Source organism: Gordonia sp. N1V (assembly GCF_029269935.1).
GTDB lineage: Bacteria > Actinomycetota > Actinomycetes > Mycobacteriales > Mycobacteriaceae > Gordonia > Gordonia polyisoprenivorans.
The window spans coordinates 1-44,194 of record NZ_JARJDD010000034.1; the positions used below are offsets into that span (position 1 = coordinate 1).

General features: G+C 67.6%; 35 protein-coding genes. 27 read left to right on the plus strand and 8 right to left on the minus strand.

The features are described from left to right. Positions 1-238: 238 nt before the first annotated feature. A complete protein-coding gene (locus P3L18_RS26575) occupies positions 239-3,775 on the minus strand; it encodes an indolepyruvate ferredoxin oxidoreductase family protein (protein WP_276115806.1) in 3,537 nt (1,178 codons plus the stop codon). 282 nt (positions 3,776-4,057) lie between these two features. Between P3L18_RS26575 and P3L18_RS26580 the strand changes: the two genes are divergently transcribed. The 12 genes from P3L18_RS26580 to P3L18_RS26635 all read left to right on the plus strand — a co-directional run bounded on the left by P3L18_RS26580 (position 4,058) and on the right by P3L18_RS26635 (position 20,901). Beyond that, a complete protein-coding gene (locus P3L18_RS26580; RefSeq protein WP_094602556.1) occupies positions 4,058-5,599 on the plus strand; it encodes a carboxyl transferase domain-containing protein in 1,542 nt (513 codons plus the stop codon). Between the two features lie 89 nt (positions 5,600-5,688). Then, entirely contained in the window at positions 5,689-7,809 is a 2,121-nt protein-coding gene (locus P3L18_RS26585) for a biotin carboxylase N-terminal domain-containing protein (protein ID WP_276115822.1), read from the plus strand. Between the two features lie 40 nt (positions 7,810-7,849). After that, positions 7,850-8,995 (plus strand): acyl-CoA dehydrogenase family protein, encoded by a 1,146-nt coding sequence (locus P3L18_RS26590; RefSeq protein ID WP_014359145.1) that lies wholly within the window; start codon positions 7,850-7,852, stop codon positions 8,993-8,995. Continuing rightward, positions 8,992-9,510 (plus strand): MaoC family dehydratase, encoded by a 519-nt coding sequence (locus tag P3L18_RS26595; protein WP_079931634.1) that lies wholly within the window; start codon positions 8,992-8,994, stop codon positions 9,508-9,510. The genes P3L18_RS26590 and P3L18_RS26595 overlap by 4 nt, the downstream gene beginning before the upstream one ends. Positions 9,511-9,567: 57 nt before the next feature. Continuing rightward, positions 9,568-10,464, plus strand: a complete 897-nt coding sequence (locus P3L18_RS26600) for a CoA ester lyase (RefSeq protein WP_020172135.1) — start codon at positions 9,568-9,570, stop codon at positions 10,462-10,464. A gap of 31 nt (positions 10,465-10,495) precedes the next feature. Then, entirely contained in the window at positions 10,496-12,172 is a 1,677-nt protein-coding gene (locus P3L18_RS26605) for an AMP-binding protein (protein ID WP_276115807.1), read from the plus strand. Next, the gene (locus tag P3L18_RS26610) at positions 12,169-14,172 is read left to right on the plus strand and encodes an acetoacetate--CoA ligase (RefSeq protein WP_276115808.1); all 2,004 of its coding nucleotides are present in this window, start codon (positions 12,169-12,171) and stop codon (positions 14,170-14,172) included. The genes P3L18_RS26605 and P3L18_RS26610 overlap by 4 nt, the downstream gene beginning before the upstream one ends. Positions 14,173-14,633: 461 nt before the next feature. Continuing rightward, entirely contained in the window at positions 14,634-15,896 is a 1,263-nt protein-coding gene (locus P3L18_RS26615; protein WP_276115809.1) for a DUF5336 domain-containing protein, read from the plus strand. A gap of 154 nt (positions 15,897-16,050) precedes the next feature. Beyond that, positions 16,051-17,688, plus strand: a complete 1,638-nt coding sequence (locus P3L18_RS26620; protein ID WP_276115810.1) for a DUF6350 family protein — start codon at positions 16,051-16,053, stop codon at positions 17,686-17,688. Positions 17,689-17,839: 151 nt separating this feature from the next. Beyond that, positions 17,840-18,421, plus strand: a complete 582-nt coding sequence (gene purN, locus P3L18_RS26625) for a phosphoribosylglycinamide formyltransferase (RefSeq protein WP_276115823.1) — start codon at positions 17,840-17,842, stop codon at positions 18,419-18,421. Next, the gene (purH, locus tag P3L18_RS26630; protein WP_079931642.1) at positions 18,418-20,022 is read left to right on the plus strand and encodes a bifunctional phosphoribosylaminoimidazolecarboxamide formyltransferase/IMP cyclohydrolase; all 1,605 of its coding nucleotides are present in this window, start codon (positions 18,418-18,420) and stop codon (positions 20,020-20,022) included. Before purN ends, purH begins: the two co-directional genes overlap by 4 nt. Before the next feature lie 132 nt (positions 20,023-20,154). Beyond that, positions 20,155-20,901 carry a sulfite exporter TauE/SafE family protein gene (locus P3L18_RS26635; protein WP_014359154.1) on the plus strand — a complete coding sequence of 249 codons (747 nt, stop codon included), beginning with the start codon at positions 20,155-20,157 and terminating at the stop codon, positions 20,899-20,901. 44 nt (positions 20,902-20,945) lie between these two features. On the opposite strand, the gene P3L18_RS26640 is transcribed toward P3L18_RS26635, so the two are convergent. From P3L18_RS26640 to P3L18_RS26650, 3 genes are read right to left on the minus strand one after another with little or no spacing between them, the layout of a single operon-like run. Further along, on the minus strand, positions 20,946-23,717 hold the full coding sequence (locus P3L18_RS26640) for a fumarate reductase/succinate dehydrogenase flavoprotein subunit (protein ID WP_079931643.1): 2,772 nt from the start codon (positions 23,715-23,717) through the stop codon (positions 20,946-20,948). A 55-nt stretch (positions 23,718-23,772) separates the two neighbouring features. Then, entirely contained in the window at positions 23,773-24,000 is a 228-nt protein-coding gene (locus tag P3L18_RS26645; protein WP_014359156.1) for a ferredoxin family protein, read from the minus strand. A 26-nt stretch (positions 24,001-24,026) separates the two neighbouring features. Beyond that, the gene (locus P3L18_RS26650; protein WP_276115811.1) at positions 24,027-24,788 is read right to left on the minus strand and encodes a GntR family transcriptional regulator; all 762 of its coding nucleotides are present in this window, start codon (positions 24,786-24,788) and stop codon (positions 24,027-24,029) included. Positions 24,789-25,147: 359 nt separating this feature from the next. Between P3L18_RS26650 and P3L18_RS26655 the strand changes: the two genes are divergently transcribed. The 4 genes from P3L18_RS26655 to P3L18_RS26670 all read left to right on the plus strand — a co-directional run bounded on the left by P3L18_RS26655 (position 25,148) and on the right by P3L18_RS26670 (position 29,109). Continuing rightward, positions 25,148-26,014 carry an ABC transporter permease subunit gene (locus tag P3L18_RS26655; RefSeq protein WP_276115812.1) on the plus strand — a complete coding sequence of 289 codons (867 nt, stop codon included), beginning with the start codon at positions 25,148-25,150 and terminating at the stop codon, positions 26,012-26,014. A gap of 6 nt (positions 26,015-26,020) precedes the next feature. Continuing rightward, a complete protein-coding gene (locus tag P3L18_RS26660; protein WP_276115813.1) occupies positions 26,021-27,079 on the plus strand; it encodes an ABC transporter substrate-binding protein in 1,059 nt (352 codons plus the stop codon). After that, complete coding sequence (locus P3L18_RS26665; RefSeq protein ID WP_276115814.1) at positions 27,060-27,911, plus strand: ABC transporter ATP-binding protein; 852 nt, start codon at positions 27,060-27,062, stop codon at positions 27,909-27,911. Before P3L18_RS26660 ends, P3L18_RS26665 begins: the two co-directional genes overlap by 20 nt. A 241-nt stretch (positions 27,912-28,152) precedes the next feature. Continuing rightward, the gene (locus P3L18_RS26670; RefSeq protein WP_276115815.1) at positions 28,153-29,109 is read left to right on the plus strand and encodes a TauD/TfdA family dioxygenase; all 957 of its coding nucleotides are present in this window, start codon (positions 28,153-28,155) and stop codon (positions 29,107-29,109) included. On the opposite strand, the gene P3L18_RS26675 is transcribed toward P3L18_RS26670, so the two are convergent. Then, a complete protein-coding gene (locus P3L18_RS26675; protein ID WP_094602410.1) occupies positions 29,106-29,618 on the minus strand; it encodes a hypothetical protein in 513 nt (170 codons plus the stop codon). The two genes, P3L18_RS26670 and P3L18_RS26675, sit on opposite strands and share 4 nt — an antisense overlap. Before the next feature lie 245 nt (positions 29,619-29,863). Here P3L18_RS26675 and P3L18_RS26680 point away from each other — a divergent pair, with 245 nt between their 5' ends. The 6 genes from P3L18_RS26680 (at position 29,864) to P3L18_RS26705 (ending at position 37,535) form a co-directional block, all read left to right on the plus strand. Then, a complete protein-coding gene (locus tag P3L18_RS26680) occupies positions 29,864-30,271 on the plus strand; it encodes a metalloregulator ArsR/SmtB family transcription factor (RefSeq protein WP_276115824.1) in 408 nt (135 codons plus the stop codon). Then, the gene (locus P3L18_RS26685; protein ID WP_172398960.1) at positions 30,265-30,759 is read left to right on the plus strand and encodes an SRPBCC domain-containing protein; all 495 of its coding nucleotides are present in this window, start codon (positions 30,265-30,267) and stop codon (positions 30,757-30,759) included. Before P3L18_RS26680 ends, P3L18_RS26685 begins: the two co-directional genes overlap by 7 nt. Next, a complete protein-coding gene (locus tag P3L18_RS26690) occupies positions 30,756-31,334 on the plus strand; it encodes a TIGR03086 family metal-binding protein (RefSeq protein WP_006370987.1) in 579 nt (192 codons plus the stop codon). The genes P3L18_RS26685 and P3L18_RS26690 overlap by 4 nt, the downstream gene beginning before the upstream one ends. Positions 31,335-31,415: 81 nt before the next feature. Continuing rightward, on the plus strand, positions 31,416-33,782 hold the full coding sequence (locus P3L18_RS26695; RefSeq protein WP_276115816.1) for a glycosyltransferase family 39 protein: 2,367 nt from the start codon (positions 31,416-31,418) through the stop codon (positions 33,780-33,782). Between the two features lie 219 nt (positions 33,783-34,001). After that, on the plus strand, positions 34,002-35,471 hold the full coding sequence (locus P3L18_RS26700; RefSeq protein WP_276115825.1) for a sigma 54-interacting transcriptional regulator: 1,470 nt from the start codon (positions 34,002-34,004) through the stop codon (positions 35,469-35,471). Between the two features lie 78 nt (positions 35,472-35,549). Beyond that, entirely contained in the window at positions 35,550-37,535 is a 1,986-nt protein-coding gene (locus tag P3L18_RS26705; RefSeq protein ID WP_276115817.1) for a VWA domain-containing protein, read from the plus strand. On the opposite strand, the gene P3L18_RS26710 is transcribed toward P3L18_RS26705, so the two are convergent. Then, the gene (locus tag P3L18_RS26710; RefSeq protein ID WP_276115818.1) at positions 37,509-38,075 is read right to left on the minus strand and encodes a hypothetical protein; all 567 of its coding nucleotides are present in this window, start codon (positions 38,073-38,075) and stop codon (positions 37,509-37,511) included. The two genes, P3L18_RS26705 and P3L18_RS26710, sit on opposite strands and share 27 nt — an antisense overlap. Before the next feature lie 104 nt (positions 38,076-38,179). Here P3L18_RS26710 and P3L18_RS26715 point away from each other — a divergent pair, with 104 nt between their 5' ends. Next, complete coding sequence (locus tag P3L18_RS26715; protein WP_079931653.1) at positions 38,180-38,842, plus strand: DUF1707 domain-containing protein; 663 nt, start codon at positions 38,180-38,182, stop codon at positions 38,840-38,842. A 13-nt stretch (positions 38,843-38,855) separates the two neighbouring features. Here P3L18_RS26715 and P3L18_RS26720 read toward each other — a convergent pair whose 3' ends face one another. Then, positions 38,856-39,491 carry a TetR/AcrR family transcriptional regulator gene (locus P3L18_RS26720; RefSeq protein ID WP_079931654.1) on the minus strand — a complete coding sequence of 212 codons (636 nt, stop codon included), beginning with the start codon at positions 39,489-39,491 and terminating at the stop codon, positions 38,856-38,858. 85 nt (positions 39,492-39,576) lie between these two features. Between P3L18_RS26720 and P3L18_RS26725 the strand changes: the two genes are divergently transcribed. After that, complete coding sequence (locus P3L18_RS26725; protein ID WP_276115820.1) at positions 39,577-41,076, plus strand: MFS transporter; 1,500 nt, start codon at positions 39,577-39,579, stop codon at positions 41,074-41,076. A gap of 38 nt (positions 41,077-41,114) precedes the next feature. Here the strand turns inward: P3L18_RS26725 and P3L18_RS26730 are convergent, their stop codons facing one another. Next, entirely contained in the window at positions 41,115-42,047 is a 933-nt protein-coding gene (locus tag P3L18_RS26730; protein WP_079931656.1) for an AEC family transporter, read from the minus strand. A 136-nt stretch (positions 42,048-42,183) separates the two neighbouring features. Between P3L18_RS26730 and P3L18_RS26735 the strand changes: the two genes are divergently transcribed. The 3 genes from P3L18_RS26735 (at position 42,184) to P3L18_RS26745 (ending at position 43,988) form a co-directional block, all read left to right on the plus strand. Further along, the gene (locus P3L18_RS26735; RefSeq protein ID WP_079931657.1) at positions 42,184-42,864 is read left to right on the plus strand and encodes a DUF4190 domain-containing protein; all 681 of its coding nucleotides are present in this window, start codon (positions 42,184-42,186) and stop codon (positions 42,862-42,864) included. A gap of 168 nt (positions 42,865-43,032) precedes the next feature. After that, the gene (gene rpmF, locus P3L18_RS26740) at positions 43,033-43,206 is read left to right on the plus strand and encodes a 50S ribosomal protein L32 (protein ID WP_014359175.1); all 174 of its coding nucleotides are present in this window, start codon (positions 43,033-43,035) and stop codon (positions 43,204-43,206) included. Positions 43,207-43,307: 101 nt separating this feature from the next. Next, positions 43,308-43,988 (plus strand): trimeric intracellular cation channel family protein, encoded by a 681-nt coding sequence (locus P3L18_RS26745; protein ID WP_276115821.1) that lies wholly within the window; start codon positions 43,308-43,310, stop codon positions 43,986-43,988. The last annotated feature ends 206 nt before the right edge of the window (positions 43,989-44,194 follow it).

Genomic DNA, 44,194 nt, shown 5'->3' on the forward strand with positions numbered 1-44,194 from the left:
TGTCTCGCCGGGTCTCGAGGCTCGCCGCACGCGGCTCGCACCTCGACCATCGGGGAGAAGGGTCCTCGGCTATCGGGCCGGGTGGGTTGTTCGACCATCGGGGGGTAAGAGTTTTCGGCTATCGAGTAGAACGGGTTATTCGACCATCGGGGGAGGGTCTCGATTATCGATGAGGAGGGGCGCGGACGACACGGGCGCCCCTCGCAGCAGCGAGGGGCGCCCGTGGTGGATGTGGTGGTTACAGTCCGAGGGTGGAACGCATCTGGGCAACGGTCTCGCGATAGCGCGCGACGTTGGCCATCTTGATGCCTTCGTAGCCGCGAACCATGTCCGGCAGGGCCGCAAGCTCGACGATCGACGAATACTGTTGCGGTGTCACCGAACCCGACTCCCAGGCGGCGACGATCGAATCGACCAGTGAACGATACTCGCCGATGAGGGCGCGTTCGGTCCGGCGGATCTCGTTGTAGCCGAAGGGATCGAGGCGGGTGCCGCGCAGCCGCTTCATCTTCGCCAAGGTGCCGAGGCCGGGCTTGGCCCACGCGCCGAGCGACATCTTCTCCTTCATGCCCATGGCCCGCAGGGTCGGCGGGTGCAGACGCACCGCGACTTTCGCGTCGGCGCCGTACTGGTCGGCGACCTGCGCGGCGAACGTCGGGTCGGCGGTGAGCCGAGCCACCTCGTACTCGTCCTTGTAGGCCATGAGTTTGTACAGATTGCGAGCCACCGCGTCGGTCAGCTCGTCGCCCGCGCTGCTGCGATGTACTCGTGCGACGGCGTCGAGATACTCACGGGCGTAACGCTCGTCGGCGTAACCGACGAGATCATCGACGCGCACCGCGATGGTGTGTGCCAACTCGTCGTCGATGCTGCCGAGAGCGGCTACCTGCGACTGCGCCCACTCGCTCGGCTCGGGTGCGGTCACCACCGGATGCAGCCGTGCGATCTCGGCGCGCACGGCATCCGGGTCGGCCACGACCTGACGCCCCCGGCGGAAGGCCTGGGTGTTGGCCGCCACGGCGACGCCGTTGAGACCGATTGCGCGCTCCACGGATTCGGCGCTGATCGGCAGCGCGCCGGCCTGATAGGCGGCGCCCACGGCGAGCATGTTGGCGTACTGCTCGTGACCGAACAGCTCTGTCGAGAGCGCTCCCGGATCGAGGTAGACCGTGCGTGCCACCCGCGAGTCGATCACGTCGTGGATCTGTGCGTCCGAGGGGAATCCGACCGAGGTGTCCACGACCATCGAACCGGTCGGGATACGCGTGGTCGATACCACGGCGGTGGTCCGGTCCGGGGCGGTGACCTTGAGGTTGACCGCGTCGGCGGCGACCAGGGAATCGCACGCGAGGTACAGGTCGCACGTCCCGGAGGCCACCTTGGCGGCCAGCTCGATCGGCCGGTTGGAGATCTTCACGTCGCTGACCACCGCACCGCCCTTCTGGGCCAGCCCCGTCATGTCGACGGTGCGCGCGGCGTGGCCGTCGAGAGTGGCTGCGGTCGCCAGGATCTGGGAGATGGTGACCACGCCGGTACCACCGATGCCCGTGATCCGCAGCGTCGCCACATCGGTGCCCGGACCCGTGAGTGCTCGCGTGACAGTCGGCCGTGGCAAGGAGTCGGCGGCGAGTTCGGCGGCCGTCGCGTTCTGTGTTCGGTTGTTGGTTCCGGGGGTGACGGTGACGAACGATGGGCAATCGCCCTTCAGGCACGAGTAGTCGAGGTTGCACGAACTCTGATCGATGCGGGTCTTGCGCCCGAACTCCGTCGGAACAGGATGCACCGAGAGACAATTGGACTTCTCGCCACAGTCGCCGCAGCCCTCGCAGATGCGCTCGTTGATCATCACCCGAGTGGTCGGGGTGTCCAGGGTGCCGCGCTTGCGCTTGCGGCGCTTCTCCGCTGCGCACGCCTGATCGTGGATCAGGACGGTCACACCCTCGACGGCCGCCAGTTCGCGCTGGACGTCGGCGAGTTCGGAGCGATCACGCACGCTCACCCCGGACGGCAAGGCGTTTGCCTTGGTGCGCGACGGGTCGTCGGAGGTGATGACGATACGTCCGACGCCCTCGGCGAGAAGCAGATTCGTGATCTCGGCCAGGCTGAAGCCACCGACGGGATCCTGGCCGCCGGTCATGGCGACCGTACCGTTGTAGAGCAACTTGTAGGTGATGTTCGCGCCCGCTGCCACCGCCGCGCGGATGGCCAGTGATCCCGAATGGGTGAAGGTGCCGTCGCCGATGTTCTGCACGAAATGATCGGCCTCGACGAACGGCGCCATGCCCAGCCATTGCGCGCCCTCGCCGCCCATCTGGGTGACCCCGGCGACGTCGCCGACCTGGTGGGGGTCCATCAGCAGAACCATGGCGTGGCAACCGATTCCGGCGCCGACGAGGGTGTTCTCGGCCACGTGCGTCGAACTGTTGTGGGGGCATCCGGAACAGAAGTACGGGGTGCGCACGGCCAGCGGCAGTTCGATCCGCGTGCGCCGACGGCTGCTGCGGTCGAGCCAGTCGATCGCGGCGTCGACGTGATGGTGTCGCGCCAACCGCATGGCCAGACCCCGGGTGACCGCGTCGACGTCGAGTTCGCCGAAGCGCGAGAACAGTGTGGACCCGTCCTCGTTGACCTTGCCGACGATGTGCGGGGCGATGGGGTCGCGGAACAGGATGTCGCGCATCATCGTTTCGATGAAGTCGCGCTTCTCCTCGACGACGATCACCTCGTCGAGACGTCCCGACGCCGTGTCGGTGATGAAACGCCGCAAGATCTCCTGCTCGAGCGGGTACACCATGCCCAGCTTGAGGATTCGGATTCCGAGGCGATTGAGATCCGCCTCGGTCAGCCCCATCAGATGCAGGGCCTCGCGCACGTCGAGGTAGGTCTTGCCCGCGGCGACGATGCCGATGCGATCGTCGCTCGAGCGCACTGTGATCCGATTCAGGCCGTTGAGGCGGGCGTACTCATGGGCCCGAGGCATCCGGATGGTGAGCTGATTCTGTTCCAGCTCCATCAGATTCGCGCCGAGAAGACGCCCCGAGGGAACGTGCGGGCTGCGTCCGAGGCCGCCGTATTCGGGGGTGATGCGGGTGGGGTCGAGCTGCACCGTCGAGGCGCCGTCGGCGACGTGTGCGGAGATCTTCAGCGACGTCCACAGTCCGCTGACACGGCTCAGGTGGGCGGCGTGGACACCGAGGTCGAGGATGTCCTGGGAGTCGGCCGGGTACAGGATCGGGATGTAGAGGTCGGCCAGTGCCATCTCCGAGGCGCACGGCACGGTCGAACTCTTCGCGCCGGGATCGTCGCCGACGAGGGCGACCGCGCCGCCGTCGGGGTGGGTGCCGATGATGTTGGCGTGCCGCAGTGCGTCGGAGGCGCGATCGAGACCCGGAGCCTTGCCGTACCAGTAGCCGACCACACCCGAGCGTGGCTTACCGGCGTTGTCGGGAGCCAGCCCGGTCACCTGAGCGGCGACCTGCGACCCCATCACCGAGGTCGCGGCGAGCTCCTCGTTGAGACCGGGGCGATGAACGATGTCGAGGGGCTCGAGCAGTGCACGACGCTTGGCGAGTTCGAGATCGTAACCGGCGAGAGGAGAGCCCTCGTATCCGGAGATGAAGGACGCGGTGCGCTGATTCATGCGGCGATCGACGAGCGCTCGATCGCGCACCATGCGGACGAGGGCGGCAATGCCGCCGAGGAAGACGGTGCCCGATTCGCGGACGTAGCGGTCTTCGAGTCCGCTGGTCGCGGGGGCATGCGGGGCGAGGGTCATGGGTTCTACCTGGCCTTCTGTAGTTGTGGCGCGCGACTCCCATGGGTGGGGAGACGCAGGTGCGGTTGGCCCGTGGGTGGTGGGCTCACCATCACGATACGAAAAATCGTGATCGTCGTCACGTCGGCTGGGACAATGACATCTGCGTGACACCGCGCAGGCGGGTGCGTTACAGTGAGTTCAGTTAATCACCACTAACTGAAAGGTGGGTCGGTGGGTTCCACAGTCACCAGCCCGACGCAGACCGCGCCGCAGAACCGGTCCACGTCGCGCGATGAACACCTGGCCAACGTCGCCGCCCTGCGGCAGGCCCTCGCCACGGCCGCGCGCGGCGGAGGCGAGCGGGCCCGCGAACGCCATGTCTCGCGCGGCAAACTCCTCCCGCGCGACCGCGTCGACGGACTACTCGACGTCGGTTCGCCTTTCCTCGAGGTGGCGCCGCTCGCCGCCCACGCCATGTACGAGGGCAAGGTCCCCTCGGCGGGTGTCGTCGCCGGGGTCGGGCGGATCGCCGGGCGCGAATGCATGATCATCGCCAACGACGCGACGGTCTCGGGCGGCACGTACTACCCGATGACCGTCAAGAAACACCTGCGCGCCCAGGAGATCGCCGCGGCCAACCGCCTGCCATGCATCTACCTCGTCGACTCCGGTGGCGCGATGCTGCTGCAACAGGACGAGGTGTTCCCCGATCGCGAGCACTTCGGTCGCATCTTCTTCAACCAGGCCACCATGAGTGCCGCGGGTATCCCGCAGATCTCGGCGGTCCTGGGTTCGTCGACGGCCGGCGGCGCCTACGTACCGGCGATGAGCGATGAAACCGTGATCGTGCGCAACCAGGGCACCATCTTCCTGGCCGGCCCACCGCTGGTGAAAGCGGCCACCGGAGAAGACGTGTCGGCCGAGGATCTCGGCGGCGGGGCGATGCACTCGTCGGTCTCCGGCGTCACCGACCACCTCGTCGACAATGACGAGCAGGCCCTGGCGAAGGTACGCGAGATCGTCGCGACCCTCGGTCCCCGTGACCCCGCGCAGTGGGAGCTCACCGCAGCCCAGCCCTCGACACGACCGCAGACCGACATCTACGACGTCGTCCCCACCGATCCGCGCACCCCCTACGACGTGCGCTCGGTGATCGAGATCCTGGTCGACGCAGGCGAATTCACCGAATTCAAGGCCAACTACGGCACCACCCTGGTCACCGCGTTTGCGCATCTGCACGGCCATCCGGTCGGCATCATCGCCAACAATGGCGTGCTGTTCAGCGAATCCGCGCTCAAGGGAGCACATTTCATCGAGCTGTGCGACCAGCGACGCATACCGCTGATCTTCTTGCAGAACATCACCGGCTTCATGGTGGGACGCGCATACGAAGAAGGCGGAATCGCCAAGAACGGCGCCAAGATGGTCAACGCGGTCGCCTGTGCCCGGGTGCCCAAGCTGACGGTGATGATCGGCGGCTCCTTCGGGGCCGGTAACTACTCGATGTGCGGCCGCGCTTACTCGCCACGGTTCCTGTGGAGCTGGCCCAACGCGCGGATCTCGGTGATGGGTGGCCCGCAGGCCGCCGACACCCTGGCCACCGTGCGCCGCAACCAGATCGAACGCTCCGGCGGCGAATGGTCGACCGACGAGGAGGAGACCTTCAAACAACCCATCCGAGAGCAGTTCGAGCAACAGTCCGACGCCTACTACTCGACCGCGCGCCTGTGGGACGACGGCATCATCGATCCCGCCGACACGCGCACCGTGCTCGGACTGGCGCTCGAGGCGTGCCGATACGCGCCGCTGACCGAACCGCGCTACGGCGTCTTCCGGATGTGAGGGCTATACACATGACCACGACTTCTGACATCCGTTCCAACGCAACACCGTCCACGCCGACCACGGAAGCGGCCGACCCCGCGGCCGCCGTGGTGACGCCCATCCGGACCGTCCTCGTCGCCAATCGCGGCGAGATCGCCTGCCGCGTCATCGCGACACTGCGCCGGTTGGGCCTGCGCAGCGTCGCCATCTACACCGACCCCGACGCGCACGCCCGCCACGTCCGCGAGGCCGACACCGCCGTGCATCTCGGATCGCTGGTGGCCCCGGGAGATCCACGCTCGGCGGGTAACTACCTCGACATCGGCGCGGTGGTGCGCGCCGCGCAGGCCACCGGAGCCGACGCCGTGCACCCGGGCTACGGATTCCTGTCGGAGAACCAACAATTCGCCGACGCGCTGGCCAGGGCCGGCATCGCGTTCATCGGTCCGCCGGCGTCGGCGATCGCGACGATGGGCGACAAGATCACCGCACGTGCGGCGGTCACCGAACGCGGGGTACCGGTGGTGCCCGGGTTGTCGCGGCCCGGACTGACCGATGACGATCTCATCGCCGCCGCACCGGAAATCGGCTTCCCGGTGCTCATCAAGCCGAGTGCGGGCGGCGGTGGCAAGGGCATGCACCGGGTCGAGAACCCCGACGATCTGCCCGATGCGCTGGCCAGGGCACGGCGGGAGGCGTCGGCGGCCTTCGGCGACGACGCGCTGTTCCTCGAGCACTTCGTCGACACCCCGCGTCACATCGAGGTGCAGGTCCTCGCCGACACCCACGGCCACGTCATCCATCTCGGTGAGCGGGAGTGCTCGCTGCAGCGCCGTCATCAGAAGGTCATCGAGGAAGCGCCGTCGGCGCTGTTGGATGCCGCGACGCGGGAGCGGATCGGACAGGCCGCCTGCGACGCCGCCCGCAGCGTCGGCTACACCGGCGCGGGAACGGTCGAGTTCATCGTGTCCGCCCACCGACCCGACGAGTTCTTCTTCATGGAGATGAACACCCGTCTACAGGTCGAGCACCCGGTGACCGAGATGGTCACCGGAATCGATCTGGTGGAACAGCAGATTCGCGTCGCGCGGGGCGAGGTGCTCGCGATCGCGCAGGAGGACGTGACATTGGTCGGTCATGCGATCGAGGCCCGCGTCTATGCCGAGGACCCCGCCAACGGCTTCCTGCCGACCGGCGGCGAGATCGTCTCGCTTGCCGAGCCCGACACCGCGGCCGGTCAAGGGGTGCGGGTGGATTCGGCGATGCTGCCCGGCCTCGTCGTCGGCAGCGACTACGACCCGATGCTGGCCAAGGTGATCGCCCACGGCGGCGATCGCGCGGAGGCCATCGAACGCCTCGATCACGCGCTGAGCGAAACCCGTGTCCTCGGTGTGGTCACCAACACCGACTTCTGCCGCTTCGTGCTGGCCCGCCCGGAGGTGCGCGAGGCTCGCCTCGACACCGAACTCCTCGACCGGCTGGCCGCCGACTACGCTGCGCCCGAGCCCGTTCCGGAGGCGCTGGCGCTGGTCGGGCTCGCCCGCGTCGGCAACCGGCGCGCCGACGACGTGTGGGACAGTCAGGTCGGTTTCCGGCTCGGCGCGCACGCGCCGGTCGTCAGCAGGCTCAGTGCGGGTACCCACCGGCGCGAGGTGTCGGCGGAGGTCCACGGCGCCGACGAACGTTGGGTCACCGCCGACGTCACCATCACCACCACACCCGATCCCGACGAGGGCACCCCGGCCGCGGATGAGACTGCTGCGGACCGGCACGCTGCGGAGGAGAACACGGCAGAGCCGTGGACCGCGCACGTGGAATACCTTGCCCAGCACGCCACCACGAGCGGACGGACCGCACGGCTGATCGTCGACGGCATCAGTCAGCAGTGGTCGCTCGCCGAGATCGGCGACCAGTGGTGGGCCTCCGGGCCCGCGGGCACGTGGATCGTCGAACTGACCCGCACCGTACTCGACGCCGACGCCGCTCAAACAGCAGGCACCATCGTCAGCCCGATGCCCGGCACCGTCGTCGCGGTATCGGCCGCCACCGGCGACGAGGTCGGCGCGGGCACCGCGATCGTGGTGGTCGAGGCGATGAAGATGGAACACACCCTGACCGCACCGATCGACGGGACCGCCACCGTCTCGGTCGCCGTGGGCGACAAGGTCTCCGCCGGTCAGCAACTCGCCCACATCGACAGCCCGGCCCCCACTCCCGACGCCGCATGACAAGTTCGCAGACGTTGACGCACGAAAAGGACTCCCGCCCATGGAATTGACCCAGGAATACACCGACCTCATCGCCACCGTGCGCGACTTCGCGCAATCGGTCGTCGCCCCGGTCTCGGCGAAACACGATGCCGAACACAGCTTCCCGTACGACGTGATCGCCCAGATGGGCAAGATGGGACTGTTCGGTCTGCCCTTCCCCGAGGAGGAGGGCGGCATGGGCGGCGACTACTTCGCGCTCGCACTGGCGCTGGAGGAACTCGGCAAGATCGACCAGTCGGTGGCCATCACCCTCGAGGCGGGGGTCAGCCTGGGCGCCATGCCGATCCACAAGTACGGCACCCCCGAGCAGAAGGAGCGGTGGCTTCCGGATCTGACCGCAGGCCGGGCGCTGGCCGGCTTCGGGCTCACCGAACCCGGCGCCGGATCCGATGCCGGTGCCACCGCCACCACCGCGCGTGACGACGGGGACTCGTGGATCATCAACGGCGCCAAGCAGTTCATCACCAACTCCGGCACCGACATCACCTCGCTGGTCACCGTCACCGCCGTGACCGGTGTGAAAGACAACGGCCGCAAGGAGATCTCGACGATAGTAGTGCCGTCGGGCACGCCGGGTTTCGTCGCCGAGCCGGCCTACAACAAGGTCGGGTGGAATGCCTCCGACACCCATCCGCTGACCTTCACCGACGTCCGGGTCCCCAAGGAGAACCTCCTCGGCGAGCGGGGCCGTGGTTACGCGAACTTCCTGTCGATCCTCGACGAGGGACGGATCGCGATCGCCGCACTGGCCACCGGCGTCGCGCAGGGATGCGTCGACGAGAGCGTGAAATACGCCAAGGAGCGCCAGTCCTTCGGCAAACCGATCGGTGAGTACCAGTCGGTGTCGTTCGCGATCGCCCGGATGGAGGCGCGCGCCCACGTCGCACGCACCGCGTACTACGACGCGGCGGCAAAGATGTTGGCGGGCAAACCCTTCAAGAAGGAAGCCTCCATCGCCAAGATGATCGCCAGCGAAGCCGCGATGGACAATGCGCGCATGGCCACCCAGATCCACGGTGGGTACGGCTTCATGAACGAATATCCGGTCGCCCGCCATTACCGTGACTCGAAGATCCTCGAGATCGGGGAGGGCACCACCGAGGTCCAGCTCATGCTGATCGCCCGCGAGCTGGGATTCTCATGAGCGAGAATGCCGAAGCGACGTCGACGCCGGTCCGGGTGGTGCAGCGTGGACTGTGGTTCGAGGAATTCGCCGAGGGTACGATCTACGAACATCGACCGGGCCGCACGGTGACCGAGGCCGACAACGTCCTGTTCACCACGCTGACGATGAACACCCAGGCGTTGCACCTCGACGCGGCGTGGTCGGCGACGCAACCCGGGTTCGGTGGGCAGCGACTCATCAACTCGATGTTCACCCTCTCCACCATCGTCGGCTTGTCCGTCGCGCAGCTCACCCAGGGCACCCTGGTGGCCAATCTCGGTTTTTCCGAAGTCGACTTTCCCGCACCGCTGTTCGCCGGCGACACGCTCTACGCCGAGACCGAGTGCACGGGCAAACGCGAGTCCAGGTCGCGGCCAGGAGAGGGAGTGGTGCACCTCACCCACATCGGCCGCAACCAGGACGGGGTGATCGTCGCCAAGGCGGCACGCGCGACACTGGTACGCAGGCGCCCGTCGGACTCGTCACCGACCTGAGGCCGAGAAGGGCGTCGAGAAATCCGTGCAGCGACGACGAAGGAGTCGAAGGAGATCATGACCTTGCCAGTGGCGGAATCGTTCGGAAATGCCTGGGCGCCCGCAGGACCTGCGATGCTGTTCTGTCCTGCGGACCGACCCGAGCGCTACCAGAAGGCCGCCGACCGCGCCGATGTGGTCATTCTCGATCTCGAGGACGCCGTCGCCCCGGAAAACCGGGTGGCCGCCCGCGAGGCATTGATCGCCCACCCGCTCGACCCCGATCGCACCGTGGTGCGGATCAATCCGGCAGGCACCGGTGACTACCGGCGCGACCTCGCCGCGCTCTCGGACACCAACTACCGGGTCGTCATGCAGGCCAAGGCGGAGACGGTGGAGTCGATCACCGAAACCGCGTTGCAGACCATCGCATTGATCGAGACCCCCACCGGGGTGGTGCGGGTCAACGACATCGCCGCCGGCGTCAACTGCATCGGATTGATGTGGGGCGCCGAGGATCTCGTGGCCGGGCTCGGCGGCAAATCCAGCAGGTTCGGCCCGGACGAGCCGCGTTCGGGCACCTATCGCGACGTGGCGCGTTATGCGCGTTCGGCGGTGCGACTCGCAGCGGCGGCCAACGGCAAGTTCGCCGTCGACTCCGTACACATCGACTTCCGTGACATCGACGGGCTTCGCGACGAGGTGACCGACGCCGTCGCACTCGGATACGCCGCCACCGCCTGCATCCATCCCTCCCAGGTCGACATCATCCGCGCCGGCTACTCGCCGAGCGACGAGGAACTCCAGTGGGCGCGACGCGTCATCGATGGGGCCGCCGAGTTCGGGGGCGGCGTGTTCAGCATCGACGGACAGATGATCGACGGCCCGGTGTTCCGCCAGGCCGAAGCCGTCCTCTCGCGTGCGGCCGCCTCGGAGGCATCGAGTACCGAGACTTCCCCCGCACCGACCACCTGAGTACCCGCCACATCGGAGGAAAGTGATCACCATGACCGAATCGGCTTCCACGCGAGACGACTCCGAGCTGAGTTACGCCCGGGGCGACGCAGCACCGCCGCTGCTGATCGAGACGATCGGGGCGACGCTGGCTCGCATCACCGAACGCCACGGTGACCGGATGGCCCTCATCGACGCCCCGACCGGCGCCCAGTGGACCTACGCCGAGTTCCGCCGTGACGTCCTCGCGCTCGCCGCCGGACTGTGCAGACTCGGCGTCGCCGCAGGAGATCGGGTCGGTCTGTGGTCGCCCAACAGGGCCGAATGGGTGCTGACCCAGTATGCGACGGCCGAGATCGGTGCGATCCTGGTCAACCTCAATCCCGCATATCGCCAACACGAGATCGAGTACGCGCTCACACAATCGGGCACCAGTGTGGTGGTGGCAGCCGAACGGTACAAGGACTCCGACTACGCGGGCATGCTCGCCGCCGCTCGTCCGGCCGCGCCCGAACTGCGCGAGGTCGTGCTGTTCGAGAGTTCGCAGTGGGCCGAGCTCACCGCGCCACCCACCGCGGACGAACTCGCCGCGGTCGCCGATCGGGCCGCCGGGCTCACCGCCGATGACCCGATCAACATCCAGTACACTTCCGGGACAACGGGATTCCCGAAAGGTGCGACGCTCTCGCACCGCAACATCGGCAACAACGGGTACCTGGTGGGCGAGCTCCTCGACTACAGCGCCGACGACCGGATCTGCATTCCGGTGCCGTTCTATCACTGCTTCGGCATGGTGATGGGCAATCTGGCCGCCACCAGTCACGGTGCGACCATGGTGATCCCGTCGCCGACCTTCGACCCAGAAGCCGCCTTGCGCGCTGTCGCCGAGTACCGGTGCACGAGCCTCTACGGCGTGCCGACGATGTTCATCGCCGAACTCGCCCTGCTCGATTCGGGTGCCGAATTCGATCTGTCGACGCTGCGTACCGGCATCATGGCGGGCTCGCCGTGTCCGGAACACGTCATGCGCCAGGTGGTCGACCGTATGCACATGGGGCAAGTGTCGATCTGCTACGGCATGACCGAGACCTCACCGGTGTCGACACAGACCCGCATGGACGATCCGCTGGAACTGCGGGTCGGCACCGTCGGTCGGGTCGGTCCGCATCTGGAGATCAAGGTGATCGACCCGGTCACCGGAGAGACGTTGCGACGCGGCGAGACCGGCGAATTCTGCACTCGCGGTTACAGCGTGATGAGTGGTTACTGGAACCAGCCGGACAAGTCGGCTGAGGTCCTCATCCCCGAACCGACCGATCCACAGGGCTCACCGTGGATGCGGACCGGTGATCTCGCGGTGATGGACCCCAACGGGTATGTCCGGATCACCGGGCGCATCAAGGACATGGTGATCCGCGGTGGGGAGAACATCTACCCCCGTGAGATCGAGGAATTCCTCTACACCCACCCCGACATCCTCGACGCGCAGGTCATCGGTGTCCCCGACGAGAAGTACGGCGAGGAACTGATGGCATGGATTCGGCTGCGCGACGGCGCATCCGAACTCACCGCCGACGACGTCCGCGAGTTCGCGACCGGCAAGATCGCCCGCCACAAGATCCCGCGCTTCGTCCACGTGGTCAAGGAGTTCCCGATGACGGTGACCGGTAAGGTCCGCAAGGTGCAGATGCGTGAGGAGTCCGTCGAGATCCTCGGAACGCTGCGATGACCGACGGCGTCGGGTCGGTGATCACCACCGACAAACGTTCGCAGATGGACGAATTCGTCGACGCGGTCTCGCGGCAGTACGGCATCGACGTGTCCGGTTACCCGGAGTTGTGGGCGTGGTCGACGAGCGAGCCGGCCGCTTTCTGGCGGTCGGTATGGGAGTTCTTCGAACTCTCCGAGATCGCGGGTCCGCTCGCAGAAGGTGACGCCGCGGTGCTGGCCTCGGTCGACATGCCCGGTGCGCGTTGGTTTCCCGACGTTCGGCTGAATTACGTCGATCAGGTGTTGCGGCACGCCCGCGCGGTCGAGGCCGGTGCGGCCACCGATCGCGCGGCCGTCGTCGGCATCGGTGAGAGCGGTGACCGTACGGCGATCGCGTGGTCGGAGTTGCCGCACATGGTCGGGGCGCTGGCGGCGACCCTGGCCGATCTCGGCGTCGGCGTCGGGGATGTGGTGGCCGCGTATCTGCCCGACGTCCCCGAGGCGGTCATCGCGTTCCTCGCGACCGCGTCGCTCGGTGCGATCTGGTCGGGGTGCGGGCAGGACTACGCACCCGAGGGTGCCTCGGCCCGGCTCGGGCAGTTGCATCCCAAGGTGTTGTTCTCGGCCGGCGGATATCGCTACAACGGCAAGGACATCGACAAGACCACCGACAGTGCCGAGCTCGCCGCAGCCCTGCCCGAGCTCGCCGGGCACATCGTCGTCGGCGGCACCGACCACCGCCCGGAATCGGGTCCACGTGTCCTGTCCTACGCGAGTGCCATCAGCAATTCGTCGACGGTGAACCCGGTGCCGGTGGCCTTCGATCATCCGCTGTGGGTGCTGTTCAGTTCCGGCACCACCGGTCGGCCCAAGGGCATCGTGCACGGTCACGGCGGGGTCGTCGTCGAACATCTCAAAGCCGCTGCGCTCCATGCCGATCTCGACGAGTCCGATGTGTTCTTCTGGCAGACGGCGCTGAGCTGGATGATGTGGAACTTCCAGATCGCCGGTCTGCTGTGCGGCTCGACGATCGTCTGCTACAGCGGTTCTCCGCTGTATCCCGACGCGGATCGGTTGTGGCAGATCGTCGCCGCGGAGAAGGTGACCTACTTCGGTACCAGCCCCGGCCAGTTGCAGGCCTCCCGCAAGGCCGGGCTCGTACCCGGGCGCGATCATGATCTGTCGGCACTGCGGACCATCGGCAGCACCGGGTCGTCACTGGCCGGTGACCTGTTCGAGTGGATCGACGACAATGTGGCGCACGGACTCCCGGTGTCCTCGATCAGCGGTGGCACCGATGTGGTGACCGCCTTCGCCGGTGGCTCGGTCGGAGAGCCGGTGGTTCCGGGGGAGTTGTCGGTCCGTTATCTCGGTGTCGCGCTACAGAGTTGGGCACCCGACTGCACGCCGGTGATTGACGAGGTGGGCGAGATGGTGATCACCACCCCGATGCCGTCGATGCCGGTCGGCTTCTGGAACGACCCCGACGGATCACGGTATCGTGCCGCCTATTTCGAGCACGAATGGAGCTCGGTCGGGCCGACGACGCCGGTCTGGCGACACGGCGACTGGGTCACCGTCACCGACCGCGGATCGCTGATCATCCACGGCCGCAGCGACGCCACGTTGAACCGCCACGGCATCCGGATGGGATCGGCCGACATCTACGAGGTGGTCGAGAGCATCGACGAGATCGCCGAGGCGTTCGTCCTGGGCGTCGACGGCCCCGACGGCGCGTATTGGATGCCGCTGTTCGTCACCCTCGTCCCCGGAGCCGAACTCGGCGACGACCTGCGCACCCGGGTGGTCGCCGAGATCCGCTCGCGGCTCTCGCCGCGCCACGTGCCCGACGAGCTCATCGTCGCCCCGGCCATTCCGCACACCCGCACCGGCAAGAAACTCGAGGTGCCGGTCACTTCGGTCCTCGCCGGCCGGTCGGTCGACATCGATCCACGATCCGTCGACGACTACTCGCTGATCGCCTGGTACGAAGAGCAAGGAGCGAAACACGCCTGGTGACGGGGTTTCGTCGCCACCAACCGGTGGTGACGTTCCTGTGGCGCCGACGCTCTTCAACCGATGGTCGACGTTCCCGTGGCGCCGATTCCTTTGGATCGATGGTCGAGGTTTTCGTAGCGCCGACGCTCTTCAACCGATGGTCGAGGTTCTCGTAGCGCCGATTCCTTTGGATCGATGGTCGAGGTGCGAGGAGCGATAGCGACGAGCCTCGAGACCCCTTGCGCCACAGCTGGTTCCGCCCCGCAGTCCGCATCACGCAACCCCGCCTGAACCCCGCCGACCCCGTCATTCATCCAACCGACGACCGGTCGCCCGGCACCTCGGCGTCATCCACAACCGGGCGTGGGACCCTGTGGCGCGTCCGCGCGATGTATTAGCGTGGTCGGGTGAGTGCGCTCAGGGCGCGACAACTGTGCGCGCCGGGGGAGACGCGACAAACACGTATTCGGTAGGAGAATCTCATGAGCTACCAGCCAGGAAGCGGCTACGGGCAGCAGCCCGAGTCCGGACAGACCCAGGGTCAGCAGGGGGCGGGCTATTCGCAGCCCGGCCAGGCATCCTCGCCGCAGGGCCATCCACAGCAGCCGACCTACGGTCAGGGCTACGGCCAGACCGCCGGCCAGCAGGGTTACGGTCAACAGGGCTACGGCCAGCAGGGCTACGGTGACCAGTCCGCCTACGGTCAGCAGGGCTACGGCCAGCAGTCGGGCTACGGCCAACAGGGCTATGGATCGGGCTACGGGCAGCAGGACTACGGTCAACAGGGCTACGGGCAACAGGGCTATGGCCAGCAGGACTACGGGCAGCAGGGATACAGCCAACAGGGCTATGGCCAGGCATACGGCCAGCCCGCCGCACCCAAGCAACCGTTCGCCGGCGTCCCGCCGATCGTGGCACCCGTCCTCGCGGCCACCATCGGTGTGCTCGCCGTCGTCCTGCTGTTCTGCGGGTTCGCGGCCGGTTACACCATCCAGGGAAACGTGGTCAACGACACGCAGAAGCTCTTCGCTTCCGATCTCAGTGCCGCCTACGTCCTGGTTGTGGCGACCGGATTCCTCGCGTTCACCGGGCTGATCAAGTCCTACCGGGTGGCACCGCTGGTCGCGGCCGGGGCGACCGCCGGCGTGCTGCTCACCATCATCATGTATTCCGGTGCCGATCTGGACGAGTCCAGCAACTACTCGCTCGGCCACGGTGCCGGCGCGATCATCCTGCTGGTGCTCTCGATCCTGATCTTCCTGATCGCCATCGGTTGGTTGCTCCTCGATCTCGGTGTCGTCAAGACCGCCGCCGCACCCGAAACCGGTACCGCGGCGCAGGCCACCGACCCCGCGGCCGCCTCGGCGCAGGCCACCACCGCATACGGCTACGGCGCCTCCACTCCGGGGGTCACCTCGCAGGCACAGGGCACCGCCTCCCAGCCGGGCGCGACCGCGGTGATCCCGGGCGCGACCCAGGCCACGACCGCCTACCCGACCGCGGGCACCGCATCGTCGGGTGCCCCGGCCACCACCGCCCAACCGTCGGGCGCCCAGCCGACCGCAGCGCCGAGCTATGACCCGTCGTCGTATGCCGGATACGGGCAGGGGGCGCACGCCGCTCCGTCGGCCGGCGCGGCTCCCGGGGCGACCGCGGCGATTCCGCAGGCCGGATCCGAGGCGGTCTCCGGCTCCGAGAGCACCTCGATCTTCCAGAAGCCGGAGCCCCCGCAGGCCAACAGCTGACTTCAGCAGCTCTCTCGCGCAGACGTAGCAGAAGGTTCGCCCTGAGCGTTACCTTCTGCTACGTCTTCGCGCAGAGCGTGCGTTTGATCGCTTTCTGACTCGACTGCGGCGCGTCTGCGACACCTCACACGCCCCACGTGCCACGCTCGAACCAATGCCCACGCTGAGAACAGTTGCCTCCGCCGACAACCTCGCGACCCGACTTCGCGACGCTCGGCAGGCCCGTCGCGCCCATCATGACCGCCCCGAACGTGGCCCGCGCGAGCTGATCCTGATCGCGTTCGCCGTACCGGTCGTCTCGATCCTCGTCACCCTGGTCATCGTGTTCGCGGTGCTGATGATGGCCGGTAGCGGACTGTCGGGAATCGGAACGGCCGTCGCCACCTGTTGGCTCGCCATCAACCAGGTCCCCCTGAGCATCGCCGGGGTGAGCATCGGCATCCTCCCGATGCTGCCGACCCTGCTCGTCGCCGGCGGAACCGCAGCGGTGGTGGCGTCGAGTTGCCGGTCCCGTCACACCCTCTCCGAGTACGTGGCGGTCGGCGCGTCGGCCGTCGCCGGTGCGCTGCTGATGACGGCCATCGCACTCGCCGTCGTCATGGACGGCTCATCGGTGCTGCCCATCCAGAGCCCCAACGCCCTCGAGGCGTTCGGCCTCACCCTCGTCGTGCAAGGTCTCGCCGCCACCGCCGGGGTCGTTCTCGGACGGAGCGAGCTGGTCACCAGCCGCCTCAGCGCCGCCGACCGCCGCGGCATCCGCTACGGATTCGTGGCCGTGCTCGCGCTGTTCGCCGCAGGTGGCCTGCTGATCGTGCTGCGGTTGATCCTGAGATTCGACGCGCTGCGCGATCTCGTCTCCGGCGGCTACGACTTCGACGGCTACCTGGGACTCACCCTGCTGTCGGTGTTGTACCTGCCCAACCTGATCATCGGAGCGGCCGCCGTCCTCGTCGGTTCCGAGGCGCACGTCGGCGGAGCGTCCGTCGACCTCTTCGCCGCCCGCGGCGGATCGGTGCCCGCTCTGCCGGCACTGGCCGTCCTGCCCGACCACACGGTGTGGTGGGCGGCGTGGGGTCTGCTCGTTCCGCTCGTGATCGCCGGTGTCGTGGCCTGGCGTTGCCGCACCTCCGACCCACTGCGGTACGCGCGCTCGATCGGCATGGCTGCCGCGGTCGCCGCGACAACCATGGTGGTGTTCGGCTGGCTGGCCGGCGGCACCCTCGGGGAGATCGGTGCCGCGGGTATCACGCTGGTCACCGCCGGCGTGTACACGCTGGGGTGGATCGGGTTGTCCGGACTCGTGATCGGCCTCGTCCTCAACTTCCTGCCGGCACTGCGCTCCCGCACATCAGCAGCGGCCGGGCGTGATGCCGACGACGGCGATTGGCTCGATGCCGTCGACGCAGACGACGACGCGACAGATGAGTACACCGACGAATATCTGGCCGACGAGTACTCGGCTGACGGCGAGTTGGCCGAGGGCGAGTTCGATGACGGGTACGAGGACGTCGATGACGGCTACGCCGCCGACGGTGAATACGCGGACGCCGACCTCGCCGAGGGTGAGTACTCCGGCCCCGACGTCGAGGACGGTGATCTCGATGGCGCCGACGCCGATGATGCAGCAGACACCGACCCGGCAGACAACGACCCGGCAGACAACGGCGGCGACGTCGACGCGACGCCCACAGCACGCCCGCACCGGACCCGGGCAGCCCGGATCGACCCCGACGACCTCGACGATCCCTGGACGTACGACGACGCGGATACCGTGACCCGTACGAAACGCTGATCGTCGCTTCCGGCGCGCGTTTGCGACGTGACCGAACGCGGTGGCAGTTGCCGCCCCGACGCCGTCGGTCGGTGACCGGCCCACTAGGCTCGCACGTGTGACTGGCGCTCTCCCCGACACCCCGACCGCCGATCGTGTGGCGATCGTCGTGATGGCGTCGGGGACCGGATCGCTGCTCGAGGCCCTGCTCTCCCGCGCGGCGGAACCGGGGGCGCCGTTCGGCGTCGTGGCCATCGCCGTCGACCGGGAGTGCCGCGCCGGCGAAATCGCGACGCGTGCGGGCATTCCGCTCGTCATGTGCAGGATGGCCGAGTATGCCGACCGTGGCGGATGGGACGCGGCGCTGACCGCGCAAGTCGCCGAATTCGCCCCGGAGTGGATCGTGACCGCCGGATTCATGAAAATCCTTGGTCCCCAATTCCTTCGACGCTTCGGTGGTCGGATCGTGAACTCGCATCCCGCGCTGCTGCCGGCGTTTCCGGGTGCGCACGGCGTAGCCGACGCCCTCGACTACGGGGTCAAGATCACCGGCACGACGGTGCACCTGGTCGACGAGGGCGTCGACACCGGTCCCGTGCTCGCCCAGGTCCCGGTCGTCGTCGAGGACGGCGACACCGCGGAGTCCCTGCACGCACGTATCAAATCGGTGGAGCGTGTGCTGCTCGCCGACGTGGTGACGGATCTCGTCACCCGAGGAGTTGTCATCGACGGACGAAAGGCCCACATTCCGTGAACGCACCCAGCACCGACGCCTCCCGCCGCCCCATTCGCCGGGCTCTGGTCAGCGTCTACGACAAGAGCGGGCTGGCGGAGCTGGCGACCGCACTCCACGGCGCCGGCGTGGAGATCGTGTCCACCGGGTCGACCGCGAAGACCATCGCCGCACAAGGTGTCCCGGTGATCGAGGTGTCGGAGGTGACCGGTTTCCCCGAGTGCCTCGACGGCCGGGTCAAGACGCTGCACCCCAAGGTGCACGCCGGTATCCTCGCCGACACCCGTAAACCCTCGCACGTCGATCAGTTGACCGAATTGGGCGTTGCGGCTTTTGATCTCGTCGTGGTGAACCTCTACCCGTTCACCGATACCGTCGCCTCCGGCGCGGGCCCGGACGAGTGCATCGAGCAGATCGACATCGGCGGTCCGTCGATGGTGCGTGGCGCGGCCAAGAACCATCCCAGCGTGGCCGTCGTCGTCGACCCCTACGATTACGACGCCGTGCGTGCTGCCGTGACCGACGGCGGGTTCTCGTTGCGGCAGCGACAAGAACTGGCAGCCAAGGCTTTCCGGCACACCGCCGACTACGACGTGGCGGTGGCCTCGTGGATGTCGAGCGTGGTGGCCCCGCCTGCGTCGACCGCTCAGGGTGAACACGAGCCCACCGGAACCGGATTTCCCGAGTGGGCCGGCGCCACATGGGCGCGTTCGGCGGTGCTGCGATACGGCGAGAATCCTCATCAGGCCGCGGCCCTGTACCTGTCGACCGCCGACCACGAGGGCCTGGCCTCGGCAGAACAGCTGCACGGCAAGGAGATGAGCTACAACAACTACACCGACTCCGATGCGGCGTGGCGCAGTGCGCACGACTTCGACGCGCCGGCCGTGGCGATCATCAAGCACGCCAACCCGTGTGGCATCGCGGTCGGCGCCGACATCGGCGAAGCGCACCGTAAAGCACACGCCTGCGACCCGGTCAGCGCCTACGGCGGGGTGATCGCCGCCAACCGCGAGATCACCGTCGAGATGGCCGAACAGGTCGCCGAGATCTTCACCGAGGTGCTCATCGCCCCGGGATTCGCCGATGGCGCGTTGTCGGTGTTGCAGCGCAAGAAGAACATTCGCATCCTGCGCGCCGTCCCGCCCAAGCGCGGCGGAATCGAGACGCGGCCCATCTCCGGTGGCCTGCTGATGCAGGACCGCGACGTCCTCGACGCCGCCGGCGACAACCCGGCCGGCTGGACGCTGGCGGCCGGCGCCCCGGCCGACGAGGACACCCTGCGCGATCTCGAATTCGCCTGGCGTGCCTGCCGTTCGGTGAAGTCCAACGCGATCCTGCTGGCCAAGGACGGCGCCTCGGTGGGCGTCGGCATGGGTCAGGTCAACCGGGTGGATTCGGCGCACCTCGCCGTCACCCGCGCCGGTGAGCGGGCGGCCGGCAGCGCGGCCGCTTCCGACGCGTTCTTCCCGTTCCCCGACGGCCTGCAGGTCCTCATCGCCGGTGGCGTGAGCGCCGTGGTGCAGCCGGGGGGATCGATCCGCGACAACGAGGTCATCGAGGCCGCCAATGAGGCCGGCATCACCTTGTACCTGACTGGTGCACGGCATTTCGCGCACTGACATGACGCCCGGTCGGCGCCAGATCTCGTCGACCGGGCGCAGTTTTTCGTCGACCGTGCGCTCTATCCCGTCGACCGTGCGCTCTATCGCGTCGACCGTGCGCTTCATCGCGTCGAGTGTGCGCCGCGACCGATGAGCATCCTCGACTATCTCCTGCTCGTCGTTGCCGGATTCGGGGCGGGCCTCATCGGCTACGTCACCGGCCTGGCCTCCGTCGTCAGCTATCCGGCACTCCTGGCGGTGGGCCTGCCGCCGATCGCGGCGAACGTCACCAACACCGTCGCACTGGTGTCGGTCGGGATCGGCAGCCTCGGTCAGTCCGGGCGCATCCTGCTCGACGGTGACCGCCGACGCCTCGTCGGCGGGGGAGTGGCCGCGCTGATCGGCGGCTCCATCGGCGCGGTCGTCCTGCTGCTCGCGCCCGCCGACAGCTTCAAGGTCACGGTGCCCTACCTCGTGGCCATCGCATCGATCGCGCTGCTCCTGCAACCCCGGCTGCGCGACCTGGCATCCCACCACGTCGACCGGCCCTGGATCTGGTACGTCGGTCTGGCGGTCGTCTCGATTTACGGCGGCTACTTCGGTGCCGGCGCCGGAATCATGCTGCTGGCACTGGCGCTCATCTTCACCAGCGAATCACTCTGGCGGGCAACGCTGTTGAAATCGCTGTTCCTCGGGATCGCCAACCTCGTGGCGGCACTGCTGTTCGCCGTGTCGGGTCCGGTGCACTGGACGGCGGCGCTGGCCATGGCGATCGGTTGCCTCGCCGGTGGCTGGTGTGGGCCGCCGACCGTCAAACGTCTACCGGCGGCGCCGTTGCGGATCGCCGTCGGGATCGCCGGACTCGGCCTGGCGGTGTGGCTGGGCGTCGACGGATGATCTCGCCGGCGCGCGTGTGGCACACCGCCTCACGCGCGCAGGCCTCACACTCCTGCCGTACTGGCGCGAACCGTACTGGCACGAACCGTACTGCGACGCACCGCCGCCCGGACATCGGCGTCCGAATCCTCGGCGGCACGTTCGAGAATCGCCCGCACGTCGGGGTCGTCGGCCCAGAGCGACAGGGTCAGGGCCGCGGCTCTGCGGACGTCGTGATGCACATCGTCGAGCGCGCCGGACAACGCCGCAACGGTCGACTCCGCACGTGCCACGGCCAACCCGCGCGCGGCGCCGACACGGACCTGCCAGGCGCTGTCGCGCAATGCCGCAACCAGCTGCGGCCCGTCGATCTCGGCGTCGCCGAGGTGAGCCATCGCAGCCAGCGCGGCAGCGCGCACCAGCGGATCCCGGTCGCTTGCCAGGACGCGGATGGCTCCGCCACCTACGCCGTTGCCGCCGACCCTGTTGCCACCTACCCCATTACCGCCGGCCCCGATGGTGGCGAGCCCCTCGGCGACCGCGATACGGACCTCTCGGTTGTCGTCGACGACTGCCTCGGCGATGGGGGCGGCCGCGTCCAGCGACACCAGGGCGCCGATGGCCTCGATCCGGACGCGATGGTCGGCGTCGGAGAGAGCGTGGGTGAACAGGTCGCGATCACCGGAACGCAACGCGCGCAACAGGTCGACGACGGTGGAGCGCACCACGGGATCGGCCGAGCCGACGTGGTCGCGTAGCGCGCCGAGTAATTCCGGCGTGGGTTCGAGGATTTCGACGAGTTCCCGTAGCCCGTGCGCGGCGGCGGCGCGGACGTCGGTCGACCCGTCGGCGAGCGCCGCGACGAGCGCGGTGTCGAACGCCTCGGGTGTGGTCTCGCCGAGCACCGAGATCGCCGTGCGGCGCACGGTCGCGTCGTCATCGTCGAGGTAGGTGTCGAGGTCGGCGGCGTGCGCGGGGGACAGAGCCAGGAGTTGAACGATGCGCGGAGAGGCCGCGGCCGGCGGTTGCGATACCGGCGGACGCACCGGACTGTCGACTCCCCGATATCCCGGGCCGCTGACGATCGGGGGCTCTTCGATGGCGATCACCGACCGGTCCGTCGGCGGAATGTGGTCGAGGCCCTCGACCCCGACGAGGTAGGGCTCGACGGGGCGGCCCACGAACTCCATTGTGCCGTCGGCCGATTTGCGGAGATTGAGGTGATAGCCCCACTTGTCGTCGCGTCGGTCGGGCAGGTCGGCGCGTTGGTGGTAGAGGCCCCAACGACTTTCGGTGCGCGTGAGGGAACTGCGGGCCGCGAACTCGGCACAGTCACGGATGAACGACACCTCGGCACACCGCATCAGCTCGTGCGGCGTGCGTGCACCCATCTGCTCGATGTCGGCGCGCATGCGCTCGAAGGTCTCGATGGCGATGGCCAGTTTGTTCGACGTCTTCGGCGGCGCCACATAGTCGTTGACGAAGCGTCGGAGCTTGTACTCCACCTGGGGTTGCGGTGGCCCGTTGGGGTTGCGCAACGGGCGGTAGATCAGTTCGTGGGCTGCGGCGAGCTGGTCGGACGGCAGGTCGGCGGGCATCGGTAGCTCCCGTGCGGTCTCGGCGGCATGTGTGCCGGTGAGCTCGCCGTACACGAAGGCGCCGATCATGTAGTTGTGCGGCACGCACGCCAGGTCCCCGGCCGCGTACAAGCCGTCGACGGTGGTGCGGCCGTTCTCGTCGACCCACACCCCCGACGCCGAATGTCCACTGCACAAACCGATCTCGGAGATGTGCATCTCGATGTCGTGGGTGCGGTAGTCATGTCCGCGATTGCGGTGAAAGGTACCGCGGGTGGGGCGTTCGGTGGTGTGCAGGATCGATTCGAGGGCGCCGAGGGTCTCCTCCGGCAGGTGACTGACCTTGAGGTAGATCGGACCACGCGCCGAATCGATCTCGTTGCTCACCTCCGCCATCATCTCGCCCGACCAGTAGTCGGAGTCGACGAAGCGCTCGCCGGCGGCGTTGACCTGGTAGCCGCCGAACGGGTTGGCCACGTACGCACACGCCGGTCCGTTGTAATCCTTGATCAGTGGATTGATCTGGAAGCACTCGATGCCGCTGAGCTCGGCTCCGGCATGGTAGGCCATGGAGTATCCGTCACCGGCGTTGGTCGGGTTCTCGTATGTGCCATACAGATAGCCGGAGGCGGGAAGGCCGAGCCGACCGCACGGTCCGGTCGCGAGGATCACGGTCTTGGCCGCGATCTCCACGAATTCGCCGGTGCGCGTGTGCAATGCCGCGGCGCCCACGGCCCGTCCGTCGTCGGTGAGCACGCGTACCGGCATCAACCGGTTCTCGATCGTGATCCGTTCGCGCATCTCACGTTTGCGCAGCACCCGGTAGAGGGCCTTCTTGACGTCCTTGCCCTCCGGCATCGGCAACACATACGACCCGGATCGGTGCACCCGACGCACTGCGTACTCGCCGTACTCGTCCTTCTCGAATTTCACGCCGTAGCGCTCGAGGCGTCCGATCATCGCGAAACCTCGTGTGGCCGTCTGATAGACGGTCTTCTGATTGACGATGCCGTCATTGGCGCGGGTGATCTCGGCGACGTAGTCCTCCGGTGTGGCCTTGCCGGGGATGACGGCGTTGTTGACGCCGTCCATCCCCATCGCGAGGGCACCCGAATGACGGACATGTGCCTTGTCGAGCAGCAGCACCGACGCGCCGTGCTCGGCGGCGGTCAACGCTGCCATGGTTCCGGCGGTGCCGCCGCCGATCACCAGCACGTCACAGTCGCGCCGGGTGCGATCGGCGAGGTCGGGAATCTCCATGGGCTCCATCGGTTCTCCGGAGGTCGAGGATGATGCGGGCGAGTTCACGCGGCGCTCAGCGCAGCAGATACGGCATGTTGACGGTGACCGCCCCGGTGGGACACCGCACCGCGCACGGCCCGCAGTACCAGCATTCGTCGACGTGCATGTACGCCTTGCCCGAGTCGGGATTGATCGCGAGCGAGTCGAGGGGGCAGACCTCCACACACAGGGTGCAGCCCTCGATGCACAGGGACTCGTCGATGGTGACCGGCACATCGGCGCGGAAGGTGACCTGGCTCAAAGGAGTTGGGCTCATGGGGGTTGGGCTCATGGGAGTTGCTCGTTTCGGTAGGCGGTGCTGCGCAGAAAGATCCGGTCACTGCGCAGGCGGATGTATTCGAGATCGACGGGCCGGTCGTCGGCGGCGAGGTGGGTGAGTCGTTCGAGGAGAAGAAGCGAACTCCCCGAGGCGATTTCGAGATGTGCGGCCGAGTGGGGGTCGGCGTCGACGGCCTCGACGGTCATGTCGGCCCGGCCGAGCCGACCCCCGGCGACCTCCTCGAGCACGGTGAAGACATCCTGGGATTCGAGGTCGTGGTCGAGCACCGCGATCCCGAGATCGGGCACCAGGTAAGTGATGTCGAGGCTGATCGGCTCGTCGTCGAGGTATCGCAGACGCTCGATGTAGACGGCCTGGGCGTCGTCGAGACGCAGGCGGCGCGCGACGAGCCGCGGCGGATCGACGAGTGTCGCGATCTTGACGACGTTACGGACCGCGCCGTGTCGGCGGAAGGTCTCCTGCAGGCCCAGCAGGGCGTCGAGGCCGTGGTCGAGTTTGCGCGCTACGACGTGCGTTCCGACCCGAGGCGAACGCCGGATCAGTCCCTCGTCGGTGAGCACGGCCAGTGCCGCACGGATGGTGTTGCGGGAGACGTTGAACTCGTCGATCAGCGCGCGCTCGTCGAGCGCCTCACCGATGGCGCCGTCGTGAATCGCTCGCCGTAGGACGTCGGCGACGATGCGGGCGTTGTCGGCGCGGACGCGGCCGGTCGCGGCCGCGTGTGCGGAGAACGGGGGTTCGGACTGCATGAGTAGAGACGATAACCACAGTTCAGAGGGCTAGAAGCGTGCTGAGACGGGTCGTGGGCCGAGTCTTTCGAATCCGCCACCGCAATGGTCGCCGCGGGCTCGCTCACCAGCGCCGTCGGTGCCCCGAACCGTCATTGCGCCACCCTCGAGACCGTTGTGGGGTTGCAATCATCGCGCGCCGAATATCCGTCTCCGACGGGTTCGTCTGCTGTGCACTACGGCAATGTCGCACTTAAGAATCGACGCAACGAATCGAGGATTAGACCATTGGCGGTGATCTCTGGGCAACCCGATCGGCACTTCTCCTCAGCGTGAGGGAATCTCTCGCCCGGCACTCGGGCGGCGATTACACAATGCTGATGACCTTGTTCGTGGACATCACCCCGCAGGAGCAGGGCGGGGAACCCGGGACCGGGCGACGCGTCGGCCGATCTCGCTGGAAAGCGGTGGGGCTGCAGGTGGGACTGCCGCTGCTGTCGTTGGTCCTGTTCCTGGTGCTGTGGCAGGTTGCCGCGGTCAGCGGAGTGTGGAGCGAGGTCTTCGTTCCCCGGCTCGGCACCGTGTGGCACGCCTTCGTCGAGATGTCGACGACCCACGACGGTTCGATCGGATACGCGGGCTACTACTGGTGGGAGCACCTGTACATGACCCTGCGGCGAGTATTCGTCGGCGTGGTGGTCGGCGTCGGCGTCGGGGTCGCACTCGGGCTGGTGATGGGCTCGGTCCCGGTGATCCGGCGAGTACTCGAGCCGTGGCTGACCTTCTTGCGTGCCCTTCCGCCGTTGGCGTACTTCTTCCTGCTCGTCATCTGGCTGGGAATCGACGAGGCGCCCAAGATCACGCTGCTGGCATTGGCGGCCCTACCGCCCGCGGCGGTCGCCACGACAGCGGCCGTCGGGGCGGCACCGGTCGCACTCGTCGAGGCGGCTCGTGCGCTCGGAGCCTCCCGCCGTGACGTGTTGCGCGACGTCATCATCCCCGCGTCTCTGCCTGAGACCTTCACCGGCATACGGCTCTCGGTGGGCATTGCCTATTCGTCGGTGGTCGCCGCAGAACTGTTCAACGGCATCCCCGGCATCGGCGGTGTCGTCAAGGACGCAAGCAATTACAACAACACCCCCGTGGTGCTCGTCGGTATCGCTCTGATCGGGTTCTCCGGTCTGATCATCGACGGTGTCCTGCGGGTCATCGAGCACCGTGCGGTGCCCTGGCGTGGAAAGGCCTGACCTCACATGACAACCCATCGTCGACGACCGCTGCGCGCGGTACCGATCCTGCTCGCGACATTGGTCGCAGCCCTCCTGATGGTGACGGGCTGCTCGGTCGACCGCTCCGGTCAGGACTCCGGTAAACCCACCATTCGTATTGCCTACCAGTCATTCCCGAGTGGTGACCTGATCGTCAAGAACAATCGCTGGCTCGAGGACGCCCTGCCGGACTACAACATCAAGTGGACCAAGTTCGACTCCGGCGCCGACATCAACACCGCGTTCATCGCCAAGCAGATCGACTTCGGCGCCATCGGGTCCAGTCCGGTCGCACGCGGACTCTCGGCACCACTGAACATCCCGTATCAGGTGGCGTTCGTCCTCGACGTCGCCGGCGACAACGAGGCACTCGTGGCCCGCAACGGCACCGGCATCAACACCGTCGCCGATCTGCGCGGCAAACGGGTCGCCACGGCGTTCGCGTCGACGGCGCACTACAGCCTGCTCGCGGCGTTGGCGCAGGCCGGGGTGAACCCCGCCGACGTCGACATCATCGACCTGCAGCCGCAGGCGTCCCTGGCCGCGTGGCAGCGCGGCGACGTCGACGCCGTCTACACCTGGCTCCCCACGCTCGACGAACTCCGCAAGACCGGTAAGACTCTCATCGCCAGCCGACAACTGGCCACCGCCGGAAAGCCGACCCTCGACCTCGGTGTCGTGTCAACCCAATTCGCCAAGGACAACCCCTCGGTCGTCGACACCTGGCGCAAGGTGCAGGCCCGCGCCCTCGCGCTGATCCACGACGATCCGCAGGCGGCAGCGAAGGCTGTTGCGGCGCAACTGGGTACCACGCCCACCGACGCTGCCAACCAACTCAAGCAGGGAACCTTCCTGACCGCTTCCGAGCTGACCACACCGACCTGGTTGGGCGTCGACGGGCAGCCGGGCAATCTCGCCGAGAACCTGCACAGCGCAGCGGAATTCCTCGCCGCACAACAGCAGATCCCGACCGCTCCGCCGTTGTCGACCTTCCAGCAGGCCATCTACACGAAGGGGCTACCCGGTGTCCTCTCCGCGCAATGACGCCGTCGTCGAACACAGCGCTGCCGTGTCGGCTCCGGATTCGGAGTCGACGGCGGCGATCACGCTGAGCAAGGTGGTGCAGACCTATGGCAGCAAGGCCGACCGGGTCACGGCGGTGGGGCCGGTTGACCTGCGCGTCGATCCGGGCGAGTTCCTCGTTCTGGTCGGCGCCTCGGGGTGCGGCAAGTCCACCCTGCTGAGGTTGATCGCCGGATTCGAGACCCCGACCTCCGGCCGGGTCACGGTGGCCGGGGAGTCCCCGACGCCCGGGGTCGGCGCCGGGGTGGTGTTCCAACAACCGCGGCTGTTCCCGTGGCGCACGGTCGGTGGCAATGTCGACCTCGCGCTGCGTTACGCCGGAGTGCCGAAGGCGCAGCGCAGAACCCGACGCGACGAGCTGTTGCGCCGGGTCGGGCTGGGGGACACCGCAGATCGGCGGATCTGGGAGATCTCCGGAGGACAACAGCAGCGGGTCGCGATCGCCCGAGCACTGGCGGGCGAGTCCTCGTTGCTGTTGCTCGACGAGCCCTTCGCCGCCCTCGACGCGCTCACCCGCGAGACGTTGCAGGAGGACCTGCGATCGGTCAGCGCGGATCTGGGTCGCACCAATGTCTTTGTCACCCACAGCGCAGACGAGGCAGCCTTCCTCGGCTCGCGCATCGTGGTCCTGACAGCGCGGCCGGGCCGCGTCGCCCTCGACATCACCTCGCCGATCCCACGACACGGCGTCGGTCCCGCGGAGATCCGCGATTCACCGGAGTACACGGTGCTGCGCGCGCAGGTTGCCGCGGCGGTCAAGGAGGCAGCGGTATCCGGGGCGGCACAGGCATGACCGACCGGGGCGAGGCGATGCCGGATGTGATCGAGTGATGGACCCGTGCCGGTTGTACTCACCGTGCGGCAAACCCTGGGTGAACCCGCCGGCGGCGACTACACAGGTGACATGACCGGAACCGTCACCGCCCGCCTCGTCGGCCACTCGATGAGCTTCTCGGACGGTTCGCACCATGGTTCCCCGCCGGTGGTACTCGGACCCCGCATCTCAAACCACGATCCGAGTAGGAACTCCACCGATGACCCTCTCCACGTCCGGCCCCGCCACGCCTGAGCGCGCCCTTTCCACGCCCGCCCTTTCCACGCCCGTACTATCCACTCCCGCCCGGGCAGGTACCGTCGCCTCCGGCGTCGAATTCGACATCGACGAGTTCGGCCCCCATTTCGGGGCCGAGATCCGCGGTGTCGACGTCGCGTCGGCCACCGACGACGAGATTCGCGCCATCCGCGCCGCCCTCATCGAATACAAGGTGATCGTGCTGCGCGGTCAGGACCTCGACGATGCCGCACACATCGAATTCGGCAGGCGCCTCGGCGACCTCACCACCGGGCATCCCGTCTGGAACAGCGGCGACGTGCCCGCCGAGGTCTACTCGCTCGACAGCACCGACAACGGTTTCGCCGACGTCTGGCACACCGACGTCACCTTCATGCCGCGCCCGCCCATGGGATCGATCCTGCGCCCGGTGGTGTTGCCGCGCAACGGCGGTGACACCAACTGGGCCGACGCCGAGCTGGCCTACCGGTCCCTGTCGGAGCCGATCCGCGAACTCGTCGACAAGCTGTCGGCGGTCCACGACGGCAGCCGTGAGTTCGGCTACTACCTCAAGCAGCGGCGCGGCGGACGCGGAAACGTCTGGGACGGAAAGGAAGTCACCGACCTTCCGCCCGTGACCCATCCGGTGGTGCGCGTGCATCCCGAGACCGGGCGCAAGTCGTTGTTCGTCAACCCCGGCTTCACCTCACATATCGAGGGTGTCTCCGATGCCGAGAGCCGCGGCATCCTCGACCTGCTGTACGCGCACCTGACCAAGCCCGAACACATCGTCCGCCACCGGTGGCGCCTGGGTGATCTTGTCCTCTGGGACAATCGGAACACCCTGCACTATGCCAACCGTGACTATGGCGACAATCGCCGTGTGATGCACCGCATCACGCTGCGCGGAGACGAGCCGATCGGACCGCGACAGCCCTAGCCGCCGCTGGTCTGGATCGTTCCTTCGAACGCGAACGGCGTTGCGGCCGGCGCGCATCCGTGGAAGCTGCCGGTGGGCATCGGGCCGTTGACGCCGACCATCGACTGCCCTCCGTTGACGCCCTTGCGCACCGAGATCTGGATCGCGGCAGCATCTTTGACAGCTGCCGGGAGCCCGAAGGGGCGGATGTCGCTGATCGGATAGATCAGCGAGGCGGCGTTGCCGTCGACGCTGATGCAGGTCACCGGACCGCGAACCTGGATCGGGGTGGGATTCATGCCGTCGAGCAGGGTCGCGGTGTAGGTACCGGTGGTTGCGCCGGCGGTGCGCGATCCCTGGGCGTCGATCCGCAACACCCGAATCGTCGGGGTCAGATGCAGGTCGCCCTGGATCGACAACGACGCGGGCGCTGCCGGGGTGTCGGCGAGTGCGGGTGCGCCGACCGCGAGGGTTGCCGCCAACGCCATCGCCGATGCCAGCGGCACACGTGTTCTTGCTGTGGTCTTCATGATGATTCCCTCTCACTCCTTGGTGCGTCTCACCTCTGCCTCGGCGCCTGCTTCACCTCGTACCCCCTGGCCCCGACGGTGCGCCGGCGTTGCTGTGTGGACGCTGAAACCCGAGGTCGACGGCGTCGCGGCGCACGCAGCGGTGCCGAGACTCGGGCAAATATTCAACCGATGGGTTGACAACGACCGCGGGGGCGCGCACGCTCGTATTCAACCGAACGGTTGAGGATAAGGAATGGGTTCTGGTGTCCGACGAGTTGTCCAAGATCTTTGCGGCGCTGGCCGATCCGACCCGGCGCGACATGGTGGCCCGGCTCGCGGTGGGCGACGCGACGGTCAGCCAGCTCGCCGAACCCTATGACGTCAGCATCCAGGCGGTGTCCAAGCATCTGAAGGTGCTCGCCGACGCCGGGCTGGTGACCCGAACCCGTGAGGCACAGACGCGTCCGGTGCATTTGGAAGCAGAGGTGTTCGACCTCATGACCAAGTGGATCGAGCGGTACCGCCGACGTGCGGAGGAGCGCTATACGCGCCTCGACGCCGTGCTGGCGGAGATGAACGACGGTCCGGCGGCAACCGCCGGCGGCACCGAGAAAACCCGGAAAAGAAACCCGAAGAGAATCAACACCGGCACGAGAGGACAGGCATCATGACCACCAGCACCCGTTATCCCGAAGCCGCGATCGAGGCGGACCCGAAGGTCCCCGTCATCCGGATCACCCGCGACTTCCGTGGTACCCCCGCGCAATTGATGAAGGCGCACATCGATCCCGACCTCTTCGTGCGCTGGGTCGGCCCCGACGCGATCTCCAGCCGCATCATCGAGTGGGATGCTCGCGACGGTGGCAGTTGGCGGTACGTCTCCACCCACGACGGCCAGGAATTCGGTTTCCGCGGCTGCTTCCACACCGTCGCCGATGACAAGATCGTGCAGACCTTCACCTTCGAGGGGATGCCCGACCAGGTGTCGCTGGAGACCCTGTGGTTCGAGGATCTCGGCGACGGCCACACCCGGCTGCATGCCCAATCCCTGTGCGACAGCTTCGAAGCGCGCGATGGCTGGCTCGCCTCCGGCATGGAGGTCGGCGTGAACGAGGGCTATGCCGGCCTCGACCGCATGCTCGACGCCGGTGAGCTGTGAGCAGGGGACTCGCCGAACTCTCCGCCTCGGACCGCCACCGCGACGTGGCTGCGGGGTTCGCCGAACACGCTGCGGCGGTGGAGGACTGGGACGCGCCGACGCCGGTGGACGGGTGGGTGACCCGAGATGTGGTGGCGCACCTCGTCGACTGGTTTGCGGCGTTCCTGGCTGCCGGTGACGTCGAATTGCCCGCGGGCCCACAGGTCGCCGACGATCCCGCAGCGGCATGGGATGCCCGGCGGACGGCGGTACAGCAGCTCCTCGACGGCCCCGACGCGGAGGCGACCTTCACCCACCCGATGGTCGGGGAGTTGCGCCTGGCCGACGCGATCGACCGGTTCTACACCACCGACGTCTTTCTGCACACCTGGGATCTGGCCACCGCCGTCGGTCGGGATCCGCAGCTGGACACCGACTTCGCCGCCCAGGTCTATTCGGGCATGCAGGGCATCGAGGACATGCTCCGGTCTTCGGGACAGTACGGTCCGGCGATGCCGGTACCCGCCGACGCCGACCCCGTCACCCGGCTCGCGGGCTTCATCGGACGCGACCCGGCCTGGCGGCCAATCGGGTGAAACCGACACGGCATCCCCGGCGAATACGACATTCTCTCAACTCCCGCAAAGGAACCAGTTGCCTCACAGCAAGCTGACAGCTTGCCCACACCGGAAAGTCAGTGCGTCCGGCGCACGATCATCATCGTGACCGCAACCCAACCCGGTGTCGCTCCGTTCGACACCACTGCGAATGATGCTCCGAGCAGCCACCACCGAGGATCCGATCTGTCGGTTTCCGCGGATTCGACGCTGCCACCGGCCACCGCGCGCGACCGGCTGTGGCTGGCACTACTGCTCATCGCCACGGCCGTCCTCTACCTGTGGAACATCACGACCAACCAGTACGGCAACACCTTCTATGCCGGAGCGGCGTGGGCCGGGTCGCGCAACTGGGAGGCGCTGCTGTTCGGCTCGGTGGACCCGTCCAACTTCATCACCGTCGACAAGCCACCGGTGTCGCAGTGGGTGATGGGCTTGTCCGGCCAGATCTTCGGATTCTCCTCGGCGAGCATGCTGATCCCCGAAGCCCTCATGGGGGTGGCCGCCGTTGCGTTGATGTACGCGATGGTCACCCGCGTCGCCGGTCGGTCGGCCGGACTGATCGCCGGCCTCGCGCTCGCGATCACCCCGGTTGCGGCGATGATGTTCCGGTTCAACAACCCCGACGCCGCGATGGTGCTGCTGATGACCGCAGCGGCCTACTGCACCTTGCGCGCCACCGCGCGAGGATCGGCGCGGTGGCTCGCTTTGGCCGGTGTCGCACTGGGATTCGCGTTCCTGGCCAAGATGCTCGAAGGCCTGATGGTGCTGCCCGCGCTCGGTGTGGTCTACCTCGTCGCGGCCCCGCCGTCGTTCTGGCGGCGCATGTGGCATCTGGTGATAGCCGCTGTGGCACTGGTGCTCTCGGCGGGTTGGTATGTGGTGCTGACGCTGCTGTGGCCCGCATCGTCGCGGCCTTATCTTGCCGGCTCCACCGACAACAACTTCATGAACCTCGTCATCGGCTACAACGGACTCGAGCGTGTCGAAGGCCGAAGTGGTGGCGGTGGTGCCCATGGCAACCCGGCCAATGCGATGGCCGACTTCGCACGTGAGAACCCGCAACTGGCAGAGCGTTTCGGTGGCGGTGGCGGCGGCCGTGGCGGATTCGGCGGCGGAATGTTCGGTGCCCAGCCGGGGATCACGAGGTTGTTCACCGGGGAATTCGGTGCCGAGATCTCGTTCCTGTTGCCGACCGCGCTCATCGCACTGATCGTCGTCCTGGCGTTGCGTGGGCGTCGTCCCCGCACCGACCTCGTGCGCGCGGCAACCCTGCTGTTCGGTCTGTGGTTGCTCGTCGACGGACTGGTGCTGTCGTACATGAGCGGTATCGCGCACCCGTACTACTCGCTGGCGATCGCTCCGCCGATCGCCGGTCTCGTCGGTCTTGGTGTTCACCAAGCCTGGACTGCGCGTAATGCTTCGGTGAGCTGGCAGCGCTACACCGCCCGCTTCGGTCTGGCCGCGATGATCGCCGCGGGAGTCGTCTGGTCGTTTGTGCTCCTCGATCACGAGCCGAACTGGCAGCCCTGGCTGCGGTGGGTGGTACTCGTCGCGGGCATCGTCGCCGCCCTGCTCGTCGCATTGCCATCGACCTTCGGACGTCGGATCGCGCTGGCGGTGGGGGTGCTCGGCATGATCGGCATCTTCGCGGCGCCGGCGGCATATGCGATCACCGGCGACACGATGTCGCACACCGGCGGCAGCCCGTCGGTGCTGCCCGAACGCAGCACCGCAGGCGGGCACGGCGGATTCGGCGGCACGACGCGCTCCGGCCGCGGGGCTACCGGGTCCTCGGGCACCGGGGGGACGGGCACCGGGTCGTCGGGTAACCGTGCAGGCGGATTCGGTGGGTTCGGCGGATTCGGCGGTGGCGCCACGACCTTGCCCGCCCAACTTCAGGCCATGCTGCAGAACAGCCACGCACGGTGGGCCGCGGCGGTGTCGCGGACCAGTTCCGCGGCCGGGGTCGAACTCGCCGCACACGTGCCGGTGATGGGTGTCGGCGGGTTCTCCAACGACCCGGCGCCGAGCCTGGCGCAATTCCAGAAGTACGTCGCCGACAAGGACATCGGCTACTACCTCGCCCCGGAGACCTCGTCGCAGAACGGCAGCGCCAATGCGGAGCTGATGAGCGCAATCACCAAAGCCTTCGGCAACACCGGTTTCGGCGGCGGACGGTCCTCGGTGACCACACAGATCCAGCAGTGGGTGGAGGCCAACTTCCACGGCACCGCGATCGGCAACTACACGGTGTACGACCTAACCGTGGCGCCGTCACCACAACCCGCGTCGACGACGGCGACTCCGGCGAGCACGACCACCGGGGCCACCACCACCGGGTCGGCGACTCCCGGCTCGACCGCCCCGACCGCCGGCTTCGGCGGCCACCGCACCGGCCGGCACCACACCGTCGCCACCGGGTAGCCGGACCTCGCCGACAGCGCTCTTTCCGCCGCCCACAGCGCCCGTCCCGCCGCCGACAGCGCTCTTCCCACCGCCGACAGCGCTCGCTGAAGCGCTGTCGGCGTGGTGGCGAGCGCTGTGGGCGGGCTGGCGAGCGCTGTGGGCGGGCTGGCGAGCGCTGTCGGCGAAAGCAGGGGCGCCGTCGGCGAACCGGGCGCGACCGCGGCTCTCCGGCGTACCGTGGACGAGGTGGCAGAAGACTTCACATCCGGGGATTTCACGACCGACGCCCCGACCGGCGGTTCAACGACCACCGAAACCCGTCATCCCTCTCCTCGCACCCTTGGTGAACTGCGCGCAAGCGGTCATGTGCAGCGCAGCATCCGCGACGAGATCCGCAACAACCTGCTGACCGCGCTGCGCGAGGGCAGCGATCCGTGGCCGGGCATCGTCGGATTCGAGGCGACGGTCATCCCGCAACTCGAACGTGCGCTGCTCGCCGGACACGACGTCGTCATGCTCGGCGAACGCGGCCAGGGCAAGACCCGCATCCTGCGGACCCTCGTGGGCCTGCTCGACGAGTGGACGCCCGTGATCGCCGGCTCCGAACTCGGTGAGCATCCCTACGAGCCGATCACCCCGGCATCGATCCGCAAGGCCGCCAACCTCCTCGACGACCTGCCCATCGAATGGCGCCATTGCAACGAGCGCTACAGCGAGAAGCTCGCCACCCCGGACACCTCGGTGGCCGATCTCGTCGGCGACATCGACCCGATGAAGGTCGCCGAAGGGCGCAGCCTCGGTGACCCGGAGACCATCCACTTCGGGCTCATCCCGCGCGCACACCGTGGCATCGTCGCCATCAACGAGCTCCCCGACCTGGCCGAACGCATCCAGGTCTCGATGCTCAACGTGATGGAGGAACGCGACATCCAGGTCCGCGGCTACACGCTGCGCCTGCCGCTGGACGTGCTCGTGATGGCCAGCGCCAACCCCGAGGACTACACCAACCGCGGGCGCATCATCACCCCGCTCAAGGACCGCTTCGGCGCCGAGATCCGCACGCACTACCCGATCGAACTCGACGACGAGGTCGCCGTCATCGAGCAGGAGGCCGACCTCACCGCCACGGTGCCGACCTTCATCACCGAGATCCTCGCGCGGTTCACCCGCTACGCCCGCGACCACCCGTCGATCGATCAGCGATCGGGTGTGTCGGCGCGGTTCTCGATTGCCGGCGCCGAGACCGTTGCCGCGGCGGCGTTGCATCGCGCGGCCGTCACCGGCGAAGAGGTGCCGGTGGCGCGCGTCGTCGATCTGGAATCGGTGATCGAGGTGCTGCGCGGCAAGATCGAGTTCGAGTCCGGCGAAGAGGGACGTGAACTCGAGATCCTCGAGCACCTGATGCGCAAGTCCGTCGCCGACACGGTGCGCGCGCATCTCGGCGGCATCGACATGGCGCCGCTGGTGTCGGCATTGGAGGCCGGTGAGCTCGTGGTCACCGGTGACCGGGTGCCCGCCGCGGACTTCCTCGGCTCCCTGCCGTCACCGGAGACCACCGCGCCGGTGATCGATGAGATCGCCGAACGACTTGAGGCCGGCTCAGATGGGGAGCGGGCCAGCGCCGTCGAACTCGCCCTGGAGGGGCTGTTCCTGGCGCGACGCATCGGCAAAGAGGCCGACGAGTCGGGGCAGACGATCTACGGCTGATCACCCGCCGATCCACGCATTCCTGCGATCCACGGCCGGGCACCGTCCCGGCGGATTCGACGAACTCCGGAGAAACCCATGGTGCAGAAGAACTTTCACCGATCCCGGTATCAGCGCTACACCGGTGGGCCGGATCCGTTGGCGCCGCCGGTGGATCTGCGGGAGGCGCTGAGCGAGATCGGCGACGATGTGATGGCCGGCGTCAGCCCACAGCGGGCGCTGCAGGAGTTCCTGCGACGCGGGTCGCAGGACATGCGGGGTCTGGACAAGCTGCGCGAGCAAGTGAACCGGCGGCGTCAGGAGCTGCTCAAGAAGCGCAACCTCGACGGCACCTTCACCGAGATCCGTGAACTCCTCGACCGGGCGGTGCTCAACGAGCGCAAACAACTCGCCCGCGACCTCGACGACGACGCACGGTTCGCCGAGATGCAGATCGGCAGTCTCCCGGCCTCCACGGCGCAGGCTGTCGAGGAACTCTCCGACTACCAGTGGCGCAGCCCCGAGGCGCAGCAGGACTACGACAAGATCAAGGACCTCCTCGGCCGCGAACTGCTCGATCAGCGTTTCGCCGGGATGAAGGAGGCGCTCGAGGGCGCCACCGACGCCGACCGGCAGCGGGTGTCGGAGATGCTCTCCGACCTCAACGACCTCCTCAACGCCCACAACCGCGGTGAGGACACGTCGCAGGCGTTCGACGAGTTCATGGACAAACACGGCGAGTACTTTCCCGAGAACCCGCGTAACACCGAGGAACTCATCGATTCGTTGGCGCAGCGGGCTGCCGCGGCCCAGCAGTTCTACAACTCGCTGACGCCTGAGCAGCGGGCCGAACTCGATCAGCTCGCGCAGCAGGCATTCGGGTCGCCGGATCTGATGAGTCAACTCGCGCAAATGGATTCGGCGCTGCGGCAGGCCCGGCCGGGGCTTGACTGGGACAACGCCCAGGAGTTCTCCGGCGATCAGCAGATGGGCCTGGGGGAGGGGGCCGCTGCACTGCGCGACATCTCCGAACTCGAGGCGCTCTCCGAGCAACTGTCCCAGCAGTACGCCGGTGCGCAGATGGACGACATCGACATCGACGCGCTGGAACGGCAACTCGGTGAGCAGGCCGGGGTCGACGCCCGCACCCTGCAGGAACTGGAGAAGGCGCTGCGCGAGGAGGGCTTCTTCGACCGCACCGCCGACGGCCGACTCCGACTGAGCCCCAAGGCGATGCGTCAACTCGGGCAGGCGATCTTCCGGGACATCGCCGACCAGATGGGGGCCCGCGGCGACCGGCAGACCCGCAACAGCGGGCTGCTCGGCGAGCCGACCGGCTCGACCCGCGAATGGGCCTACGGCGACACCGACCCCTGGGATGTCTCGCGCACCGTCGCCAACGCCGTGTTGCGCACTGCCGCAGAGGGGCATCCGACCAGCGACCTGCGTCCGGGTGTGCGGATCGACGTGCGCGACGTGGAGGTCGCCGAGACCGAGGCCCGCACCCAGGCCGCGGTGGTGCTGCTCGTCGACACCTCGTTCTCCATGGAGATGGAGGGTCGCTGGACTCCGATGAAGCGCACGGCGATTGCGCTCAATCACCTCATCTCGACCCGATTCCGCAGCGACGAACTGCATCTCATCGCGTTCGGTCGCTACGCCCGGTCGATCGACATCGCCGAACTGACGGGATTGCAACCGCGTATGGAGCAGGGCACCAACCTGCACCACGCGCTGCTGCTGGCCGGTCGGCATCTGCGTCGGTTCCCCAATGCGCAACCGGTGGTGCTCGTCGTCACCGACGGTGAACCGACCGCGCACCTCGATCCGAGTGGTGAGCCGTTCTTCTTCTATCCGCCGCATCCGCAGACCATCGCATTGACCGTCCGCGAGCTCGACCACGTTGCCCGCCTCGGCGCGCAGGTCACGTTCTTCCGGCTCGGCGAGGATCCCGGGTTGGCGCACTTCATGGATCAGATCGCCCGCCGCATCGGGGGCCGGGTCATCGCCCCCGACGTCGACGGTCTCGGCGCGGCGGTCGTCGGCGACTACCTGCGCTCACGCCGGGGGCCACGGCGGGGCTGACGAGGGAGCAGGCGGTGCCGGCGGGGGTGTGCGCCGCCGTCCGATCAGCCACAGGACGAGACCGGTGATCGCGACGGCCAGACCGAAGCCGCCGCCGAAGACCGCGAGCAGGATGCCGCCGATGCCGGAGAACAGTCCGCCCACCGACACCGGCGGGGCCCCGACGACGTAGGAGTCGCCGCAATCGAGTGCGTACACACCGCCGCTGGTGATCGAGTACTGGGCGAAGGACCGCACGGTGGTGTTCCGGTAGGTGAACGAGTACGTCGAATTCGACTGTCGTCGTTGGGCTCCCGGGCCGTTGACCGCGCACGACGGGAAGGCGTCCTCGGACGCGTCGGACTGTGTTCCCGGCGCGTAGAGCACCAGGGTGTCGCCGGCGTCGAGGTGATGTGTCGCCGACCCTCGGATCTCGAATGCCCGCGCCGAGGTGTCGGAAACCTTCGACAGCCCGATCACCGCGATCGGAATGCCCGCGCCCAGGCTGACGACCACCGCGATCATGCCGAGCCACATCAAGACCTTGCCCACTCGCCGCATGGCCCGATCGTGCCAGACCGCGAGCACTCCGGTGGCGATCTCAGGGTCGGATCTCAGGGTGTTCACCAATGTCGGGGCCGGCTGGACCGGCCTAGTCTGAACGGGTGAGCACTGCAGAGGACCCGACCTACGACGACGACCGTCGATCGCGGATGCGCGCCGCCGACGCCGATCGTGAACTGGTGCACGAGATCTTGTCGGCGGCGATGGAGCAGGGGAGCCTGACCCCCGCCGAGTACGAGGAGCGAGCGGGAAAAGCGGTGATGGCCAAGACCTTCGGTGAGCTCGATGCTCTCACCGACGATCTGCCGGTCACCCAGCTCGGGGTGGCGCTACCGGAGCCCGACGCGCCGTATCCCTCGACGGTGACCACCGGAAGCGGCCGCGAACCGATCCGCAGCCGTCTGGCGATCATGTCGGGCAGCGAGCTCAAGGGGCAGGCGGCCGTCGCCGATCAGCTCTCGGCCACCGCGATCATGGGTGGCGTGGAGATCGACCTGCGGGAGGTCGAGTTCACCGCACCGCATCTGACGATCGAGTGCGTCGCCATCATGGGCGGCATCGACATCACCGTGCCGCCGGATGTGGCCGTGGAGGTCGGCGGCGGCGCCATCATGGGCGGATTCAGCAACAAGGCGTCGGGGCCGGGTGCGCCGGGCGCACCCACCATCCACGTCACCGGCTTCGCACTGATGGGTGGGGTGGACGTGAAACGCAAAGAGCGCGGCGAGAAGCCGCGCAGGCCCTGGCAGTGCGGCGGGCACTGAGGCGAACGCTGCGTCAGCCCACCCGCCCGTAGATCATCCGGCTGATCGTCTGTGTGAGAGCGTCGAGGGCGTGCGCATCACGCGCGTCATCGGGGTCGCCCTGTGCGAGTTCGGCGAGCCGCCCGTCACGCACGATGGCGACCAGGGTGGCGAGTTCGGCGGCGGCCGGCCCGTCCGGGGCGAGGTCGGCGGCGCGGTCGCGCTCGATCTTGGCGGCGAGCCTGGCCACGAAGCGTTCCCTCGCGCGGCCGAGGAATTCTTGTAGCGGCGGATAGTCGGACTGTCCCGATTGTGCCGCGCACGCGAGGATCGGACCGTTGTCGCGCCAGATCGCGGCGACCGCCGCCAGCTGGGCGCGCAGGCCGTCGAGGTCGGGGCCGTCGGAGTCGAACCACTCATGGGTGCTGGTGAATTCGTTCCAGGTCTGTTCCATCAGTGTGGCCAGGACGGCCTGCTTAGACGGGAAATAGAAATAGAAGCTCGTGCGGGAGATCCCGGCCGCCGAGGCGATCTCATCGATGGTGACCTGGCCGATCGGCCGGTGCGACAGCAGCCGCCGGGTGGCGGCGAGGATCTGCTCCTCGCGTCGGTCGCCCTTGGTCGGGGCGCCGCGCCGACGCCCCGCAGCCTCGGTCTTGGCGGAACTCATGGGTTCATCGTAGGGAACGGCACATAATCGACGTCACGTCGAACAGAATCGACACACTGTCGATTTCTGTTCTATGGTGGTCGGCATGTCTTCTTCGACCACCCGGCGTCCGGTGTCCCCGGCGCTCGTGATCGTCGCCGCTGCGGCGTCGGTCCTGTTGCTCTCGATGATCCAGACCCTCGCGGTGCCCGCACTGCCGCAGATCGGCGAGCAACTCGACGTCTCGCTGACGACGGTGGGCTGGGTGACCACCGCGACGATGCTCGCCGCGTCGGCGTTCACCCCGCTGTTGGGTCGCCTCGGAGACGTCTACGGTCACAAACGCGTGATCCTGGCCGCGCTGGCATTGACGCTCGCCGGCAGTCTCGTTGCCGCGCTTGCCGATTCGATCGACGTGCTCATCGTCGGACGAGTCCTGCAGGGTGCGAGCTTCGGCTTGTTCCCGCTGGCGATCAGCGTGCTGCGCGAAGAACTCCCGCGTGAGCGACTCACCGCCGCCATGGCAATCACCGCCTCGGCGCTCGGCGTGGGCAGCGGACTGGCCCTCGTGGCGACCGGGCTGCTCACCCGCGACGACGCCGACTATCGCCGGATCTTCTGGCTGTGTGTGGCGATGACCGTCGTGGTGATCGGTCTGATGCTCGCCGCCGTCCCGAACCGTGCCGGATCGGGTGGACGTGTCGATTACGCAGGTGCGCTGGTGCTGGCGATCGGACTGGTGTGTCTGCTGTTGCCGACCTCGCAGGGCCACGACTGGGGGTGGGGATCGGCGCGGGTGATCGGTCTCTACGTCGCCGCCGTCGTCGTCCTCGTCGGATTCTGGGTCCTGCAATCGCGCCGGGCGATGCCACTGGTGTCGGTGGATCTGCTCAAGCACCGCGCTGTGCTCGCGACCAACACCGCGTCACTGTGCGTCGGGTTCGCGATGTTCAGCGTGTTCCTCGGCGCCACCTACTTCGTGCAAACCCCGGAACTGTTGGCGGGCTACGGGTTCGGCGCCTCGGTCCTGCGGACCAGCGTCGTGTTCATGCTGCCCGCGGCGATCGTGTCCATCCTCGTCGGACCCATCGCCGGACTGCTCGTCGCCCGCCGCGGGCCGCGGGTGGTGCTGCTCGGCGCGGCCCTCGTGGGGGTCGTCGGCATGATGATGCTCACCGTGCTGCACGACAACACCGGAGAGATGATCGGCGGCCTGATCGTCGCGAATGTGGCTGTGGCAGCGGCATATGCGGCCATGCCGGCGCTGCTCGTGGCCAACGTGGAGCCACAGGAGACCGGGATCGCCAACTCCATCAACTCGATCATGCGGACCGTCGGCGGCGCGGTCGGCAGTGCCGTCATCATCACCGTGCTCGCCGCCGAGGTGGCGGTGCACTCGGTGCACGGTGTGTCGGTGGCGTTGCCCACCGAGAACGCCTACCGGGTGGCGTTTCTGCTGGGTGCCGGGGCGTTCGCGCTCGCCGCGGCGTTGGCGGCCTTCGCCATTCCGCGCGGCGGACACCCGATGAGCGCCCATCAGCGCGAGGAGGAGATCGCCGTCGGCGCCGCCGGAGAGTTCTCGACGGCATCGGTGTCACTCGACTGATCGGTGTCACTCGACTGATTGGGGCGAAACCCCGACGATCAGGCCAGGAGCCACGCGATGATCGCGATCGCCGGGATCGACGCGAGTGTGGTGATCAACGCCGTGTCGCGGGCGAGTACCTGACCTCGCCGGTATCGGGTGGCGTAGACCAGGACGTTCTGCGCGGTGGGCAGAGCGGCGATCACGGTCTGCGCGAACAGTTTGTGGCCCTGCTCGCCGAAGCCCCAGCGCGCGATCGCGTAGACGAGGACCGGCATCGCGATGGTCTTCAGCACGGTCGCGAGCACGATGTCGCGTCGCGGGCTCTGCCCCTTCTTGAACACCGTCACCCCGGTCAGCGACAGACCGAAGGCGAGAAGGGCTCCCGGCACCGAGGCATTGCCCAGCATCTTCAACGGTTCCAGGATCGCCTGTGGTGGGGTCCATCCGATCGCGGAGAGGACTACCCCGAGCACGCCGCCGATGACGATCGGGTTGGTCAGCGGCAACACGACCGCATCACGAAACGGGTGACCGGTCCCGCGTTCCAACGCGGTCAGATCCAGTGCGGTCAACGCGATCGGCGAGTAGATGAGGATCTGGAACAGCAGCAGCGGCGCGATGAACGACGCGTCGTCGAGCACGAAGATCGCAATCGGCACACCGAGATTGACGCTGTTGACATACGACGACGACAGTGCGCCGATGACCAGATCGGGAGTCGGTCTGCGTAACAACACCTTTGCGACGACGAAGTACAGCAGCCCGATGATCAGCGCACTGCCGCCGGCGATGACCAGGGTCGAGGAGAACACTACCGACAGGTCGGTGGTCACCAGCGAATAGAACAGCAGCGCCGGGGTGGCGACGAAGAAGACCAGCCGGGAGAGCACCTCATGGGCATGGTCACCCAGCAGTCCGGTCCGGCCGAGCAGGAATCCGACGCCGACCATGATGAAGATCGCGGTGAAACCGGAGACGACGCCTGACACCCGGTCGAGTGTATTGCCGCGTCAGCGGTACCGATCGAACGGATGAGTCGCCGGCTTCGGTGTGCGGTGGTGGCCGACCGGTTCGCTATTCTGATCGGCATCACGCCTCCGGGCGGCCGATCAGGAAGGTCGAAGCATGTCCACACCGCAGGATGACCGCGGGCACTCACCGGACTCCGGCGCATCGCCGGATGACGAGACGACGATCCATCACCCCAAGATCGACTTCAGCAAGCCGACCACACCGTCCGACGACGCGTCGCAGTGGCAGTCGACCCAGCTGAACCCCACGCCCCCGACACCGTCGCAGGGTGCGGGGCTGCCGCCGTTGCAGCCGCCGGCGTCGTCGGCGTCGTCGACTCCGCCCGCCTACGGCGCACCGTCGTATCCGGCGTCCGGGACGCCCGGCTACGGTCAGCCCGGTCAGGCTGCGCCGGGCTACGGCCAGCCGGCCTACGGACAGCCCTCCTACGGGCAACCTGGCTATGGACAACCCGGTTACGGGCAGCAGCCGGGGTATGGGCAACCGGGATACGGGCAGCCCTACGTCGGTGTGCCGGCCAAGCGCACGAACCCGATGGCCATCGCGGCGCTCGTCGTGTCGCTCGTCGGCTGTGGGTGCCTGAGCTGGCTCGGGATCGTGTTCGGGGTCATCGCCCGAAACCAGATCAGGGACTCGCAAGGCACCGAGGAAGGCGAAGGATTGGCACTCGCCGGGATCATCATCGGTGCCGCGGCGCTCGTGATCTTCCTCGTCTACATCGTCATCAACATACTGATCGGCGGTTTCGCGGCGTTGTCGTCGAGTTCGTCGTGACGGCCGCTGGTCGGGGCTGACGGCGCGTTTTGGATCCGCGACCACCCGCCGGGTAGTCTGGTGGGGTTGCGTGTCGCGCCTAACTGCCGCGGACGCGCTGACCAGGAGCAATCATCCCCCGTACTCGGTGCGGATGAATGGCGAGACCACGTAGAGAAGGGCACGATCATGGCTGTACCGAAGCGCCGGATGTCGCGGGCGAACACCCGCAGCCGTCGTTCGCAGTGGAAGGCGGACAACCCCGCACTGCAAGAGGTCAAGGTGAACGGCGTCGCGCAGCGCATCCCGCGCCGCCTCGTCAAGGCCGCGCAGGCCGGCATCATCGATCTCGATCGCCGCTGAGCGAACCTTTGACCGGATAGCCGGTCCACAACGTACCGACCGCCCCGGGAGTTTCTCGGGGCGGTCGTCGTTGTGAGGGGCGGTCGCCGTGAGGAGTACCCGTGTTGCTGCAGATTCTCACCATTGCCGGCATCGCCGTGTTCGCCGCGTCGGGCGCGGTGCTCGGTGTGCGCAAGGACTTCGACCTCTGGGGCATCCTCACCGTCGCGATCCTCACCGGTGTCGGTGGCGGCATCCTGCGTGATCTGCTCCTCGGGGTCACCCCGCCCACGTCTCTGCAGACCTGGCCGCCGGTCGCGACGGCGGCCATCGCCGGTGTCGTCGTCTTCTTCTTCCATCCGGCCTTCACCGAATTGCGTCGCACGATCCTGGTGCTTGATGCTTTCGGTATGGGACTGTTCGCCACGACCGGTGCGAGCGTCGCCGTCGGCTTGCACGCGAGTGCGTTGGCCTCGGTGCTCGTCGGGATGCTGACCGCCATCGGTGGCGGTGTGATCCGCGATGTTCTGGTCAACGAGGTGCCGCTGCTGTTGCAGCCGGCCGATCTCTACGCGGTGCCCGCCCTCGTCGGTGCCGGTGTGTACGTCGCCGGACACGCCATGTTCCCCTCGGCGCACGGGGTGTTGCTGGTGGCCGGGGCCGCGATGGCCACGACCCTGCGTCTGTGCGGACTCGCGTTCCGATGGCGCCTGCCCGTCGCCCCGCGTCGGACCACCGTGTGGCCGACCCTGCGACTACCGCGGCGCCGGACCGGGAAGCAGTCGGGCGAAGTCGATTCGTAGGCGGGCGCCCTTTCCGGTGGTCGAGGTGTGACGAGCCGCCAGGCGAGGAGCCTCGAGGCCTCTTGTGTCGGGGCTGGTTTCGGGTTCCGGCGTTTGTGTGCGGTGGTCTCGAGACGCTCCGGCTCGCTCCGCTCGCGCGGGGCTCCTCGAGCAGCGGGGGAATATGGTTTCCACCGAATCGGGCTGAAAACGGCGATTTTTGGGGT

Excerpts from the sequence above, each read along its gene's own strand:
- P3L18_RS26575 (WP_276115806.1), bottom strand. The coding sequence starts at position 3,775 with ATGACCCTCGCCCCGCATGCCCCCGCGACCAGCGGACTCGAAGACCGC.
- P3L18_RS26590 (WP_014359145.1), top strand. The coding sequence starts at position 7,850 with ATGGAATTGACCCAGGAATACACCGACCTCATCGCCACCGTGCGCGAC.
- P3L18_RS26595 (WP_079931634.1), top strand. The coding sequence starts at position 8,992 with ATGAGCGAGAATGCCGAAGCGACGTCGACGCCGGTCCGGGTGGTGCAG.
- P3L18_RS26600 (WP_020172135.1), top strand. The coding sequence starts at position 9,568 with ATGACCTTGCCAGTGGCGGAATCGTTCGGAAATGCCTGGGCGCCCGCA.
- P3L18_RS26605 (WP_276115807.1), top strand. The coding sequence starts at position 10,496 with ATGACCGAATCGGCTTCCACGCGAGACGACTCCGAGCTGAGTTACGCC.
- P3L18_RS26610 (WP_276115808.1), top strand. The coding sequence starts at position 12,169 with ATGACCGACGGCGTCGGGTCGGTGATCACCACCGACAAACGTTCGCAG.
- P3L18_RS26615 (WP_276115809.1), top strand. The coding sequence starts at position 14,634 with ATGAGCTACCAGCCAGGAAGCGGCTACGGGCAGCAGCCCGAGTCCGGA.
- P3L18_RS26620 (WP_276115810.1), top strand. The coding sequence starts at position 16,051 with ATGCCCACGCTGAGAACAGTTGCCTCCGCCGACAACCTCGCGACCCGA.
- purN (WP_276115823.1), top strand. The coding sequence starts at position 17,840 with ATGGCGTCGGGGACCGGATCGCTGCTCGAGGCCCTGCTCTCCCGCGCG.
- P3L18_RS26635 (WP_014359154.1), top strand. The coding sequence starts at position 20,155 with ATGAGCATCCTCGACTATCTCCTGCTCGTCGTTGCCGGATTCGGGGCG.
- P3L18_RS26640 (WP_079931643.1), bottom strand. The coding sequence starts at position 23,717 with ATGGAGATTCCCGACCTCGCCGATCGCACCCGGCGCGACTGTGACGTG.
- P3L18_RS26650 (WP_276115811.1), bottom strand. The coding sequence starts at position 24,788 with ATGCAGTCCGAACCCCCGTTCTCCGCACACGCGGCCGCGACCGGCCGC.
- P3L18_RS26655 (WP_276115812.1), top strand. The coding sequence starts at position 25,148 with ATGACCTTGTTCGTGGACATCACCCCGCAGGAGCAGGGCGGGGAACCC.
- P3L18_RS26660 (WP_276115813.1), top strand. The coding sequence starts at position 26,021 with ATGACAACCCATCGTCGACGACCGCTGCGCGCGGTACCGATCCTGCTC.
- P3L18_RS26670 (WP_276115815.1), top strand. The coding sequence starts at position 28,153 with ATGACCCTCTCCACGTCCGGCCCCGCCACGCCTGAGCGCGCCCTTTCC.
- P3L18_RS26675 (WP_094602410.1), bottom strand. The coding sequence starts at position 29,618 with ATGAAGACCACAGCAAGAACACGTGTGCCGCTGGCATCGGCGATGGCG.
- P3L18_RS26705 (WP_276115817.1), top strand. The coding sequence starts at position 35,550 with ATGGTGCAGAAGAACTTTCACCGATCCCGGTATCAGCGCTACACCGGT.
- P3L18_RS26710 (WP_276115818.1), bottom strand. The coding sequence starts at position 38,075 with ATGCGGCGAGTGGGCAAGGTCTTGATGTGGCTCGGCATGATCGCGGTG.
- P3L18_RS26720 (WP_079931654.1), bottom strand. The coding sequence starts at position 39,491 with ATGAGTTCCGCCAAGACCGAGGCTGCGGGGCGTCGGCGCGGCGCCCCG.
- P3L18_RS26725 (WP_276115820.1), top strand. The coding sequence starts at position 39,577 with ATGTCTTCTTCGACCACCCGGCGTCCGGTGTCCCCGGCGCTCGTGATC.
- P3L18_RS26735 (WP_079931657.1), top strand. The coding sequence starts at position 42,184 with ATGTCCACACCGCAGGATGACCGCGGGCACTCACCGGACTCCGGCGCA.
- rpmF (WP_014359175.1), top strand. The coding sequence starts at position 43,033 with ATGGCTGTACCGAAGCGCCGGATGTCGCGGGCGAACACCCGCAGCCGT.